The organism is Paenibacillus wenxiniae (genome assembly GCF_039822605.1).
GTDB lineage: Bacteria > Bacillota > Bacilli > Paenibacillales > Paenibacillaceae > Saccharibacillus > Saccharibacillus wenxiniae.
In genome coordinates this window covers 1-57,671 of sequence record NZ_JBCGUH010000021.1, presented here as the reverse complement: position 1 = coordinate 57,671, position 57,671 = coordinate 1, and the positions used below count along the sequence as shown (strand labels likewise).

The 57,671-nt window shown below is 45.0% G+C and carries 51 protein-coding genes and 1 pseudogene (1 of these 52 running past the window's edge); 16 read left to right on the top strand and 36 right to left on the bottom strand.

Features of this window, described 5'->3' with window-relative positions; translation table 11 throughout:
- The 10 genes from ilvB to AAHF22_RS22150 all read right to left on the bottom strand — a co-directional run.
- Positions 1–401, bottom strand: the 5' end (the start) of a protein-coding gene (ilvB, locus tag AAHF22_RS22195) for a biosynthetic-type acetolactate synthase large subunit (RefSeq protein WP_347327174.1). The gene continues 1,348 nt to the left of window position 1, outside the view; 401 of the gene's 1,749 nt are visible here — the first part of the coding sequence; the start codon lies at positions 399–401; its stop codon lies beyond the left edge, outside the window.
- Positions 402–1,167: 766 nt separating this feature from the next.
- Positions 1,168–1,374 (bottom strand): hypothetical protein, encoded by a 207-nt coding sequence (locus tag AAHF22_RS22190; protein WP_347327173.1) that lies wholly within the window; start codon positions 1,372–1,374, stop codon positions 1,168–1,170.
- Positions 1,375–1,786: 412 nt separating this feature from the next.
- On the bottom strand, positions 1,787–2,749 hold the full coding sequence (locus AAHF22_RS22185) for an ABC transporter permease (protein WP_347327172.1): 963 nt from the start codon (positions 2,747–2,749) through the stop codon (positions 1,787–1,789).
- Positions 2,749–3,828 (bottom strand): ABC transporter permease, encoded by a 1,080-nt coding sequence (locus AAHF22_RS22180; protein WP_347327171.1) that lies wholly within the window; start codon positions 3,826–3,828, stop codon positions 2,749–2,751. The genes AAHF22_RS22185 and AAHF22_RS22180 overlap by 1 nt, the downstream gene beginning before the upstream one ends.
- Positions 3,821–5,359, bottom strand: coding sequence for an ABC transporter ATP-binding protein (locus tag AAHF22_RS22175; protein WP_347327170.1), 1,539 nt, complete (start codon positions 5,357–5,359; stop codon positions 3,821–3,823). Before AAHF22_RS22175 ends, AAHF22_RS22180 begins: the two co-directional genes overlap by 8 nt.
- Positions 5,360–5,653: 294 nt before the next feature.
- Complete coding sequence (locus AAHF22_RS22170) at positions 5,654–6,694, bottom strand: BMP family lipoprotein (protein ID WP_347327169.1); 1,041 nt, start codon at positions 6,692–6,694, stop codon at positions 5,654–5,656.
- Positions 6,695–7,310: 616 nt separating this feature from the next.
- Complete coding sequence (gene rplT, locus AAHF22_RS22165) at positions 7,311–7,670, bottom strand: 50S ribosomal protein L20 (protein WP_322903225.1); 360 nt, start codon at positions 7,668–7,670, stop codon at positions 7,311–7,313.
- Between the two features lie 26 nt (positions 7,671–7,696).
- Complete coding sequence (gene rpmI, locus AAHF22_RS22160) at positions 7,697–7,897, bottom strand: 50S ribosomal protein L35 (protein ID WP_188773816.1); 201 nt, start codon at positions 7,895–7,897, stop codon at positions 7,697–7,699.
- A 13-nt stretch (positions 7,898–7,910) separates the two neighbouring features.
- Positions 7,911–8,408, bottom strand: a complete 498-nt coding sequence (gene infC, locus AAHF22_RS22155) for a translation initiation factor IF-3 (protein ID WP_347327168.1) — start codon at positions 8,406–8,408, stop codon at positions 7,911–7,913.
- 631 nt (positions 8,409–9,039) lie between these two features.
- Positions 9,040–10,287 carry a glycosyltransferase family 2 protein gene (locus AAHF22_RS22150; RefSeq protein WP_347327183.1) on the bottom strand — a complete coding sequence of 416 codons (1,248 nt, stop codon included), beginning with the start codon at positions 10,285–10,287 and terminating at the stop codon, positions 9,040–9,042.
- 902 nt (positions 10,288–11,189) lie between these two features.
- Between AAHF22_RS22150 and AAHF22_RS22145 the strand changes: the two genes are divergently transcribed.
- Together AAHF22_RS22145 and AAHF22_RS22140 are read left to right on the top strand one after the other, a co-directional pair.
- The gene (locus tag AAHF22_RS22145; protein WP_347327167.1) at positions 11,190–11,717 is read left to right on the top strand and encodes a phosphatase PAP2 family protein; all 528 of its coding nucleotides are present in this window, start codon (positions 11,190–11,192) and stop codon (positions 11,715–11,717) included.
- A gap of 114 nt (positions 11,718–11,831) precedes the next feature.
- On the top strand, positions 11,832–12,962 hold the full coding sequence (locus AAHF22_RS22140; RefSeq protein ID WP_417629379.1) for an MGDG synthase family glycosyltransferase: 1,131 nt from the start codon (positions 11,832–11,834) through the stop codon (positions 12,960–12,962).
- A 118-nt stretch (positions 12,963–13,080) separates the two neighbouring features.
- On the opposite strand, the gene trmB is transcribed toward AAHF22_RS22140, so the two are convergent.
- Positions 13,081–13,788 carry a tRNA (guanosine(46)-N7)-methyltransferase TrmB gene (gene trmB / locus AAHF22_RS22135; protein WP_347327165.1) on the bottom strand — a complete coding sequence of 236 codons (708 nt, stop codon included), beginning with the start codon at positions 13,786–13,788 and terminating at the stop codon, positions 13,081–13,083.
- A gap of 442 nt (positions 13,789–14,230) precedes the next feature.
- Here trmB and mnmL point away from each other — a divergent pair, with 442 nt between their 5' ends.
- From mnmL to AAHF22_RS22115, 4 genes are all read left to right on the top strand, one after another.
- Positions 14,231–15,187: a tRNA modification radical SAM protein MnmL/YtqA gene (mnmL, locus tag AAHF22_RS22130; RefSeq protein ID WP_347327164.1), complete on the top strand. Its 957-nt coding sequence runs from the start codon at positions 14,231–14,233 to the stop codon at positions 15,185–15,187.
- Position 15,188: 1 nt separating this feature from the next.
- A complete protein-coding gene (mnmM, locus tag AAHF22_RS22125; RefSeq protein WP_347327163.1) occupies positions 15,189–15,794 on the top strand; it encodes a tRNA 5-(aminomethyl)-2-thiouridylate-methyltransferase MnmM in 606 nt (201 codons plus the stop codon).
- A gap of 151 nt (positions 15,795–15,945) precedes the next feature.
- The gene (locus tag AAHF22_RS22120; protein ID WP_347327162.1) at positions 15,946–16,341 is read left to right on the top strand and encodes a VOC family protein; all 396 of its coding nucleotides are present in this window, start codon (positions 15,946–15,948) and stop codon (positions 16,339–16,341) included.
- Positions 16,342–16,449: 108 nt separating this feature from the next.
- Positions 16,450–17,418 carry a type I phosphomannose isomerase catalytic subunit gene (locus AAHF22_RS22115; protein WP_347327161.1) on the top strand — a complete coding sequence of 323 codons (969 nt, stop codon included), beginning with the start codon at positions 16,450–16,452 and terminating at the stop codon, positions 17,416–17,418.
- A gap of 461 nt (positions 17,419–17,879) precedes the next feature.
- Here AAHF22_RS22115 and AAHF22_RS22110 read toward each other — a convergent pair whose 3' ends face one another.
- Together AAHF22_RS22110 and AAHF22_RS22105 are read right to left on the bottom strand one after the other, a co-directional pair.
- On the bottom strand, positions 17,880–18,632 hold the full coding sequence (locus AAHF22_RS22110) for an esterase family protein (RefSeq protein WP_347327182.1): 753 nt from the start codon (positions 18,630–18,632) through the stop codon (positions 17,880–17,882).
- A gap of 116 nt (positions 18,633–18,748) precedes the next feature.
- Positions 18,749–19,918, bottom strand: a complete 1,170-nt coding sequence (locus AAHF22_RS22105) for an ATP-grasp domain-containing protein (RefSeq protein ID WP_347327160.1) — start codon at positions 19,916–19,918, stop codon at positions 18,749–18,751.
- Between the two features lie 380 nt (positions 19,919–20,298).
- Here AAHF22_RS22105 and AAHF22_RS22100 point away from each other — a divergent pair, with 380 nt between their 5' ends.
- A complete protein-coding gene (locus AAHF22_RS22100) occupies positions 20,299–21,264 on the top strand; it encodes an alpha/beta fold hydrolase (protein WP_347327159.1) in 966 nt (321 codons plus the stop codon).
- A gap of 133 nt (positions 21,265–21,397) precedes the next feature.
- Here AAHF22_RS22100 and AAHF22_RS22095 read toward each other — a convergent pair whose 3' ends face one another.
- The 8 genes from AAHF22_RS22095 to AAHF22_RS22060 form a co-directional block, all read right to left on the bottom strand.
- Entirely contained in the window at positions 21,398–22,033 is a 636-nt protein-coding gene (locus tag AAHF22_RS22095; protein WP_347327158.1) for a LysE family translocator, read from the bottom strand.
- A 22-nt stretch (positions 22,034–22,055) separates the two neighbouring features.
- Positions 22,056–22,517 carry a GNAT family N-acetyltransferase gene (locus AAHF22_RS22090; protein WP_347327157.1) on the bottom strand — a complete coding sequence of 154 codons (462 nt, stop codon included), beginning with the start codon at positions 22,515–22,517 and terminating at the stop codon, positions 22,056–22,058.
- Between the two features lie 159 nt (positions 22,518–22,676).
- Positions 22,677–22,964: an antibiotic biosynthesis monooxygenase family protein gene (locus AAHF22_RS22085; RefSeq protein WP_347327156.1), complete on the bottom strand. Its 288-nt coding sequence runs from the start codon at positions 22,962–22,964 to the stop codon at positions 22,677–22,679.
- Positions 22,965–23,143: 179 nt separating this feature from the next.
- Positions 23,144–23,881 carry a Bax inhibitor-1/YccA family protein gene (locus tag AAHF22_RS22080; RefSeq protein WP_347327155.1) on the bottom strand — a complete coding sequence of 246 codons (738 nt, stop codon included), beginning with the start codon at positions 23,879–23,881 and terminating at the stop codon, positions 23,144–23,146.
- Positions 23,882–23,958: 77 nt separating this feature from the next.
- Positions 23,959–24,432, bottom strand: coding sequence for a hypothetical protein (locus AAHF22_RS22075; RefSeq protein ID WP_347327154.1), 474 nt, complete (start codon positions 24,430–24,432; stop codon positions 23,959–23,961).
- Between the two features lie 331 nt (positions 24,433–24,763).
- Positions 24,764–25,288 carry a peptide-methionine (S)-S-oxide reductase MsrA gene (gene msrA / locus AAHF22_RS22070; protein ID WP_347327181.1) on the bottom strand — a complete coding sequence of 175 codons (525 nt, stop codon included), beginning with the start codon at positions 25,286–25,288 and terminating at the stop codon, positions 24,764–24,766.
- Positions 25,289–25,528: 240 nt separating this feature from the next.
- Positions 25,529–25,654 (bottom strand): hypothetical protein, encoded by a 126-nt coding sequence (locus AAHF22_RS22065; RefSeq protein WP_268239784.1) that lies wholly within the window; start codon positions 25,652–25,654, stop codon positions 25,529–25,531.
- Between the two features lie 186 nt (positions 25,655–25,840).
- A complete protein-coding gene (locus AAHF22_RS22060; protein WP_347327153.1) occupies positions 25,841–26,317 on the bottom strand; it encodes a GNAT family N-acetyltransferase in 477 nt (158 codons plus the stop codon).
- Positions 26,318–26,518: 201 nt separating this feature from the next.
- Here AAHF22_RS22060 and cypC point away from each other — a divergent pair, with 201 nt between their 5' ends.
- From cypC to AAHF22_RS22045, 3 genes are all read left to right on the top strand, one after another.
- Positions 26,519–27,808, top strand: a complete 1,290-nt coding sequence (gene cypC / locus AAHF22_RS22055) for a CYP152 family fatty-acid peroxygenase CypC (RefSeq protein WP_347327152.1) — start codon at positions 26,519–26,521, stop codon at positions 27,806–27,808.
- Between the two features lie 95 nt (positions 27,809–27,903).
- Positions 27,904–28,473: a hypothetical protein gene (locus AAHF22_RS22050; RefSeq protein WP_347327151.1), complete on the top strand. Its 570-nt coding sequence runs from the start codon at positions 27,904–27,906 to the stop codon at positions 28,471–28,473.
- Positions 28,474–29,104: 631 nt separating this feature from the next.
- Positions 29,105–30,859, top strand: a complete 1,755-nt coding sequence (locus AAHF22_RS22045) for a methyl-accepting chemotaxis protein (RefSeq protein ID WP_347327150.1) — start codon at positions 29,105–29,107, stop codon at positions 30,857–30,859.
- A gap of 157 nt (positions 30,860–31,016) precedes the next feature.
- On the opposite strand, the gene AAHF22_RS22040 is transcribed toward AAHF22_RS22045, so the two are convergent.
- The 5 genes from AAHF22_RS22040 to AAHF22_RS22020 form a co-directional block, all read right to left on the bottom strand.
- Positions 31,017–32,090, bottom strand: coding sequence for a hypothetical protein (locus tag AAHF22_RS22040; protein ID WP_347327149.1), 1,074 nt, complete (start codon positions 32,088–32,090; stop codon positions 31,017–31,019).
- Between the two features lie 250 nt (positions 32,091–32,340).
- Complete coding sequence (locus AAHF22_RS22035) at positions 32,341–33,414, bottom strand: hypothetical protein (RefSeq protein WP_347327148.1); 1,074 nt, start codon at positions 33,412–33,414, stop codon at positions 32,341–32,343.
- Entirely contained in the window at positions 33,411–35,240 is a 1,830-nt protein-coding gene (locus tag AAHF22_RS22030) for an HSP90 family protein (RefSeq protein WP_347327147.1), read from the bottom strand. The genes AAHF22_RS22035 and AAHF22_RS22030 overlap by 4 nt, the downstream gene beginning before the upstream one ends.
- 54 nt (positions 35,241–35,294) lie before the next feature.
- Positions 35,295–35,771: a DUF7716 domain-containing protein gene (locus tag AAHF22_RS22025; RefSeq protein ID WP_347327146.1), complete on the bottom strand. Its 477-nt coding sequence runs from the start codon at positions 35,769–35,771 to the stop codon at positions 35,295–35,297.
- Between the two features lie 30 nt (positions 35,772–35,801).
- Positions 35,802–36,404: a hypothetical protein gene (locus tag AAHF22_RS22020; RefSeq protein ID WP_347327145.1), complete on the bottom strand. Its 603-nt coding sequence runs from the start codon at positions 36,402–36,404 to the stop codon at positions 35,802–35,804.
- A 1,100-nt stretch (positions 36,405–37,504) separates the two neighbouring features.
- Here AAHF22_RS22020 and AAHF22_RS22015 point away from each other — a divergent pair.
- The 3 genes and pseudogenes from AAHF22_RS22015 to AAHF22_RS23930 all read left to right on the top strand — a co-directional run.
- Positions 37,505–38,428 carry a methyl-accepting chemotaxis protein gene (locus AAHF22_RS22015; RefSeq protein ID WP_347327144.1) on the top strand — a complete coding sequence of 308 codons (924 nt, stop codon included), beginning with the start codon at positions 37,505–37,507 and terminating at the stop codon, positions 38,426–38,428.
- A gap of 460 nt (positions 38,429–38,888) precedes the next feature.
- On the top strand, positions 38,889–40,256 hold the full coding sequence (locus AAHF22_RS22010; protein ID WP_347327143.1) for a glycoside hydrolase family 32 protein: 1,368 nt from the start codon (positions 38,889–38,891) through the stop codon (positions 40,254–40,256).
- A 24-nt stretch (positions 40,257–40,280) separates the two neighbouring features.
- Positions 40,281–40,490 (top strand): annotated as a pseudogene (locus AAHF22_RS23930) (GH32 C-terminal domain-containing protein); the annotation flags it as partial.
- Between the two features lie 288 nt (positions 40,491–40,778).
- Here the strand turns inward: AAHF22_RS23930 and AAHF22_RS22005 are convergent.
- From AAHF22_RS22005 to AAHF22_RS21985, 5 genes are all read right to left on the bottom strand, one after another.
- Positions 40,779–41,573, bottom strand: coding sequence for an HD domain-containing protein (locus AAHF22_RS22005; protein WP_347327142.1), 795 nt, complete (start codon positions 41,571–41,573; stop codon positions 40,779–40,781).
- 222 nt (positions 41,574–41,795) lie between these two features.
- Positions 41,796–42,620, bottom strand: coding sequence for a PP2C family serine/threonine-protein phosphatase (locus AAHF22_RS22000; protein ID WP_347327141.1), 825 nt, complete (start codon positions 42,618–42,620; stop codon positions 41,796–41,798).
- A 368-nt stretch (positions 42,621–42,988) separates the two neighbouring features.
- Entirely contained in the window at positions 42,989–44,752 is a 1,764-nt protein-coding gene (locus tag AAHF22_RS21995) for a B12-binding domain-containing radical SAM protein (protein ID WP_347327140.1), read from the bottom strand.
- Positions 44,753–44,777: 25 nt separating this feature from the next.
- The gene (locus AAHF22_RS21990; RefSeq protein WP_347327139.1) at positions 44,778–45,617 is read right to left on the bottom strand and encodes a hypothetical protein; all 840 of its coding nucleotides are present in this window, start codon (positions 45,615–45,617) and stop codon (positions 44,778–44,780) included.
- Positions 45,618–46,157, bottom strand: a complete 540-nt coding sequence (locus tag AAHF22_RS21985) for a helix-turn-helix domain-containing protein (RefSeq protein WP_347327138.1) — start codon at positions 46,155–46,157, stop codon at positions 45,618–45,620. It lies immediately after the preceding gene.
- Between the two features lie 331 nt (positions 46,158–46,488).
- On the opposite strand from AAHF22_RS21985, the gene AAHF22_RS21980 reads away from it, so the two are divergent.
- Positions 46,489–46,893 carry a DoxX family protein gene (locus tag AAHF22_RS21980; RefSeq protein WP_371834096.1) on the top strand — a complete coding sequence of 135 codons (405 nt, stop codon included), beginning with the start codon at positions 46,489–46,491 and terminating at the stop codon, positions 46,891–46,893.
- A 332-nt stretch (positions 46,894–47,225) separates the two neighbouring features.
- On the opposite strand, the gene recQ is transcribed toward AAHF22_RS21980, so the two are convergent.
- Positions 47,226–49,094 carry a DNA helicase RecQ gene (recQ, locus tag AAHF22_RS21975; RefSeq protein ID WP_347327136.1) on the bottom strand — a complete coding sequence of 623 codons (1,869 nt, stop codon included), beginning with the start codon at positions 49,092–49,094 and terminating at the stop codon, positions 47,226–47,228.
- A gap of 549 nt (positions 49,095–49,643) precedes the next feature.
- Positions 49,644–50,870, bottom strand: a complete 1,227-nt coding sequence (locus AAHF22_RS21970; protein ID WP_347327135.1) for an FAD-dependent monooxygenase — start codon at positions 50,868–50,870, stop codon at positions 49,644–49,646.
- A 131-nt stretch (positions 50,871–51,001) separates the two neighbouring features.
- On the opposite strand from AAHF22_RS21970, the gene AAHF22_RS21965 reads away from it, so the two are divergent.
- Together AAHF22_RS21965 and AAHF22_RS21960 are read left to right on the top strand one after the other, a co-directional pair.
- The gene (locus AAHF22_RS21965) at positions 51,002–51,637 is read left to right on the top strand and encodes a TetR/AcrR family transcriptional regulator (RefSeq protein WP_347327134.1); all 636 of its coding nucleotides are present in this window, start codon (positions 51,002–51,004) and stop codon (positions 51,635–51,637) included.
- A gap of 296 nt (positions 51,638–51,933) precedes the next feature.
- Entirely contained in the window at positions 51,934–53,280 is a 1,347-nt protein-coding gene (locus AAHF22_RS21960) for a carboxypeptidase regulatory-like domain-containing protein (protein WP_347327133.1), read from the top strand.
- A gap of 287 nt (positions 53,281–53,567) precedes the next feature.
- Here the strand turns inward: AAHF22_RS21960 and AAHF22_RS21955 are convergent, their stop codons facing one another.
- The 3 genes from AAHF22_RS21955 to AAHF22_RS21945 all read right to left on the bottom strand — a co-directional run bounded on the left by AAHF22_RS21955 (position 53,568) and on the right by AAHF22_RS21945 (position 57,183).
- Positions 53,568–54,989 (bottom strand): amino acid permease, encoded by a 1,422-nt coding sequence (locus tag AAHF22_RS21955; protein ID WP_347327132.1) that lies wholly within the window; start codon positions 54,987–54,989, stop codon positions 53,568–53,570.
- A 42-nt stretch (positions 54,990–55,031) separates the two neighbouring features.
- Positions 55,032–56,054, bottom strand: coding sequence for a homocysteine S-methyltransferase (gene mmuM, locus AAHF22_RS21950; RefSeq protein WP_347327131.1), 1,023 nt, complete (start codon positions 56,052–56,054; stop codon positions 55,032–55,034).
- Between the two features lie 502 nt (positions 56,055–56,556).
- A complete protein-coding gene (locus tag AAHF22_RS21945) occupies positions 56,557–57,183 on the bottom strand; it encodes a nitroreductase family protein (protein WP_347327130.1) in 627 nt (208 codons plus the stop codon).
- Between the last annotated feature and the right edge of the window lie 488 nt (positions 57,184–57,671).

Genomic DNA, 57,671 nt, shown 5'->3' with positions numbered 1-57,671 from the left:
TGAAAAGCATCCGTACCGATCAGCGTTGTCGCTACGTTACCAGTGATGACTACGAGTGGCACCGAATCCATATACGCAGTTGCGATCCCCGTAACAAGGTTCGTTGCTCCTGGACCGGAAGTGGCGATACAGACACCCACTTTGCCGCTGGCACGTGCATAACCGTCAGCTGCATGAATGGCACCCTGTTCGTGACGAGTCAGCAAATGCTTAAAGTCGTCAAATCCGTGCATCGCATCATAAATGTACAATACCGCTCCGCCCGGATAACCAAAGACGCATTCAACACCTTCTAGCAGCAAGCTGCGGAGAAGCATCTCGGAACCTGTAATAACTTCCGGCTTCATCCATTTCTCACGTAATTGATCAGTAGATTGCACATTTGGTATTTGCGCGCTCATATCTTTTCCTCCTCCCAAAAATTCACATCAATCTTACACAAAATTTGTATGACAGGCCGACGCATTCTACAGCAGGTTACTTGCTCATTTCTCTGATGAAGATTGCTGGCTCCGGTTAATAAAATCAAAAAAACCTTTCGCCACCCCAAACAGAAAAACTCTGTTCGAGGGACGAAAGGTTATATCTTCCGTGGTACCACCCAGATTCGCATACAGCCTCACAGCTTATATGCCTCATCAAGTAAGACAAATGTGTCTTACCTATTGTCTGTAACGTAGACAATACGATTTTCCCTAATAATCACTAATACATCAGTGCCTTTCAGGAAAACAGCTCCGAGGTGAGCTCGTATAAAAGGGGTTTTGATGAAGCTTTCAGCAGTGCGCTTCACTCTCTGGACAAAATAGCCCTTAAAACTTCGTCCTCTTCATAGCCGATCATAGATATTCACAATATCGACTGTAACCATTTACGTTGTTGCCAGCCGTTGATTTAGAAACATTATATGATTCATTTGAAACAGAGTCAACACTATTTTTTTATGCACTTTTGGACAATTCGTGTAATCGCTCGCAAGTCATTTATACAGCAAATATGTAATGTAAGCGTGATCTTTGCTAGTATAGCTTTATATTTATGAGAAAATGATGCATATTAACTTTATGAGTGTTGATTTGATTTTGTCCTTTGTGCACAAATGATTGGGTTTGGGTATTCTTATTTTTGTTGGATTGGACACATAGTTAGGTTAGTGAGAGAGCTTTATCAACAAGGTTGGATTCGATAAATGAGAGGGCTAGAAGCAGCAACCACTTCAAAAAGGAGTAAGGAAGCGAACTCGGCGGAGCCGCGAGAATTTGCCCAATTAGGAATGAATGTAGATTTCTGCCCCTTCCAAGCTGTAAAATATTTTGCTTCACAACCATTACTTTTCATTGAACCCTGTGTTAGAAAAGTACGGATACTAGCCATCTTACTTTCTCCTTATTTCCTTCTCGTAGTGGAGTGCGTTTCACTACAATCTACAATCTACAATCTACAATCTACAATCTACAATCTACAATCTACAATCTACAATCTACAATCTACAATCTACAATCTACAATCTACAATCTACAATCTACAAAAAGTCACCGCACTCATACATATTTTGAAACATTTCTTTCTGGCTTTTCTGCAATACAACTCTGCTCACCTTTTTTCTGCATATCTTCGCCCAGAATCTCAATCACCCAACAATAACAAAAAAAGCCGGTGCTCCCGCAGGAGAACCGACTTTGAGGTTTGCATTTGAAGTTTACATATGACATAGGAGCTGTTTTTGTATGCAATCGCAATCGTGCAGAGCACCCGAGCGTGGCGTAGACTATGTTTAATACACTATCTACCGCTTGCTCGGATCGTAAGGTTGGCCTAGTGCGGATGGAGCGCTGGAGCGTCCAACAGCGGCTACCAGAACGATGATGGTGAGCAGGTATGGCAGCATATAGATAATTTCGGGCGGAATGCTTTGTGTCCAGGCAAACAGCTGTACATAGTTACGTACCGCTTGTGCCAGACCGAAAAATACAGCTGCACCGAACGCACCGATTGGATTCCATTTACCGAAGATCATCGCAGCGATCGCGATGTAACCTTGACCGGAAATCGTATTGTGTGCAAATGTGCCTGTTGTCGTCAGTGTGATCGTTGCGCCACCGACAGCAGCCAGTGCACCACTGATCATCACGCCTACATAACGCATACGATTTACTTTGATCCCTACGGTATCAGCGGCACTTGGATGCTCACCGACCGAACGCAGACGCAGCCCGAATGGTGTTTTGTATAATACGAAATATGAAACGAATACGAGAATAATCGCCAGGTATGTCGTTGGATACGCGTTGAACAGCGCGTCACCCAGCAGCGGAATTTGGCTCAAGCCTGGAATTGGCATACGGCTGTAACCGGAGATCAGTTCCGTTTCACCTGCCCCGTCGAATAACAGCTTCACCATATACAGCGTACTGCCTGCGGCGAGGAAGTTAATGACGATACCACTAATAACTTGATCCGCTTTGAACGTGATCGAAGCGACAGCGTGAATGAGCGATACGATAATACCGAGCACAACCGCTGCACACAGACCGATCGAAGCGGCGGCAAAGCCGTCCAGACCTGCTGCCTGTGCATAGTGACCAAATACGCCGGCTGCAAATGCGCCGAACACCATCAAACCTTCGAGACCGAGGTTCGTTACACCGGATTTCTCTGAAAAAATACCGCCGAGAGAAGTGAAGATGAGTGCCGTCGCAAACACTAACGTCGTATTAAGAAGCTGACCAATAATTGTTAATACGTCCATTATGACACCTTCTCTTTCTTGCGCTTGGCATAAAACGGTTTAAGCAACCAGCGCACAATACCTTGTGCGGCGATAAAGAATATAATTGCACCAATAACGATACGGACGATTTCGGGTGGTACGTCCGCACTAAAGCTCATCCCTGCCGAACCATACGTCAGTGTACCGAACAGGATGGCTCCGAGCACAACACCAAATGGATTGTTCATCCCAATCAGCGCCACCGCGATTCCATCAAATCCGGTTCCTGGCGAGCTTGCCATGACGGACTGGTAACCAAACACACCCAGCACGGTAAACGCGCCGCCCAGACCAGCGAACGCACCACTGATGAACATCGCTTTCACAATATTGCGGTTTACGTTCATACCTGCATATTTGGAAGCGTCCTGGTTAAAACCAACGGAACGCAGCTCAAAACCTTGTTTTGTTTTCCACATGAAAATGTAGAAAAATACAGCAGCGATTAGCGCGATCAATGTACCCCAGTGCACACGCGCATTGCCCATCATTTCCGACAGCCAGCTAATCGCGATGGACGCGGACGGCTGAATATCCACCGAACGTGTATCGCCCGCTTGAAGCGCAAATGTATTAATAATCAAATTGGACAGGTACAGACCGATCCAGTTAAGCATAATACAGGAAATAACTTCGTTTACACCACGTGTAGCTTTGAGGAAACCGGCAAGCGCCGCCCACAGACCGCCAAACACAGCACCCGCAATAATCGCCAGTGGCGCGTGAATGAATGCAGGCAAGCCGTGCAGATGGATACCGACGATCGAAGCAGCCGTCATACCAATCAGGTATTGGCCTTCACCACCGATGTTAAACAAACCTGTACGTGCGGCGAAAGCAAACGCCAGACCCGTCATAATCAGCGGTGTCATTTCACGAATCGCTTCACCAAAATCATACGTGTTGCCGTATACGCGTTCGATCAATGCACCATAGGCATCAATCGGATTGTAACCACCGATCATCATCACGAGTGCTCCAAGCACCAGACCGAGAATAATCGCTACGACTGGCAGCGTGACCGAATCTCGTGTAAACAGCTTTAATACTTTATTCATGCGCTGCACCTCTCTTTACGGTGCTTCCCGCCATCATTAAGCCCAATTCCTGATCATTGGTTTGTTCCGGCAGCACTTCACCTACAATTTGACCTTCATAAATAACGACAATCCGGTCAGATACGTTCAAAATTTCATCCAGCTCAAACGAAATGAGCAGAACCGCTTTGCCTTGATCACGCTGTGCAATCAATTGCTTTTGTACAAACTCAATCGCACCTACGTCCAGACCCCGTGTTGGCTGCGCCGCTACGAGCAAATCCGGATTTTTGTCGATCTCGCGTGCAATGATCGCCTTTTGCTGGTTACCACCAGATAAAGAGCGTGCCATCGTATGAATGCTTGGCGTACGCACGTCAAAACCTTCTACAAGACGCTGTGCCTTTTTATCGATCTCATCGTACTGCAAGAAGCCATTTTTGTTGTAAGGCTGCTTGTAGTATGTCTCCAGTACCATGTTTTCACTAACCGAGAAATCCAGTACGAGACCATGCTTATGACGGTCTTCTGGAATATGCGCTACACCCGATTCAGTAATTTTACGCGGTGTCAGGTTCGTAATCGGCTTGCCATGTAAAGTGATCTGTCCACCATCCACATGACGCAGACCGGTTAGCGCTTCGATTAGCTCGCTCTGTCCGTTACCATCAACACCAGCAATACCGAGAATCTCGCCTGCCTTCACCTGTAGGCTGAGATGATCCAGAACAGCCATGCCATCTTTGTTCTTAGAAACGATATCTTTCATTTCCATGACCACTTCGCCTGGATTAGCAGCGATTTTGTCTACCTTAAAACTCACGTTACGACCGACCATTTTCTCAGCCAGCTCCTGTGGCGAGGTTTCGGTCTTTTTCAGCGTATCAATGACTTTACCGCGGCGAATGATCGTTACCGTGTCAGCGATCTGCATAATTTCTTTGAGCTTATGCGTAATCAAAATGATCGACTTACCCTCTTTGATCAGACGCTGCATAATTTCCATCAGCTCGGAAATCTCCTGTGGTGTTAACACCGCAGTCGGCTCATCAAAGATTAGAATATCAGCGCCACGATACAACGTTTTGAGAATCTCGACCCGTTGTTGCATTCCGACAGAGATGTCGTGAATTTTGGCATTCGGATCAACACGCAGTCCGTATTGCTCAGATAGCTTACGGATTTCTTCCGTCGCTTTTTTATAGTTGATTCGGGCACCCTTTTTCGGCTCAGAGCCCAGAATAATATTCTCGGTAACAGTAAATGGCTGTACCAGCTTAAAATGCTGGTGAACCATCCCGATGCCAAGCTCAATCGCTTTGTTCGGCCCATCAATTAGTACAGGCTTACCATTGACTTCAATTACACCTTCTTCAGGCTGATACAGTCCAAAGACTACATTCATAAGCGTCGACTTGCCGGCACCGTTCTCACCCAGCAGGGCATGAATCTCACCCTTGAACAGCTTAAAGCTGATCGAATCATTAGCTACGATTCCAGGGAAACGTTTTGTTATTTGTTTTAGCTCTACAACAGGGGTTGCTGTATTCATTAAATCACCCTTATAAGCAAATTGATTATCCCTTTGATAAGACTTCACACGGTATCGTATTTAGCTATGACATGCGGAAGTCTTGCAACCACCAGTATAGCCATACTTTTCGGTATTTCGATCAGCTTTTTTTGATAGAGCTAATCGTTATCTCTCTACATTACGCTATCCCTTTTGACGATAAAGCCGTCCAACCGTTACCGTTCATTTACCTGTAGACGTAACAACAAGGCTAGTCATGAACCAGCCTTGTGTTGGAGTCTACTATTTTGAAGCAGCTTCGATGAAGCTATCTTATTGGACGGTATCAGGTACTTTGATTTCGCCTTTGATGATTTTTTCTTTGTACTCATCAACCAGTTTCAGTACGTCAGCAGGAACGTTTTTGCTAGAAGTATCAGCAACGCCTACGCCATCATCTTTCAGACCCAGTGTTTCTACGCCACCTTTGAATGTACCATCGATTACTTCTTTGGATACTTTTTCAACGGCAGTGTCTACACGCTTGATCATGGAAGTCAGCGTAACTTTATCGCCAAATTCCAGAGATTGGTCTTTGTCGACACCGATTACCCATACTTGTTGTCCAGCGTTAACGCGAGCTGTCGCTTCGTTAAATACGCCTGTACCTGTTGCACCAGCAGCGTGGAAAATAATGTCTACGCCATCGTTGTACAGTGTAGCTGCTGCGGATTTACCAACGTCTGGCTTGTCGAATGCACCAGTGTAGTTAACCATCAGTTGAGCATTAGGATTAACAGCCTGGATACCTGCTTTAAAGCCAGCTTCGAAGCGTTGGATCAGCGGGCTTTTCTCGCCGCCTACGAAACCGATTTTGTTTGTTTTAGTCATTTTGCCGGCGATCACGCCAACAAGGAAAGAACCTTCGTTTTCAGAGAATGTTACGGATTTAACGTTTGGCTGATCAACCACACTGTCGATGATTGCCAGTTTTGCATCCGGGTTTTGCTTAGCAACTGTATCAATTGCATTTGCAAGGTTGAAGCCGATACCCCAAGTCAAAGCGTAGCCATCCTTAACGAATTGATTCAAGTTAGGAATATAATCCTGATCGGATTTACTTTGAAGATACTTTACACTAGCGCCGCCGTCAGTTTGCACTTTTTGCAGTGCTTCCCATGCGGATTGGTTAAAGGATTTGTCATTCACGCCGCCTACGTCAGTAACCATACCGATTTTTACGTCGCTGGAACCGCCACTTCCCGATGTTCCGCTACCTGCATTGTTTGTGGACTCGCTTTTGTTACCGCATGCTGCCAAAAATACGGACAGTGCCAGTACCATGATCAGCGAAAGTGAATAGACCTTCTTCATGTATGTTGTTCCCCCTTAAAAGTATCAACTATACATCTGCTTCTTTCTGTAAAAACCGAACATTTTACCCGAATCAACACTGTAAAGTTCGTCTTATGAGCAGATTCAATAGTCACTGAACCGATTATACAATCATGTGGTAGGAAAATCTACTATTTTAATAACAATTGGTCAATTAATTTATCGGATAAACGAAGAAAGCGCTTCATTTTGTTCTTTTTTCCTAATATATGTAATGTATATGTTAGATAACCTACTTAATCAGTGTGTTTTTTACCATTTAACGCGCTAAACCATCATACTGTATGTCAGCTTTGATCCTTATCTTACTATATTACTTTGTAATACAGCATAGTGACCACTTTCATAATCCGTACAATCACTTTTTGACGAATCGCTTCCTTATATAATGGCAACATACATAATAGCGATGAATAATCGTAAAATAGCTTACTACATTTATCCAAACGTTCCTGTAATGTTGACTACACTATATAGTATCGTCATCCATTTTCATTTCATTTAGCAAAAAAGCTCATATTATTCCATGAACCCTCACTTCTTCTCAAAAAAAGAGTCCCTGCATATACAGAGACTCTCTTGATCACGCTACAACTTAAGCGTTGATTTTTTCTTTTGCAACGGATGCCAGGGAGTTGAACGCAGTAACATCGTTAACTGCCAGTTCAGCCAGCATTTTACGGTTGATGTTCACACCAGCCAGTTTCAGACCGTGCATCAGTTTGTTGTAAGACAGACCGTTCAGACGAGCTGCTGCATTGATACGTACAATCCACAGTCTGCGGAAGTTACGTTTTGTTTGACGACGGTCACGGTATGCGTAGACCAGGGATTTGTTAACCTGTTCTTTTGCAGTTTTGAAAATACGGTGTTTGGAACCGAAGTAACCTTTTGCAAGTTTCAGATATTTCTTATGTTTACGACGTGTGACGAATCCGCCTTTTACTCGTGCCATATTATAAACCCTCCCGGAAAATTAAATTATTTAAGATTAGCCAGACCTTGTTTCAAGCGTCTTACGTCACCAGCAGCCATCATTGGGCTAGTACCCAGTACGCGTTTTTGACGTTTGGATTTGTGGGAAAGCAGGTGGTTTTTGAACGCTTTATGGCGTTTAACTTTACCTGTTCCTGTAATTTTGAAGCGACCTTTCAAACTGCTATGAGTTTTCATTTTAGGCATTTGAATATCCCCCTTAGTTATTTTTCGGCGCCAAGATCATAATCATGCTGCGGCCTTCCAGTTTAGGCTGGCGCTCAACAGTACAGATATCTGCAACTTCATCTCTTACGCGTTCCAAGACTCTTTGACCAATATTTGCATGTGCAATCTCGCGACCGCGGAAGCGGACCGAACATTTCACCTTGTCGCCATTGTTAAGAAACTTTACTACATTACGGAGTTTAGTTTGATAATCATGCTCTTCCGTATTGGCATGGAAGCGGATTTCTTTCAGTTCAACAATCTTCTGATTTTTACGCGCTTCTTTTTCTTTCTTCTGCTGTTCGTAACGGAATTTACCGTAGTCCATGATTCGACATACAGGCGGTTTCGCTTGCGGTGCTACGTTAACGAGATCCAAATTCAGATCGATCGCCATTTGCATTGCTTCACGAGTTGGTGTAATTCCGATTTGCTCACCTTCAGCACCTACCAGGCGTACTTCTTTTACCCGGATTTCATCGTTAATCATATGTTCCTTACTAATAACTTCCACCTCCACATTATGATAGACAGCGGTATTGCATAATAAAAAGGGATGCAGGCCTCATCACCCGCATCCCTTGATCATCTACATCTATTCATGACAATATCATTGTCATCAAAGTAAAGATCAATGAACCAGCCAATTGCTATTGGTCAGGTGAGAAGACAAGCTTCTACTTATTCATTCATTTAGTCGTTTCAAAAACACTTGATTAGTATATCACGGCTATACATATGTGTCAACAGGTTTGTCTTATTAATTTCACAAATACTTATCTAGTTTAAACATCACTTTGTTTGCTTCGGTTTGACGTATTGGTTTTAGCATGGATCAGCTGTACCAGCTAGCATCTTCCCCATTGCTATCATGCCTCGCACTTTATCACATTCTATTCTCGGTTGTACCCGTATCGATGTTTATTCGGTATAGATGTTTATTCGGCATATAGCTAACTATCGCACCATACTGTATAGGATGATACGGCGCTTCTGGTTATTTTTCATAAAAAAGGCGTAACGCTCCACATCGAGAGCGCTACGCCTTTTCTACTTGTATTTGTATGATCAGCTCGGCGATCAGCTTCCGTTGAAAAGACCATCAGACCGCTTAGCTTAAATTACAGTGTGCTTTGCTTGCTGCCATGTACATCCTCAATACGCACAACGCGTGTATGCTGCGTGTGGCTCCATTGTTTGTTGTTCTGGGTGAAGAACGCATAGAATGTAATTGGCCACCAGGACAGACCGTAGATTGGGAACAGTAACAGGTAAGCGTACACTTTCCACGATTTGACCTTTTCCAGCGCCATCGCCAGAATAAATGTTACTACGTTAGCAGCGATTGCTACATAAGCGACCCACAGCGGCAAGTAATTATAGATGGATGAAATATGAGGACCACCCAGAATAGCTGTGTCGATCCATACGCCAGCTGTCATCAGGAATGTAACGAGAACGATGTATACGTTAACGCTATACAGCGCAAGGTCAAACTTGATGATGTTGAATTGCTTGATACTTTGCCACAGCAGCGGGAAGAAATAACGACGAGCTACTGTAAAGTGACCTTGCATCCAGCGCAGACGTTGACGGGAAGAAGCTTTAAATGTCAGTGGCTTCTCGTCGAATACTTTAGCATCGTAGCTAAATTTTGGATAAATGCCTTTTTCAGCACAACGCATCGTGAACTCCAAGTCTTCTACCAGACTTGTTGCTCCCCAGCCGATTTCTTTCAGCAGTTCATTTTCAAAACACATCCCTGTACCACCGAGGAAGTTGGCCATGTTCAGGTTATGACGGGACAACTGCCACAGACGGTTGATGTACCAGTACGATACACCGTAAGCCGCAGTGATCCAGGAATCTTCTGGATTCTTTGTATCGATGTAACCTTGAATAACACGTGCACCTTCACACATATCATTGTTCATTTCTTGCAGGAAGTTCGGTGCAGCCAGATTGTCTGCGTCGAACATAACGATACCGTCGTATTGACGTTCCATGCTCCACAGTTCACGCAGCATCCATTCGATCGCGTAACCTTTACCGCGTTGGTTCGGATTTGTACGTACACATGCATTCATACCATGACTTCGAACGATATCAGCCGTACTGTCTGTGCAGTTATCGCAAATGACGAACACATCATACAGCTCGCGCGGATAATCCATCCGCTTTAAGTTTTCCATCAATGCGCCGATAACCTGCTCTTCATTGTGAGCCGCTACCAGAATCGCAAATGACTTTTGCGGTGCGTGATCCGGTCTGCGCTTGCGTTTGAAAATACCGAATAATGAAAAACCGAACTGATATACCGCAACAAATGCGAGCATAACCTGCAATACGATAAAGATTGTGTCCAATATATTGCCCATGAGTTTGTGTGACCCCCTTCAGTGGTAAACCCTCTTCAAAACAAATTAATGATGACGAAGTATTCTTTTTCCTTGAGTCCATGTGTCAGATCGCAGTATGCTTAATTAGACTGCCATTTCATTTTCATATTTCAGTTGTGTTACAACGTGTGCGTGTTTCATTATGAAGGATGAATGTTCCTTCCGCAAATTTTGCAAATTCCTGAAATGCAACGCTTATTGATGCGGACATTAAGATTTTGCACACTTTTCAATCTTTTGTCAAAGCGCTAATTTTCATTCTTTCGTGAAAACTCTGTAATATAGACGTAATATATTACAGGAATGTTGCAGAACATGATTTAATATCTGTTTCTCGCCATTTATCGCTGATTTGCTCGATTTCTAAATCTTTAGCCTCATATTTGCATCATTTTTTTGGTTCGTTTGTTGTGTATTTTGGAATAGTCTGTATTTTATATGTGTTAGGAAGGAAAATGGAGAGCGATAGCTGACGGTTAATTTTAACGCTTCGCTTGTCTGAAATCCTATAAACCTTTTAATTTCAGTTGAATCAAGCGAAATGGTGAACAGCGATTATGTTTTTACTATTTTGCCGCTTCGATTGCTCCGGTTCGTATTGTTGCGGTAATCTATTCAGACTGGCGCTTATCGTCTGGCAATTGTATGAGGTCGTTAGCGCACCTGGCATATAAAGTTGAATGACTTTATCGGTTAAGGGGTAAGTTTACATATAAGCAGCAGCGTTTTCATCTTAATCGTTCAATTGAGATTGCTTAACATTACGATACAGGTAATTTAACCGCTACTTAACGTTATAATGCTTGAAATGGTTAAAGAATAAAAATATGATTAATTTAAGCCAAAAACGGCAATATATACGGGGGTCTCTCATGCGTCAGTTTCTTATTCGCTTACAAACTATGGAGCAATATATTTTCAGATGGTTTAACACCAGACTTCATAATCCATTTCTGAACTTCTTCTTCTACTACTTAACGAATCTGGGCGGAGCCACCTTCACGATTATTGCGACACTGGCGATCTGGCTACTAGCACCACAGCCGTGGAGTCTGGCAGGTCTGCAAGCTGCAATTGCGCTCGCAATCAGTCACATCCCTGTCGCTATCGCGAAAAAGCTCTATCCGCGTATACGGCCGTATCTGGCGATTCCAGAAACGATTACTTTCCGCAATCCGCTGACTGACCACTCTTTTCCATCCGGGCATACGACAGCGATCTTCTCGGTTACTGTTCCATTTATGTTAGCTAACACAGCTACGATTCCGTGGCTGCTGCCGATTGCTTTACTGGTGGCTATATCGAGAATGTATCTTGGACTTCATTATCCGTCCGATGTGCTCGTTGGAATGCTGATTGGTTCAGGCGTGGCGTTCGGTACATTTGCATTATGGCCTTAAAGGGGTTATTGTAACATTACAGTAATATGTTACAGGTATATTACAGACACTAGACGAGATGACTTACTCCTATTAACGATGTAGAGAATACCTTTCAGAAAAGGTGAAATGAACGTGACAAAATACAGAGTGCTGCTTCTGTCGGAAGGTTTTGGTTCAGGTCATACACAGGCTGCGTATGCGCTATCGAGCAGCTTACGTAAAATCTCGCCGAACATCCAGACTCGCGTACTGGAGCTTGGCAGTTTCCTTAATCCCAAAGTAGCGCCGCTCATTATCACCGCGTACAAAAAAACGGTTATATCGCAGCCCAAATTGATACGGATGATGTACAAAAGTCAGTACAAGAAATCGATCAATCGTCTGGCTACACTTGCCCTTCATCGTATCTTTTATACCCATACACATAACGTTATTCGTCAACTGCGACCGGATGTGATTGTATGTACACATCCGATTCCAGGTGCTGTTATCGCCCGATTAAAGCGCCTCGGATTGAGTGTTCCATTATGCATGGTCATTACTGATTATGATGCGCATGGAACATGGGTCATTCCGGAAGTAAATCGCTATCTCGTGTCGACGGATGGCGTTCGTTCCAAATTACAGCTTCGAGGGATTGAAAGCTCACGCATTTATGTAACCGGCATTCCGGTACATCCGAACTTCTGGGAACACCCGAGTAAAGCGGAGATTCGCCATCGGTTTGGATTGAAAGATATGCCTACTGTGCTTGTGATGGGCGGCGGCTGGGGAATGGCAGATGAATCAATCAGCAGCCAGTTAACCGGCTATGCGGATAATGTACAGTTTTTGTTCTGCTTTGGCAGCAATGAAAAATCATATGAGCGCGCACGCCAGGATCGGCGTTTCAATCATGAGCATATCCATTTGATTCGTTACACAAAAGAAATCGATAAGCTGATGGAAGTTGCTGATTTGCTCGTCACCAAGCCTGGCGGTATGACCTGCACGGAAGGGCTTGCTAAAGCGATACCGATGCTATTTTATAATGCACTGCCTGGTCAGGAAGAACATAATTCACAATATTTTACCGAGCAAGGCTGGGGTGAACCGATCACCTCACCGGGCATTGTACATCAATGGATGAATCTGCTCATTCATGATTATGAAGCTGTTGTAACGCAGCGTCAGCTCAAGCTGGAGCAGATTGACCGTTATAATCCGACCGAATGTGCTCGTAGCATTATGGATATGGTAGAACAAAGCAAGGTCTTAACCTGAATCGGTTAAGACCTTGCTTTATTTGTTTATTTGAGTTGTTTATTTGTTTTGTTTATTTGGCAAGGTTTACTTTATAAACGATTCTTGACTTGGAACACTTGCTAATGAGCCGTATCGCTTAATACTGATCCAGTCGAGTCTTGTTATACTCAGCAAGCGCTTCTTTGCCGACAATGACTTCGCAGCGGTGGATACGCATGCCTTTGCCCATAAACTTCGCTTCATATTCGGTCATCACATGATCTTCATTGATCCCATCGCGATGCAGGTTCAGGCTCAGATTCGTCATTTGCAAACCGTAATCAGCAAACGAATTGAGCGAGAACTCGAATAGGGTCTCCGAATCGGTCTTAAAGTGAATCCCACCGCGCTCATTCAGCAGACGGCAATATTTTTCCAGAAAGCGTGGATGTGTCAAACGACGACGACCATGCTTCTTTTTCGGCCACGGATCACTAAAGTTCAAATATACGCGTTCGATCTCGCCCGGCTCAAAAATATCTTCGATATTCTCGATATTCGCCAGTGCCATCTGAATAGTGGTCGGTGTACCCTTCCCTGCTTCTTCCCATGCTATCCGCGTCTTCTCTGCCGAACGGCGCACAAGCTCGTCATACATATCAAAGCCGATATAGTTGACTTCTGGATTGCGTACGCTCATCTGGCTAACGAAGCGTCCTTTTCCCATTCCGAATTCCACATGGATCGGATAATCATTGTTAAAACGCTCACGCCATTTGCCTTTATACATTTCAGGATTTAACACGACCAGATCCTGTTGCTGCTCCAGATCCTCGCGAATCCCTTTTCTTCCTCTTAAACGCATGTTCTTCCTCCGATTTTCAAATAAGTTCGTGCTTCCGGTATATCTCGCTTCCGGTTGCAGGCTCACCCGGTAATATGCTCTATCGCTTGTACGGAATTATTTTGACGAAGAAATGATGAAATGTAAAGACTAAAAAGGAAAAAAGGACCCTCCGCACCCGAAAATGAATGCGGAAAATCCTTTTTTCTATATTTGGAATTGGGGTCCAACGTCATTTAGGCAATCATAGTCTATCGATTTTTGCGTATACATGCAAATGATCATTCAAATGAATAAACCATGAAGCCGCCGCTTTGACACAGCATAATATATGTACCCATTTAACAGACAATTGAATCAGCTCTTGATATCATTTTCAATGGTTGACCATTTTTGTTACAATCCTCTATATGCGAAGTTGGCGATAACTTTACTTAAATTTACAACTTAAAGGAGTTTCTTAATGGAAACGATACATGTTGATGGGCAACCTCTACTATGGAGTGATAAACGGTTTCACACCTGGAATACCGAGATGAAACAGCAATTTGGCGGTAAAGTGTTCAAAGTGATGCTGGACGCTGGCTTTACCTGCCCGAATCGTGATGGCACAATTGCGACGGGCGGCTGTACGTTTTGCAGTGCACGTGGATCAGGCGATTTTGCAGGCTGGCGACGGGATGATCTGGTAACCCAGTTTGAGACGATCCGTGACAGGCAGCACCGCAAGTGGCCACAAGCGCAGTATATCGGTTATTTCCAAGCATACACGAATACGTATGCACCGGTTGAAGAACTACGTGAATGTTATGAATTGATTTTGCAGCAGCCAGGCGTTGTCGGTCTGTCGATCGCGACCCGGCCGGATTGTCTGCCTGATGATGTCGTTGATTATCTAGCTGAACTGAATGAGCGCACGTATTTTTGGGTGGAGATGGGATTGCAAACGATTCACGAGTCGACGTCTACACTGATTAATCGCGCCCATGATACACAGTGTTATGAAGAAGCGGTGGCGAAACTGCGTGCGCGTGGCATTCGTGTATGTACGCATATTATTTACGGTTTACCACAGGAAACACATGAGATGATGCTGGAAACCGGACGGGCTGTCGCTCATATGGACGTACAGGGCATTAAAATCCATCTGCTGCATCTGATGCGTAAAACGCCGATGGTCAAACAATACGAAGCCGGTCTGCTGCGCTTTCTGGAGCAGGACGAATATATCGGCTTGATCGCTGATACACTGGAAATGTTACCGCCTGAGATGATCGTTCATCGATTAACCGGCGATGCACCACGTCATCTGCTAATCGGACCGATGTGGAGTTTGAATAAATGGGAAGTATTGACCGGTATTGATGCTGAACTGACTCGCCGTGATAGCTGGCAGGGCAAATATTGGAGGGGCAAGTAAGATGGGATTTATGTCCGTATTAAGCTTTGCCCACAAGCTGGCTGCGGAACGTCTGGAATCTGTATCCGGTGCGATCGCTATCGATGCAACCGCCGGCACTGGTGCCGATACGCTGATGCTCGCACGTGCCGCAGGGGGAAAAGGACAAATTTATAGCTTTGACATTCAACAGGCTGCACTTGACAGTACGATGGAGCGATTGAGCCGACATGGACACGAATCACTCGCTACCGTCATACCGATTCTAGCTAGCCATGACCGGATGCAAGATCATATTCCAGTGAAGCTACATGGCAAGCTGCAAGCGATTATGTTTAATCTTGGCTATTTGCCTACAGGGGATCATTCGATTATTACGACACCGCATTCTACGCTGCCTGCACTGAATGCGGCGCTTGACCTGCTATCTCCACGTGGTATTTTGACGATCGTGCTGTATCCAGGGCATGCTGGTGGGGCAGAAGAAGCAGAGCAGGTACAGGAATGGGCTGCTGCCCTACCTGTATGGCAGGCACAATGTATTGTTTATCGGCAGCTTCAGCGCGGCGATGCTCCTTATTTAATCGCTATTGAACGTAAAAAAGGGACGATTCCCACGCATGCTTGAACTGCTCCATACCGAGTTAACTAGACCGAGTTAGCCAGCTAGTTAATTCGGCATGGATGCAATTTGCCTTTACTGCGCTTATAATTTAGTTGCTGCATCGGTATCCGCGGCAGCTCTAACATTGACTATCCTAAAAGGAGTGCAACCCATTATGGCAGTACGCAAGATCGAACATGTTGGTATTATGGTTTCTTCAATTGAACAATCGATCGCATTTTATGAGCAGGTTGTCGGCTTGCAGCATCTGGAGACAATCGGCCATGTGGATGATCAGATTCGCCTCGCCTTTCTTGCTTTTCCCGGACATTCGGAGACAGAGCTTGAGCTAGTGCAAGGTTATGGCGACCATCTTCCACAGGAAGGTCGCGTGCATCATGTCGCTTTTTCAGTCGATGATGTGGCAGACGAATTTGCACGTATTCGTAAATTAGAGCCGACTGGTCTGGATGCTGATATTACGACGCTGCCGAATGGAAGTCGGTATTTCTTTTTCGATGGACCCGATGGCGAGCGTCTGGAGTTTTTCCAATCTACACGCACACGCTAAGATCAATGCAGACATTTTGCATAAATCAGAGCTTAAGCATCTGATGGATAAGGCCGCTATACATAGTGCGGTACACAAATACGTATAGGTATGTGAGGAGAGAATACCATGACAAAGCCATACCCTCTACAATTTCAACCCGAATTCAAAGAGCGTGTCTGGGGTGGACGTGCACTGGAACAATTCGGCTGGAGCATTCCAGAAGGCGTGATCGGCGAAGGCTGGATGATCGCTGACCACCCGAATGGCACCACATCGGTAATCGGTGGCGAGCTGGACGGCATGGGACTGGATCAACTGCGTGAGACATTGGGTCGTGATTGGTTCGGGACGAAAGGCGTATCCGAAACGAACGGACGCTTCCCGTTGCTGATCAAGCTACTGGATTGCAATGACGATCTGTCTGTACAGGTGCATCCAACCGATTCATATGAAGGTCTTCCGCAAGGGGAACTGGGTAAAACCGAAATGTGGTACGTACTGGATGCAAAACCAGGCGCAAAGATTATCTACGGCCTGAAGGAAGGCGTAACACGCGAAACACTGGCCGCCGCAATTCATGACAATCGTATTATGGATGAGCTACAGGAAGTGCCGGTACAAGCTGGCGATACCTTTTACATTCCGGCTGGCACAGTGCACGCATTATGTGCAGGTGTACTCGTTGCCGAAATTCAGCAAAATTCGGATACAACGTATCGTTTGTACGATTATGATCGTCCGGGTCTGGATGGTCAGCCGCGTGAATTGCATATTGAAGATTCGCTCAATGTGATCGCTTATGAAGGCGCTGGCGCTACGACGATGAAGACAGATGGACTCGCAGCAGGTGAATGGCTGGAGCTTGCTCGCTCTCCTTATTTTATAGTAGAAAAAGGCGTTGTTGAGCAGACATGGGAATTGTCCACTACACCGGACAGCTTTACAATTCTGGTCGTTGCAGATGGGGAAGGCACGCTCTCCTGGGATGGAGAAAGCACACCACTCAAAGGTGGGCAATGCTTCTTGATTCCTGCTAATCTGGGTGGATATACGCTGGACGGCAATTGTACGGTGATTCGCTCGTATTTACCCTAATTCATTTGGGTAGGTGGGGGAATGATCTGGATATGTACACTAAATGATGTTTTATGCATCAAGCACTCCGGGAAGGAATAAGGGGACGGACTCCGGTCTCGCACAGGAATCTACGAATTAGAAGTGAGTGGTAGATTCCCGTGCTCAAAAGCAGTAAGATATTTTGCTGTGCAAAAATCACTTTTTCATTGAACCTCGTGTTAGAAGAGCGCTAACACTGTAAGTCGTCCTTTCCCCTTATTTCCTTCCCTCCGTTCTGTGCTGCTTGCAACATGTGATTAGTGTATATTCCAGATGCTACACCCTCTAGGGGGTGTAGCAGATGAATGACTCTTGCAAAACGGCATATAAAAACAGCCTGCATTCGCGCTTAGCGCTTGATGCAGGCTGTTTATTTTGAGTATTATTTTTACCCGTTATTTCGCCTATTCTATGAATCGCAAGTTTTAACCCTATTATATTTACAGCAAACTGCTCATATAATAGCGGATCTGCTGTCGCCACCAGTGCCATTCGTGATCGACATCGTGGCCCCAGAATTCGATGCGGGCAGGAATATGTTTGTCTTGTAGTACCTGCTGTAAGCGTCCGGTTTCGTAGCGCATTTCGTCTTCCCAGGCACCCTGTCCACAGCAAATGACGATGCGGCTGCGTCGGTATTGATCGAGTATTAATTCATCGTGCAAGTTAGGCAAATAATCGAGCGGTGAATTGTAATAGACGGCTCCTTCGCGATAATCGCCGAAAAAGTGTTGTACAGAATAGACGCCGCTTAGTGCTAGCAATGTATCAAAATGGTGCGGGTGGCGGAAGAAAAAGTTGCTGCTGTAATAGGCGCCCATCGAGCAGCCGCTAATTAGAATTTTCTGCTCATGACCGCCGTTATTGTGCTGACTCTCGTGCAAAATGCGCGGAATTAGCTCATGTACAATATAAGCGTTATATTGCTCATGTCGACCGATGCGATCTTCGATATTCCAGTGTGAGGAGAAAAATGTTTCTTCATCGATGCTGTCACATGTCCATACTTGCAATTTACCGGCGTTGATCCAATCGGCTAATTCGTCGATCATGCCTGAATCTTCGTACTGGTAAAAGCGTCCTAGCGATGTGGGAAAGACGAGCATCGGTTTGCCGCGATCACCATAAATTTTGTATTCCATGTCGCGGCCGAGTGCCGGACTGTATTCGTTGCGGTATTGTACACTTACCATATTCACGCCTGCCGCCCTTCTGCTTGTCTATATGTGGATCATCATTCGCTGCATACTCTTATTTCCATGAAATTGGAAGTTATTACAGTCGGAATCCATTTAATATGCCGATTCGTTTAGTAATACTCCGCCTGAATATAATCAGCAATTTCGCGCACGCCATCCAGCGAATCTGCACGGAACTGATACGCACGGTTACCACTAGCCCGACTGAAAATCGCCTCAATTTCCCCATAACGCACAATACCATCACCAAACCGCTGTATGATATCCTCATGCGTATGAGCATATGTTTTGCGATCTTTACGGCTGGCATAGCCGGTATAGTAATGCCCGGCTGGTGGCTCGCCTTGACCGCCATGCACAACCATTTGCGCCCAACGTGAGTAAATATCTACATCATATGCATAGTTGATCGCATCGGTCATCCATGCGCCTGGTGGACGCATATTCACTTCCAGTGCAATAAGTCTGCCGTCTTTATTCGACTTGAACAGCTCGATATGGAAAAAGCGTTCTTTAATATCAAATGCCTGCAAAATACTGCGCCCTGCTCGCTCTACTTCAGGATCGACATCTTTCAGGCAAAAATAACGCAGATGATCGTCATCGCTAACGACTTTCATAATACTTTGTTCAAAACGATGGCTCGCCTGAAAACGAATTATACCGTCCCGATCAATCAATCCGTCATAGGTCAAAATAATACCGTCTACGAATTCTTCCATAATAAATTCGGTATCCTGTGGACGTGTATGTAAAAAGTAGTCCAGCTCCTCCTGATCGCTCAGCTTGTAAGTCATACTTGCACCTGACCCAAGATCAGGTTTGACGACAACAGGAAAACCATTTTGCTCGATAAACACAGCTGCACTATCCTGATCTGGATTTTTAAGAAAGCGTACAGTATCGACGCCGCTTTTCTGGAAAAAGTCTTTCATTTTTGATTTTTGCTTCAGGTTATCTACAAAATCGGCTTTGGTGCCTTCAATATTAAAATCCGTGCGCATCTGCGCATCGCTTTCAAGCCAGTATTCATTCATCGATTCAAATCGATCGATCTTGCCATACTTATGGGTAAAAAATCCAACTGCCCGTAAGATGTCATCCTGCTGTTCCATGCTGTCGATCCGGTAATATTCGGTAAGTGCTGCCTGCAAACGAGGCTCCAGACTTGTATACTCTGCATCACCGATGCCAAGCACAGTAGCGCCCTCCTGATGCAACCGAATGGCGAACTCACTGCTACTACTAGGAAAATGTGGAGAGAAAAACACAAATTTCATGAACCTACCGCCTCCATCACAAGATTACACCTAATTTAGCAGTCTATGGAACGTTCGTCAATTTGAATTATACATAACGATAGGTTTTATAATGCCGCACAGCATATGACCAAAACGAACCGTTGGAACAAACTATGAGCCGCAAACTATGAATACGTATAAAAACAATGGAAAACTGTAAATAAAAAGAAGATTTTAGGTTAATATAAGTATGATTTTATCATTTCAGGTTCCTCTCAAAATGGTATTTTATAGTAAAATAATCATGCATGATCCTATACGATCGTTCGATACATCGTTCAGTACACTTTTCCATACACATTTGATATTCCTACCCATACAACGGTATACGACAACTATAGAGAAAGGGCGATACACCCATGCAGGAACGTACATTTCGAATGATAGACCCACAGGGCATTGCTGTGCATGTATATGAATGGCTGCCTCATGACATCCAGATGAAACATGGACTACGTGGCATTGTACAGTTGTCGCACGGCATGTCAGAAACTGCCGCCCGTTATGCCAGGCTTGCTGCTGCGCTAACCGAACAAGGTTATGCCGTATATGCAAATGATCATCGTGGGCATGGACAGACAGCGGCTTCTGTACATGACATTGGTGATCCCGGTGAAGATGGCTTTTACTGGATGGGTCAAAATTTATCCCAGCTATCCAAATTAATCCGACAGCAGCATCCGGGGTTACCTTTATTTTTACTCGGACATAGTATGGGTTCGTTTGTCGTACAGCAGCTGATGTACAGTCAGCCTGATGATTATGATGGATTTATTTTATCCGGTTCCAATGGTCCGCGTGGATTATTGTCCGCCGGCGCGCGAATTGCAGAGCTAGAACATAAACTACGCGGGCCACTGTATCGCAGTCCGCTATTGCATGCGCTTGTATTTGGTCCCTACAATCGTGGTTTACCACGTCCGCGTTCCACTCGATTTGATTGGTTATCGCGTGATCCTGATGAGGTTGCGCAATATGTGAATAATCCGTATTGTGCGAAACCGGTGAGCGTGCGCTTCTATGTGCATTTCTTCCGCTTGCTGATGGAGATTCATCGCCCTGAATATATGCACCGTATTCCGAAGCAAAAGCCGATCTATCTGTTTAGCGGTGATCGTGATCCGGTCGGTTTATATGGCAAAGGCGTACAGCGTCTATACCAGCAATATCGTAAGCTGAACATTTCCGATGTTGAGCTGAAGCTGTATCAAGGCGCTCGGCACGAAACGTTGAACGATATTAACCGTGACGAGGTCACTGCTGACCTGCTGCAATGGTTAGAGCGTCATCGTACCTTGTCCTCTACATCCGCTTATGCTCGCTAATTCCATCGTAGCACTAGCCAAGCCAAATAGCCCTGTGTGCACCATAGTTGGTGGATACAGGGCTATTGACGTTACGTGCTAGCTGAAATGAATGAGCACTAATGAGCATCATAATACAGTTTGAAAACAAGTCTTACGGTAATGTGCGCGTTGTACGCAACAGATTGAGTCCGAGCAGGACAAACACACTGCCGGTAATACGATTCATGTAACGGGAGACCCGGCTGGATTGGAGCCTACGCGCCATTTTACTGGAAAAGAATACAAGCAGCAGACACCAGCCTAAACCGGTCGCACTAAATGTAAAGCCAAGCAGCAAAAACGGCAACGCCCCCATCCTTTGCGTCGAATCCACGAACTGCGGAATAAAGGCAAGATAAAACAGCGCAACCTTCGGATTCAACACATTCGTTAACATGCCTTGAAAAAACACCTTGCGCAGCGATTGTCCGGGCGTAGGATGAAGCCCTGTTCCAGCTTCCTGCCTGTTCATCAAAGAACGAATACCGAGCCAGATCAAATAACCGGCACCTATCCATTTGACCAGATTAAAAGCAAACGCAGACTGCATCAAAATAAGTGACAAGCCCAGTCCGGCGAGCAATGTATGCACACACGAACCAGCAATAATGCCATACACGGACATCAAGCCCACCTGTTTTCCTTGAAATACACTGCGACTTAAAATATAGATCGTATCGCTACCCGGTGTAATATTCAGCAGCACACTTGACAGCACAAATAACCAGTAATGTTCAATTCCCCACATAGGGTATGCCATCCCCTATCATTTAAATTGGCATTTTCTCATAACAGCGGCTTTGTTCTTCTCCGATGTATTCGCCAAAAAGCGCAATCGGTACATAACCGTTACGTTCATAAAATGCCATCGCTTCATGCTGTTGGATTCCTGTCTCCAGTCGAATGCCTGTAAAGCCCTGTTCCACTGCCGCAGCTTCTAATGCTTGCAGCAGACGACCCGCAATCCCCTGACGACGCTGATCAGCACGCACGAAAAATCGCTTCAACTCGGTATACTGCTCGTCCAGCTTGCGAATCGCTCCACAGCCTGCCGGCTGATCATCCACATAAGCGACCATAAACGTAATATCATTCACATCAGGATGATCCAAATCCAGACCATGAATTAATTCTGGTGGATAACGCAGCAGCAAATCCTCATCCAATTGTGCAATCAACTGGCGCAAATCGGCATGTTGGGCGGTACGATGTTGAATGGTAATGGTACTCATCGGTTTCTCTCCTTTAGCGGTTCGATTTGATATAGATTTAATTTGATATAAGTTTAATTTGGTGCGTATTGTATGTAATAAATGGTTGCAATTAGCACAGGGTTTATCACCAGCATAATCCAACGTCCGATTCAATAGGCATACATGGAAGGTAGCCCTTTATACAAGTTCATAATGATGCACAACCGGAAACGGATCATAATAATGGTGAAGCAGCTTTTTCCACTGCTGATACTCGGCTGAACCTCGGAAGCCTTCTGTATGATCTTCTAATGTTTCCCAGCGCACAAGTAAAATGTACTGATTGTCCACCTCCATGCAGCGCTGCAACTCGTGTGAAACATACCCCTTCATGCTTGAAATAATCTGCTGCGCTTGTTGGAAACTCGCCTCAAATGCTGCACTCTGCCCGGGAATAACATTTAATATCGCAACTTCAAGTATCATTGTGTATCCTCCTCCACTAAATATAAAAAATACTATAACTCAACTTGAATCACACAGCCAGCATTTTATCCTTTTCTGTCTCATTGCCTTATCGTGCACATCGTGTAAGGGCACTATACAAAATACCGCCCTCCACAAATGGCGGTCAGGCAGCCTTTGCGGAGAGCGGCACTATTGTATTAGTTGCGGCTAGAAGCAAGCCTGGTCAGCAAGCGCAAAATTTCAAGATACATCCATATCATCGTTACCATCAGGCCAAATGCGCCATACCATTCCATATACTTCGGTCGACCTTCGTTCGCATATTGCTCGATATTGCTAAAATCGATCAGCAGATTTGAAGTAGCAACGATGATCACAAACACGCTAATACCAATACCGACCCAACCGGTATCATGGATATAGGGCACACTCATACCGAACAAGCTCAACACAAAATTAACGAGATACGTCAATGCAATCGCCAGTGTCGCAATGCTAATCGCAGCTACCAGTCCCGGTGTCACACGAATAATTCGTGTCGCATACAGGAACAATGTGATCAGAAACAGGGATAAGGTAATCAAGATTGCATTCATAACGATGCCAGGATAAAAATACTCGCCCATCGCGGAGACAGCTCCGAGCAACAAACCGTTTACGATCACATACAGCGGTGCGGTAAAAGGCGATATCCGTGGAAAGAACACCGTTGGTAGCGAAATGAACAGCGAACCAATCAAGCCTACTTTCAAAAATCCGCTCACGTCTTTGCCCTGAACGAATAAGTACCAGGTGTACGAAGCCGATGCTACAAGTAAAAGGGTCAAAATGAGTGCTTTGCCCGCAGCTCCTGCAAGTGTCATGGATTGACCGTAATTCCGATCAGTCGGACGATTGAATCTACTTCCGTATAATACTGGATTGCGTAAAGCCATATGCCTCATCCTTTTCTGTATAGGATTGATCCTTCTTCCTTCGTTAGATTATTTTTTCTTTATCCTATTGTCTTGCTTCAACGAATACTAATTTCGGTTAGCTGCCCTGTACCTAACTTCATAAATAATACATCCAGCGCTTCGGATGGAAAAGGATGCTCGTAAATGCAGATGCTAATTTGGAGTTGTTCATTTCCGATTGCTTCGAGATCCCATAAAAACCAGGCTCTATGTTCAAGCTCAAACCAGTACAGCCATCCTTCCAATGACCATTCGTCATCATCTTCTGGATCAGAAGAAAACGAATCCGTAAAATAGGTCGGCAATATCGACAGCCACCCGTCTGTATCAGGCCACCCGCTTTGGCTCGTTTCATTAATGATCCTCATGATGTTTTTGGCATTGTTTATTATGCTATCTGGAGACTGTCCGCTACAATCCGCCACGTAATCGACGATAATTCCTTTATACGTTTGTGGCGTAGTAAAAGAGGATAAAATCCGATCTCTCTCGGTTTCCAGTTCGACTTTGATGAAATCCAGCGAGTTCATGATGAATATTCCGAATCGTAGGTACTATTTTTCAATCGGAACACCCCTCCTTCTAGTATGCATATTCGGCTTTATTTCCCCTATAACTCCAATGTATCGAGGAAAATCTGCGGTTGGGTTACTGTATTGATTGTGCCAGGATACATAGGAGTTGCTACCTACTTTAACGGTGATATACCCGTGAAATCAAGCCCGGTTTTTCGCCGAACAATGTCAGCATGCACTACTCTACTGACAGAGATGACGAGAAATAGGCTGCTAAACAGAAAACAATCCGGACAGAATCGTTTCCGTCCGGATTGCAACTAATATGCTTAGATTATAAAGAAGCTCAGGATTGCTGCCAATGCTCGTCGATGAACTCATCGCGGCCGGACTTTTCGCGGTCTTCTTTATAATGCTTTTTATTTTTTTTGTGGTAATCCTGATGATATTCTTCAGCCGGATAAAAGACGTCGGCAGGCAGGATTTCGGTTACGATCGGTTTGTCACCAAAGCGTCCGCTTGCGGCTACGTCTGCTTTCGTTTGCAGCGCTTGTTCCTGCTGCTGTTCATTATGGTAAAAGATCGCTGTCCGGTATTGCGATCCACGATCATGGAATTGTCCATCTGCATCGGTTGGATCGATTTGAGGCCAGTACAGCTCCAGCAGGCGCTCATACGGGAACAACTCCGGGTCAAATGTAATTTCGACCACTTCATAGTGACCGGTATTGCCAGTCTTAACCTGTTCATAGGTTGGGTTTTTCACATGGCCGCCGGTGTAACCGGAGACGATGCCGTGAATGCCGGGCAGCTCTTCAAATGGTGTTACCATGCACCAGAAGCAACCGCCTGCAAATGTTGCTTTTTGCAATTGTGCCATAGTCATGCATCCTTTCAGCTATAGATTCAAATGAAGTACGTTGCGAATTGACGCTGGTATATGCCATCTAGCGATAAGCTTGTCTTTTCTATTATACCGTGCTTTCCCGATCCAAGCTATGTATGTCATTACGTCTATACGAACAAACCGCATTACAAACAAAAGCCGCAGACACGGAATCATCCGTGTACTGCGGCCTATGGATAAGGTCATATAGTCTATACGCCGAAGTTATTCTTCTTCTCTAGGGATGTAGACGATGAAGCCGCTGTCTTCACAATACACATCACCGAAATGGTATACGCCGTTACGATGAACAAATAGCCATTCGAACACTTTTTGAATGGTTTGCAGCATGAGGGTCCCTCCCCTGAATAATGAATAAACCTTGTGGTTTAACCAAATTTTAAGGGCAGTCATGACAGGTGTCAATCGCTAAGTTTGTAAAATATTATCGAAAAATTCTATCGATTGTTAACGCATATTTAAATGGTAGCTAGGTATATGATTGCTTTGTCATAATGAGCTGTGGACGATATGAAATTATAACTGTTTTTCATAAATAATAGCATCCAGTCCCTCATGCGTAACTGTCGGCTTTACGTAGCGGAATTGCTGCTTTTTCCAAAATTGATGAGCAGGCTCGTTGTCCACTAATACGACAAGACGCAATTCTCGAATATGAAGTTGAAGTAGCAGATGCTCCTCCAATGCTTTCAGCGCCAGCGCTCCGTATCCACTTCGATGCTTGCGACCATCAATCATAAACAGTCCAAGCCACGGATAACCATCAAGCGGATAAAGCGGCAACCATTCTACAATGCCGATCGGTACACCATCCAGACAGATCAATCTTCGCTCTGCACCGAGCTGTGCTGCTTCTGTATGTTCTGCCTGCAATTCACTCTCGGTTATTCTCTCTTTGCCTTTACTCAGAAGATTGTAGCGAGGATTGGAATTTATAATAGCTAGTTCATAGGCAAGCTGCTCTGAAGTAGACGGAATAAATGTGAATGACATAGGAATCTCCTTTGGTTAGTATGGATTGATGAGCTTTATTCATGGAATCTAACAACTAACTGTGTCTATCACACTAGCATTTTATACAGATTATGTTATTTTCAGGTCGATTAGAGGTAATGAATTTCAGTATGGGTATACGATCCAGTATGGTCTAATGCAGTATAACACACCAACTACAGCACGCGAAAAGGAGCGATTATGATGAAAAATCTCGACATTCCACGCGACCACACGATCGATGGCAGCATCAATTTGCTAGCAGAAGGATACACGTATGCATTGGATCGCAGACAAAAGCTACAATCGGATATTTTTCAGACACGTTTGCTCGGACAGCCAGCGATTTGTATGGGCGGTAAAGAAGCAGCAGAGCTATTTTATGATCGGGAGCGATTCCAGCGTGGCGGTGCGATTCCAAAACGGATTCAAAAATCACTATTTGGCGAAAAGGGCGTGCAGACACTGGATGGTCAAGCTCATGCGCACCGCAAGCAAATGTTCATGTCGCTTATGACTCCGGATCGACTACAAATGATTCAGGATATCGTACGGCAGCAATGGCAATCTGCCGCCATCCGCTGGCAAAGTACGGTACAACTTGAACTCGTTGATGAAGCGCAGGAAGTGATGTGCCGTGCAGCCTGTCAGTGGGCAGGTGTACCGCTGCGTGAGCAGGATGTAAAAACGATCGCGAATGATCTGGCCAGTATGGTCGATGCCTTCGGCGCGATAGGGGAACGATATAAAGAAGGCCGTGATGCCAGACAGCGTACCGAACAATGGGTAACCGAGCTGGTGGAATTGATTCGCGCTAACCGCGTTCAGGTTGCTGAACAGACAGCGGCGCATGTGATCTCCTGGCATCGCGATCTGGATGGCGAGCTGCTGGATGCTAAAGTAGCCGCTGTCGAGCTGATCAACATTATCCGTCCTATCGTAGCGATTTCGTACTATGTGGTGTTTAGTGCGCATGCGCTGCATGTTTATCCAGAAACACGCCAGAAACTGGTGGAATCGTTTGAAAATGGAGAGGCTACGTATAGCCAGTGGTTTGTGCAGGAAGTACGCCGTCTGTATCCATTTACTCCGATTCTTGGCGCAAATGTACGCAAGGAGTTTACATGGAAAGGGTATCATTTTCCAGAAGGCACGACCGTGCTGCTCGATGTGTACGGTACAACGCATGATCCGCAGCTATGGGAGGAACCGCAACAGTTCCGTCCAGAGCGTTTCGCTGACTGGGATGGCAGTCCGTTCGATCTGATTCCACAGGGTGGTGGCGACCATCGTCATGATCATCGCTGTGCTGGCGAATGGCTAACGATTGATGTGATGCGTGTTAGTCTGGAATTTTTGGCAGGTCATATTGAATATGAAGTACCGGAACAAGATTTGACGATCGATCTATCGCGCATGCCTGCACTTCCAGCGAGTCGCTTTATAATGAGTCATGCTCGTCCCAAAACGTCACCATCGACATCATCATAAAACCGTACTAGTCAGCGCTATATTAGGGCGAGTACAATACAAGTAATGTACGTGAATGATGAAGCGATATTGTCATCGCGAAAGGAGCATGCAGCATGCCACAACCGACCCAGCGTGTAGACTATGGCTATACACCGCCGCCAGCGCATACGCGTGGCACTCTAATCTATTATGATGCCTTTCAGCATACTTCGGATGCGGAGCTAGAGCAGGCGCTCCAAACGATGCAGCAAATGAACTTCTCGCGGCTAGTACTCTATCCGCTGCATGAACAAACAGTAAAACGTATGTCCAAACAACCGGTCGCTCCCTTTTACAAGCGTGAACAACGTTTACACGATTGGAAGCAAGATGGTGCTCACCGTGCTGTCATCATCGAAGGCTGGGATGGCAAACGTAAAAAGTACACTCCGATGGAAGCGGCCTTGCGCACGTTAATCGATCATTATGAGTCACCGTACTTTTTATTGCTCACGCCAGAGATGGCAAATCAGTTTGCTTCGTTCTCGATCTTTGAAGAATGGATTAGCAAAATAAGTCTGGTGCTTACAGAAGAGCCGAAGCAGCTTCACCCACGTTTGAGCAAATTCTCCAACCGCTGGCGTGTCGCTGGTGAAACAGCATCCAGTTCGGATCAGCGTTCACCGTCAGATCGTGATCGGTAATACGTGATCAGTAATACGCGGTTGGTAATACGTGATCGGATATACGTAATTAATTATAGGTACTATAACTATATGATGTGTGATGTTTATTTCGGAGAAGCGTACAGGATATATACTTTAGAGTAGTGGATATAAGTGATCGCGTTTCACCTTAACGTATACTTTTCAATAAGCGCTATCATGATGAATATGATCAAAGTCTGAAAAGCCTATTTGCTTAAAATAGGCTTTTTTGCTTTTTTGCTTTTTTGCTTTTTTGCTTTTTTGCTTTTTTGCTTTTTTGCTTTTTAGAACTATTGGCGACTCTTAAAGACTACTTGATACTCTATGACACTACTTGATACTACTTGACACTACTTAACACTCTTTATGACTCTCCTCTTTCGCCGCCTATCCGTTACATTGCACGAACATAAAACCAGTATGTATATCCTGTTTATTCCCCAAATATTCCCTTAATATATCGAAACAGCAAATAATATAATAAAAGCTAATTAATTCAATACTATTCTATTGCAAAAAACGACAAATTCAGCTACGATTTTCACAATTACATAGTGCTAACTGCCTGATTCAATGGTCGATAGCAAACTATAGTATAACTGTTGATGAGTGAGAGGAAGAGGATGGAATGGTTCGTTTTTTCAAAAATCATCTGGTCATTCGCATTGTTGCTATTGTAACCGTTGTGATGATGCTCATTGCGGCGGGTAGTTTACTATTGCAACTGGCGAATATGAAGCTGACTGCACAGGAGGCCATTTCCAGTTACAATGTCCAGATTGCCGAAAATTATGTAAAACAACTGGATGCAGCGAGCTATATCCGTTTTTCCCAGAACCCTCTGGAAAATGCGAGCTTTTTCGCAATTCGTGATGAGCTGGATCAATTTCGTCAGCGTATTGGCGCCATGTACGTGTATTTTGTCAAAATCGATGCCAAAGGCACACCGTTAATGATGGTGGACGGAATGAAAGATCCTGCTAAAGCATCTGCTATCAACGAAGTCACTGATATTCCTCCGGGCGCGATACAACGATTACAGGAAGGACATAGCGCTAGCTCGTCCATTATTAACAATGAAGAATATGGACGTTACATCTCTTCTTATGCTCCGATTCTCGATCGTAACGGTAAGCTGCTTGGTGTGATTGGAATCGATACCTCAGTCGCTGTTATTGATCAGATTGAAACCAATGTCATGAAATCCAGCGGAATTTTATATATGTTACTATTCGTCCTGACTTTACTTGGTATTGCTGTAGTGATGTGGTTTATTATCCGTGGACTGCGTCCGCTTGGCATCTTAAAATCAAGCGCGCTTAAGATGGCAGATGGGGAGCTGGCAGAAGCACATCGCCTATTATCTACGCGCAATGTGCGTAATGATGACGAGATTGGCAGCACGTACAAAGCGATGCTGCATATGTCGGGCAATCTGAATGAGCTGGTACGCGGGATGGTATCTGGTGTGTCCACTACCAGTTCCGTTTTGACCGAATCGGCAGTGCAATTCCGACAGGATGCCAACGAAATGCAGCAAATGAACACTTCTGTTCACGAGGCAATGGACAAGATTCGTCAAGGTGCCCATACGCAAAAGCAAGGCGTTATGGATAGTTCCAATGCAATGGAAGAAATCGCCCGCGGCATTACAAATATTTCAGAGTCATCTTCAACGGTGTCGGATGCTGCCTCAGATGCACTGCATACAGCGCAAGCAGGACAACAACGTATGAATCATGTCCGCAATCAGATGAATCATATTTCGCAAGCTGCCGGACAGGTATCCAGCATGGTCGGCACACTCAATAACTATTCACAGGAAATCAGCAGTGCGTTACATGCGGTCAAAGACTTTGCCGCTCAGACGAAGTTACTTGCGCTCAACGCATCGATTGAAGCTGCTCATGCTGGCGAACATGGAAAAGGCTTCGCCGTCGTAGCCGATGAAGTGCGTAAGCTAGCCGAAGCGTCTAACGAATCGGTGCAAATGATCTCTACTCTATTGCTTGGTATTCAGCAAGAAGCGATTGGGATCGGTACACAGATGAATCAAACCGCAGGTGAGATTCAGCAAGGCGTGACAATGACGGCTGATGCAGAACGTGCATTTACACATGTCGTTGAAGCGTTCATGACCGTGACGGATCGGATTCAGGAAATCTCGGCGGCAGCCGAACAGATTACAGCCGGCACAGAAGAAGCAACAGCATCGGTGCAAACGATCTCGCGTATCTCCTCTGACGTATCCGATTATTCAGATGAAATCTATTATCTGGTACAGCAGCAAGCGTCGATGTTCCATAAGATTACAGACATGTCCGCCGAGCTAAATAAACAGACAAGCTCAATGAATGAAGCGGTACAGCGTGTGCATGTGTAACTGGCGCATAGCAGTAGACGATTAACTGCAATCATTGAATGATCTATTTTATAAAATATATAGATAGTAAATAGCAAAAACCATCGGGCACTGTCCTTCTTCTTCTTGCTGAAGAGGAAGCGTTCCGATGGTTTTTATTTAGGGTGTATAACGCTAATCAGACCGTATCTATCAAGCAATTCACATATTCGCTATAATAGCCATTACCGTTACGGCGATCCAACTGACGTGCCACATCCGTTGCCAGCTTGCCGTAATGTTCAGCCAATTGATTCACATCACTTGCATGCTGTGGATAAGGATATGATGACGGCAATTTCACATTAAATTGTACCGTTTCCTGTGTTAGACGTTTGAACATACCGCTTGCATACGCATGGAATAGCATTTTATCAATCGGTGCCTCATTCATATCGGTCCAATGCACATGCTTCTCAAACAGCTCTAGCGCTTTGTAAGGGTCGGTCACCGTTAGATAGCCGATGTGCTCACCAATCGCATGCACAAAATCAGTATTATCATTAATTAATTTATAGCTTTTCTTCTGGTATTGATCGGCTTCCTTCTGTTTCCCTTGACGATACAAAGGCAGCAATACTTTAGGCAACGTAACATGGGGAACTTCTGCACACGACATTTTCCCTTTCATGATCGGCTGTGCTGCCTTTAGAACCTCTTCATCATTTTGACGATGCACCCAGAAATCTACAAATTCATTTTGCTCACAGGCTTCGCAATCGCTCATCTCATCGCGTTCCATCGTTTTCAATTGATTGAGTGCTTGCTCTGCCTGCTCCAGCTCACCATAATCAATCGCCAGTACAAAACGGTAGTAATGGTACGCATAATCGCTATGACCAAACTCCAAATAACGGCGACGCATATCTTCTAGCAACGCATCAATTTGCGAACGTTCGATTTCTGGGAAAGTGGCGATATTACCGAGAATCCATTTATATGACCATAACAATGTCCAATCATCGTACAAATCTGGATTTTTATCAAATTGACCTAATTGCCATGAAAAAGCAACTAGTGCAGTACGCGGAAATCCACTAAATGACGCCGTTTCTACGATTTCCTCACGAATGCTATAGCCTGCTTCCACTTCACCAAGTGAATCCGCAATACGAGCTGCTTCTTCCAGCAATTGCAGCTTGGCGTGTCCATTCGGCAAGCCGTAGGCTTCCAGCATCAGTTCTTGATAATTGTGATCCGTCTCCATACTCATCGTTTCATCCTCCAGTAATATAATGATGTTTCTACTTTGATCGCTTCTATGTGTGTACCCGTTATTCCTTATTCAATCATCTATTCTAGCCCGGTCATGTCCTCGCCTAGCTTCAGCTCATCACAAACTGTAGCTAGACAAAGGATAATCATAGTTTTTATTGGTGTGCATGCTATGCAAAGTCGATTATGGCATTTATTAGTTTCCACACTAAAAAAGGGCAACTACAGCGTATCTGAATTATATTACTCTATTGCGGTTCTGCTAATTTGGTCATTAACTCCTGATAATGTGTTGTACCATTACGACGGTCAAATTGCGCGGCCAGCTCGAATGCCATTTCTTTAAGGTGACGAGCTAGCGAAGCGACATCCCCACGATCTTCCTGATGCGGATATCCTTCTGGCAAACGAACCTGAAAATTCACCTGCTCCTTTGCAAGCAAGGTGAACAAGCCCGCTGCGGAAGCATGAAAATACATCCGATCCAATGGACTATCACAATCGAGCGACCAGGCAGCATGCTGCTCATACAGTTCCAACCCTTTAAACGGATCGGCATACGCAAGATAGGCAATATGCTCGCTAATACTGTACAGGAAATCTCGATTGCTACGGATCATCGGATAGTTCTTTTGCTGATAGCTTGCTGCTTCCTCATGCTCTCCAAGCCTGTACAGCGGCATTAATAGCTCGGCATAGGTAAGATGCGGAACTTCCTGACAGCGCATTTTATCGTTAATGATTGGTCTCGCTGCCTTGATGGCTTCCTTGTACCGTTCGGTTCCAGCAAAATAGCGCACGATCTCATGCTGATCACAGGCGCGACAATCACTAATCGATTCGCGTCTCATTTTTTTGTATTTTGCATAGTATTCGTCAGCTAGCTCGAACTCACCGGTATGCACATAAAAGGAAAACAGATTGTTGTAGTACGTACGCTCACTATACCCTGCTCGCACATAACGATCACGCAAATCCGCCATCAGCTCCATCAATTGCTGACGGCTAATTTGCGGAAAATGCAGCGAATTGCTAACGATCCATTTATACGACCACAATAGTTGCCGTTCATCATAGATCGGATTCAGATCAAACTGACCGAGCTGCCACGAAAAGTGAGTGATCGCTTTGAGCGGATAGCCACTAAATACAGCAGCATCAACCAGATCGCCACGGATCATATAAGCTCCGCCCACATCGCCCAGCGTGTCGGCAATGCGTAAGGCTTGCTCCAGCAGTTCGATTTTGGCAGCTCCATTTGGAAGTGCGCGTGCCTGCCAGAATAACTGCTTACATTCTGGATCAGCGAATAGTTCACTCATTGCGTACCCCCGTTTCCTCCTGCGGACAGACCAAGTTCAATAAAGCGTAAAATCCCCTGGTTAAGCGTAGCCAGTTCCTGACGATTCATCGGATAATGTCCCATCATCAGCGCGTTTACGTACAGCATCTCCACCGCAACGACCATCATCGCTTCATTGCCGGGCATGAAAATTTTGCTAACGACCGGGTTATCCAGATTCAGATATAGCGTTGAATACGCCGATTGCTCCATTGCCGAACCGAGACTGCCTAGAATAGATGACAGTGTATCGGTACTCACTTCTTTCGCCGCTTCCAGTGAGCGCAGCTCAGACGATTCTTTGGACAGAGTGAACAGAGCAGGCAGTTCGGATGGCTTGAAACGCTTCAATTGAATCTGACAACGGAAACGCTGCAACGCCGTATCTGCTGTTCGTGTCAGCTCATAATACGCACGACGCTCATCCGGCGTCAGGTCAATAAAGGAGAGCGATACATCCTCTGGTTGCAAACGATTCGTGCTCACCTGCTCATTGACTAGCGGCAGAGCAGCCATCAGCTCTGCATCATAAATATAGCCGCCGTTCACTACTAGCATCGCTTGTGCTGCTGCCACATGCGTAATCTGACGATATTCATCCAGTGTAAGTGTGAAATGAATCGTATGATGCTCCTTCAACATCTCACCCAGTGTGCGACGACCAAATGTCGTTTCAAATGGCAACCAGCGATGAATAATCCGGTAAAATTGCTCATCTTCTGTTGCCAGTGCTTTCATTGACAGCACATGAAGCTGAATAATATGCTGCAAGCGATCCGAGTCATAATCGGCCATACGCATCAGCTCACTACGGATCGAATCACCCAGTTCTTCACGTACATGCTGTAATTTCTCATCTTCATAAAAATGTTCACGCGAAGCGGTCGGTTGCAGCTCATCTGTCCAGATCAGACATTTAACAAAAAACGCCCAGTCCGGCAAAATATTTTCCGCTTTATCCGATACGAGCATCGATTTTAAATACACCTGATGCGAGCGCTTCGCATTCAAATTAACCGAATGCGGCAATACAAAGGCGATTCCGCCTGTGCGTCCAGAAGACGTGCGCAGTGGAATAAAGTCTTTAAATCGTTCCCCCATCAAGCGCTCCCCAAAATCCAATACCTCATCACGATGACTGCGTGCCAGCTCTGGCTCATGCAGCCATACCGGGCGCTGATCGTTAATGACGTGCGATTGCTCACCATGTTGGAGCGTGATCGGATACGGCAGCAGCGCACCGTAGTAGTACAAGCCCTCAGCCAGATATTCCGGATCAAAATACATTTCACTGCCCGGCTTACAACGCAAATATACTTTTGTCCCTGGCAACAGCTCGGTATCCAGCTTGCGAATGCTATACGTACCATCCGGTTGACCGCGCCATTCCAGCGTTGGGCCGCCCTTCGCCGAACGCGTCACCATCACGATCTCGTCACTGACCATAAAACAGGATAATAGCCCGATCCCAAAGCGTCCAATAAAGGACGTCTCGCCTGTAAATGCAGCTTCGCCACGTTTGGACGATTGACCGATCTGCGCCAAAAATTCATGAATATCTTCTTCAGTCAGACCGATCCCGTTATCCTCAATAATCAATGTACGATTCGTAATATCTCCGGTCAGTTCAATATGAATATGCCCGGTATGCTCTGGCTCGATCTGTGTACGTGCGGTAACTGCATCCACCCCGTTTTGCATAACCTCGCGCAGGAATACGCGTGGATTGCTGTACAGGTGATTCGATAAAATATTAATCATGCCACTCAGATTGACCTGAAAGCGGTATGTATCTTTGTTTGTCATTACTGTTCATCCTTTCATATAGGGTTGTTATCGTTTCCTATCTGTTCATGATTGTTATTCGGACGTTTGCTCATCGGCTACCTGCGTTAACACATCATGTAACTGTAATCTTGCTTCCACATCTTCATAATCCAGAAACGCATCGTATTCATGATAATACTTCAAAGCAATTACGATCATCGGTAATATGACTGGCTCCCCTGCATCATGCAATACTTCAACCACATCTTCAAAAGTCGCCATTTCAAACCAGCTTCGCAAACCGGCATCCGCCAGATCATTCGGAATAATATCGCCTCTATCATTTTCAACCGCTTGCTCATCTGCTAGCTGATCTTCCTGCCAGTCTTCGTTAAAATAATAAACGGGCGTGTGCAACGGATCTTGATTCCATTGATCCACATTCGTATACAACCAGTTATTGTGCAGCTTCCCACACATCGCAACCAGCTCCTCCAACGTATGGAAGGTCAGACGGTCTGCCTGCTGACGACGCTTATCATCATTCAACCGATCTTCATAGCGACTCATGCGATTCACTCCTTATGATCAAAATGCTCGTCAGGCTTGATTTTGCATACGTGTTAACAGCTTGATAATCCCCTCGCGATTTTTCGCTTCTTTCATGTAACGTGGTATACGGTAAGATGCGGTACGCGTATAAGCATACGTCGGACGCTGCCGCTGATCGGCGGAAATGTACGTTAATAAATAACTCAAATGCTCACGATTGAGCGCCCATACGGGCTTACCGCGATAGGAGGACAGAAAATACAGTTCCAATCCAAAATAAGGATCGCGCCCCTCACGAATAGCAGAGTTATAGTACACACAGTCGAAACGTTTCTTCACATGCATAGCTTGAACCGTGCCGCAATGCGGACAGGGGTAATTGACAATTTTTTGTGTATACTGCCGCTTATCATGCAGCTGCTCATTAAACCAGCGATCGCAATAGTTGCAGTTACCAGATACACGGTAGATCGCTTGCTGCTCGTATACTTTCTTTTGCATACACTTGCTACAAATGAACACCAGTTCATCATGGTCACAACGAATCGATCCAGCTGCCCCACATTCACATCTTACGGTAATAGACGCACCGCTGCGCAAAATCGCCCATAATGCATACGGTTCTCCGCTATAATCTACAAAACGCTTCATGATGACTCCTCCTTCCATTGGTATATATGGCAGTCCGATGCTTATTAATGAGCATGATCTACCAGCGATACCGTTATAAGATAAGACGAGTGACGGTTAGTTTCATTGCAGAATACAATCACGAATAGTGAAGGTAAACTAATGAATGAATGATTACAATATTACATGCTAAACACCTGCTATATGTAAAAGTAACAAGCTCCATCTCCATTTGCTCAGTCAGCTACCTATCATGTGATCTATAGGCTAAACCCATTGCGTACTTATTTATAAGGAGACGTTACTTTTAAGTATAGCGTTCCCCTCCAATGAGAACAACCAGACCTCCGTATCAATTACAATTCCGATCATCCACGGTTTTATACCAAATACGGATCGCTTGCGCATTCAAGAAAATATTTCTTGATCTGAATCATCCGCGTTATTTATGTGTAATACACACTTAAGAAACTGTACGATACGAACTATAACCGTATCATGCTATAGACTTTTATTCGACTTTTTTTGACATTATAGAATAGAGACTATTGGCTCATAAAATCAATGAGTTTAAGATCATTGTTGGAATGATGGTATAGGATATATCGATATCGGATTGCTTCCTATGCCCTTATTGAAAACATTTAAGGAGATGACCGACGCTGATCTATTACATATAGTCGCTGTAATCCGCTTGCTTGCTGTCTATGTTACATATATACACCATATTTTTATCGGTCAAGCATCGTTATCGTATTGTATATAGGCTATCTACTTCGCCTTACATTATCATTTCATTACGATCTGGTCATTCTCGTATGCGAATAGGTACGTTTTTTTGATTTTTTAACACGATTTAATACTGTCCAATTTATTATTTTTATGTATCTTTTTATATATAAAGGAATTATTTTGCTATAAATTAAATTTTATTAAATATAATTTTTTAATTTTTAATGAAATTTCAATGAAATTAGGCTAAATGACCTAATCATTATTTGTCTCGCATACGATAAATAAGTATACAGTATATTAACTGAGTAACTTAGATAAAATGAAATGAACCTATATAATTGTGTCGGATTAATGTTTTATTCAAAGCTTGAATATGGAGGAATTATATGTCTACTTACATTCCAACGAATAACCATGTGGAAGTCAACGATCAACTTATGATGAAGGCGCTTAACCAGAATCTTGCGATTATTCGTTTTAATAACAATCGCGAGGTCGCTTATGTAAATGATAATTTCGCTAATGCGATGGGATATCGAGCTGAAGAAATGCTCGGTATGAAACACCAGCGGTTTTGCTTTCCTGAATTAACACAATCATCAGAATACGAAACGATGTGGAGAGGTTTATTTTCCGGTCGCAGCTATCAAGATAAAATCAAGCGTAAAGATGCTTCTGGCAATCCGATCTGGCTTGAAGCGACATATATGCCTGTCTACAATGAAGAAGGTACACGCGTCATCAGTATATGCAAAATCGCCACTAATATTACAACTCGCCAAATGAATATTACGACCGTCGTGAATGACATGCAGGGTATGGCAGATGATCTGACCCGTCGCGCGGAAGATGGTATTCGACGTAATGGTGAGCTGCTGTCCAGCATTCAGCGCATTGCTTCCATCGCTTCGGATAATACGTCGATGCTAAACAGTTTGCAGCAACAAGCACAGGCTATCCAAAATGTAGTGAAAACGATCCGCGAAATTTCTTCACAGACCCAATTGCTCGCTCTCAATGCTGCGATTGAAGCTGCACATGCTGGCGAATTTGGGCGTGGGTTCGATATCGTTGCTAAGGAAGTTCGTAAGCTGTCCGGCATGGTCGAGTCTTCGATCAGCGAAGTGAAAAGCAGCGCAGATGCCATCGCCAAAGAAATTAATAAAATTTCCAATGGCACAACCGATGTGCACCAAAATGTCGAGCAAAGCCGTGAACAGATTGAAACCGCGCTGGAGGAATTTAACCTACTCGCTTCTTCCGCACAACAGCTGGACGTGCAAGCACGTAAAGTATCCAGCATCATCTAATCGCTTTTAAAAGTGTCCATTCCATATGACGGTCGGATGACCGATATCCTGTACAGCCTATACAAATGAATATATACAGCTGCCAATGATATGCCGATAGTTCGGATGGTCGTTGGCTTTTCTTTTGTCTATCATAAGAGATCGTATTCGTCTATACTTCTATACTTTTATACTTTTATGCTCGTTATGTCGGCATCTGATATGCTCGACATTTTCATATCTGAATATCCATTTTTTTGAAAATTAAGTGTAGCTATGATGACATCGTTTAGATAAAATGAAGACAGATCGTCCCTACTATCCTCTATCATTAACTGCTTTCGTATACATTCAGATCGATACGCATCATAAGTGCTACGCATACAGGGATGATGGTCGATACCATTAGAATTAGCTATTGGTTTTATGTAAACGCTATCAAAATAGTCCGCAGTGATTTCTCGCGAAAGGTGGGTACACGATGGAAACGTTCGATGTGCAGCTTTACAAACCAAAGCTTCATTTTTCACCGCAGCGCAACTGGCTCTGTAACCCGAATGGCCTGATTTATTTTGAAGGAGAATATCATTTATTTTATCAATATGATCCGCATGCTACTGTTGGTCATTCTATGCAATGGGGGCATGCGGTGAGTACCGATTGGATTCAGTGGGAAGAACTGGAGATAGTGCTGAATATGGACGATCGCGACAGCATATGTTCCAGCAGTATCGTCGTAGACTGGAACAATACGTCAGGGCTATTTCCAGATGGTCCAGGAATGGTTGCCATGTATATGTGTCATTCAGAACGGTCGGGTGTGCGTAGTGAAGCTATCGATTATGATCATGCAGCAGCTACCTCTACTCATGCTTCTGGTTCTGGTTCTGATTCTACCTCTATCTCTAATTCGACCTCTATTTCTACTTCCACTCATGCTTCTACTACCTCTTCTGTACCACACAACAATACAGCTAACCAGGATATGCACAGACTATGTATCGCCTATAGTCATGATCGTGGACGGACATGGACAACGTGCGAGAACGATCCGGTGCTCACGAGCAAGACCGACCATCCTATTCGTGATCCCAAAGTATTCTGGTATCGTCCAAAAGGATACTGGGTAATGGTTGTAGCTACAGGTGAGGATGTGTCCTTTTATACGTCGCGTAATTTGCTGGAATGGAAATGGGAAAGTCGTTTTGGCAAAGGCTTCGGTTCGCATGAAGGGGAATGGCAATGCCCGGATCTGTTCCGCTTACCGATTGAAGGTACAGGCTCATGTAAATGGGTGTTACTGATAAGTACAGCAGATCAGCCTGAGCTTGGCAACGGATCGCGGACGCAGTATTTTATCGGGTCATTTGATGGCAGACAGTTTATGCCAGAATATAACCGTATCCAGTGGCTTGATTATGGACGGGATAATTATGCTGGTGTCAGCTTGTCTGATATACCAGAGCAAGACGGTCGGCGCATCTATATGGGCTGGATGAACAACTGGCGCTATGCTCGTGGGCTACCGGCAGACGATTGGCATGGAGCGATGACCATTCCACGCACATTAGGTTTGCGCCCACTGAAAAATCAATTACTGATTTGTCAGCGACCTGTAACGGAGTTAGATCGTTATTTTACCGAAAAGCATAAGCTTTCTAATTTAACTGTGTCTAATGAACAACCTTATGAGCTGGCGACTTCTGCTGAGATTGCGGATATTCGGCTGCATGTGCAGCATGATGGGCTGGATGAGCTAACGGTTACGATTCATCATACCGCAGAGCAATACACAACGATCGGTTATCATGCGACAAGTGAGCTGCTGAGCGTACGACGAGAGCATTGAGGATCAACTGACTTTGATCCGTTATTTGCCCGCAGTCAGCAGGTTCATATTCCATATAGCAGTCATCTCAATCTGCGAATCGTGCTGGATCGCTGTTCGGTGGAGGTATTTGCCGCTGAGGGGATGTATGCGATGACTAGCCTGATCTTTCCGGATCATACGTGTGAGCGGATTGTGGTGAGTGCGCGGGGCGGAGATGCGCGATTATATGATAGTTTTATTTATACAGGGTGAATGGGTTAGAAGATGGAACGTTATCGCTATAGCTACATTTATTCTGGTGAAGAATAAGGGGATGGACTAAGGTGGCGCTATGGGAATCTTTTAGATGAAGTAGATACGAAGATTTTGGCCGCTCTGACATTGCAAGATATTTTGATTCGCAAAAATCGCTTTCTCATTGTAACTCGTGTTAGGAAATAACTAACACTCATATACAAATATGCCGCCCTCGCGTTGGAGTATGCTCCTGCGTGGGCGGCATTTGTCGTTGGTTGTTATGAAAGACTGTAAAGATATAACTTAACGGCCTTCCCATTCCTCGTAGAAGCGTTGGACATATTGTTGCATATACTGATGGCGTTCTTCAGCGATGTGGCGTGCGGAAGGGGTGTTGATTCGATTTTTAAGTTTGAGCAGCTTTTCATGGAAATGGTTGATCGCTGTGCTGCGGCCGTTGCGGTATTGTTCGGCGGTCATATGCTCGCGTACAGGTAAATCAGGATCGTACATCATGTCGCCTACGTGACCTGCGTACACAAATGTACGGGCAATGGCAATCGCACCAATGGCATCCAGACGATCAGCATCCTGTACCACTTTGCCTTCGATGGATGGTAGGGGTGGGTTATTGCCCCCATTATAGGACATATTAGCGATAATAAACGTAATCTGCTGGCGGTCGGCTGTATCTACTTGCTGGCGATCCAGCCAATCGGTCACACGCTGCATACCGATTTCTTTGGAAGGATTCAGTTTTTCGTCAGCAATATCATGCAGCAATGCTGCCATACTGCAAATGTAGTCGTCGGCTCCTTCTGCCAATGCCAGTCGGCGTGCCATCTGGACGACACGGTGAATATGCCACCAATCGTGTCCACTCGTCTCGCCGCTCAGCTCTTGTTTAACAAATGCATAGGTAGCTGCCAGAATGCGCTGTTTCTGCTCGGATAACTGGCTATGTACCTCTGCGGTTGGCGCTGCTGGAATGGAGGGCGGCACGATGGCGGCTGTAGATGATGAAGTGGAGGCATCGGTAGAGGCTGTCGTTTCAAATTGTTGTCCTACTCTAGCGTCAGTATGGTGTGGTTGAGTCAATATAATCGTTCCTTTCTGTCGTAGCATATCGCTTACTATACACATCCAAACATTTAAATAACGACTGTTAGCGTTTAGATGAATAGTTGTATTGGTGAATAGTTGTATTCAAACCATACAGAATTTTCAAATTAGAAAATATAAATAGGAGATATGCAGCGTAAACGTTTAGTTATTGCGTTCATATCTATCATACTTGCGCATTTCCAACCTACTTGTCTACTAACGATCTCCATCCTCTGGACAAGTATCGCTTTTCTGATCTGATGGCATATCTGCCTCACCGATATGATCGTATTCCCAGCATATAATCGTTGCACTATCATACGCTCCATTCGTGTGTAAATGGTTAAGCATACGGTGCAAATTTAAACTCATACTATGCTCATTATACAGCGCATCATACAATGCTGGGGCATGTTCATACTTCCGCTCTGCTCCTTCCACAATACCATCCGTCAATAGCACGATCACATTACGCCCATGACGCAACTGGCGACGACCGCTGCTATAACAAGGAACAGCTCCAGCAAATGCATTGGTCTGACCGATCCATTCGTAAAACTGCCGCTGATTCAGCTCATATTGACCGAGCTGAGCAAGCTGAGGATGAAGCACATAAGCGAGACAATCACCGACTGAGAACCACCATACATAATGGTCACGCTGATATACGATAAGCAGCGCCGTTTCCCCTTTAACCTGACGACAGGCAGCGCGGAACGCTCCATCAGATAACATATCCAGTATGTACGGCTCTAGCTGCTGAAAAGCATCCTCGCGTTCCATTAATGCGATAAGCTCCTCTTTATGATCCAGCAATTGATCCACAACGAGTTCGGCACTTTCAGCACTATGATGCGCATCCAGTACGATCGCCAGTCGGCCATTGCCTGCTTCGCTCTGCAATATGATCAATCCATCTTCATTTTTGGTCGCACCGCTAAGCGTATTGCCACCATAGCGCCCGATATGGATGCCCTTTTGCTCGCTGACCGAGATTTCATCTAAAAACATATAACGACTACCTACCCAGCTATAGCTCATATGGTCATCCTCCTTCATATATTTGTTTGTATTATTATGTTTAATTACACAAAATCGAGGTTGGATTCATAAAATTTTGTTGCTCTTATTTAAAAGTAAAGCAGCGTACTGAATCCGATCATTCGTGCTAGCTTACACTCGCCCAATCAAGCTGCAACGGTCAAAAAAAGGAACCGTGCAGATAAACTGACGGTTCTATTATACCCGATAGCTTGGATCAATATTTAGTTTGGATAACCGCTGTAAAATAGCGATTGTTAAAGAGAGTAAAATGATGCGATTACACTTACGATCGCTTCATATAAGCTAGCTTTCAGTATAAACAACTTCCTTCGTGTTCAAACAGGACAAATGTATAGCTGACGAGCTTACACTTCATCATACTGCTGCTGCAAAATAATGTATTCCGGCTTAGCTTGCTCCTGTTGACGATAATTCACCAGCAGCACACTTCCGCCATCTGAAACTGTATCCAGCTCACCTGCAAGTACGGCATCCAGACGGAAAGGTAATTCCTCCACCACGATATGTTTGTGCAACTCACGTTCATTCATCCCAGCACCACTCCATGCCACTGGCCATCCTTCCGAGTGCCTTACACGCTCCTGCAAATAGCGGCTGACCGTGTCGCGATCCGGTGCATCGTCCCACCAGATTTTGCGCGGCTTCTGGCGATGATTCAGCAAATAATCCAGCTTCATCAGCCCCTGTACAATCCCCGGTTGCTGTAACCCATGCTGCTGTAGAAATGCCTGCAAACGGGTAAATAAATCTTCCAGCTGATGCCCGATCTTTTGCCAGCCCTGCGCCTCCCAGTAATCACCGAACGCCTGAAAAAAGTCGAATGGCGAATCGAACTCATAGGTCATCAAATATGCTAGTGTATGATCCATCCGATGCGCATTCCAGTATTTCTCCAGCACATCTTCCAGCCGCTTCAAACGCACTATATCTTCAAACGGCAACACATGACTGCCCAAAATTTCATATGGTGCATGATCCATATACGTATACTGATACTTTTCTGCATCCAGACGCAGTCCGGTACCACGTAGCATTTTGAGGAAGCCGAGTTGAAGCTCCTCCGGCTCCAGCGCAAACACGTCATTAAACGTTTTGCGGAAAGTCGCATAATCTTCCAGCGGTAGTCCGGCGATCAAATCCAGATGCTGGGCGATTTTACCGGAGCGCTTGATCGTATTGACCGTTCGGCTTAGCTTGGTGAAATTTTGCCGACGCTTGACCAGCTCATTGGTCGGATCATTCGTTGATTGTACACCGATCTCAAAGCGAAATACACCAGGCGGCGCATGCTCGGCAAGATAATCGAGCACCTCAGGACGCATAATATCGGCTGTAATCTCAAACTGGAACGTACAGCCATTATGATTTTCAATGAGAAAGCGGAACATTTCCAGCGCATAATCACGCTTAATATTAAAGGTACGATCGACGAATTTGATCAGCTTGGCGCCATTGTCGATCAGGTATAAAATATCGCTTTTTGTGCGCTCAATATCAAAGTACCGCACACCTACTTCAATGCTGGACAAGCAAAACTGACAACTAAACGGACAACCACGACTCGTCTCAAAATAAACGACCCGTTTACCCAGATGCGGAATATCCTCCAGAAAACGGTGCGGACTTGGCAGTTCATTCAAGTTCTGCTTCGGTCTGCCCGGCATCATAATCAGCTCATCCCCTTTACGATACGCCACACCGTAAACAAAATGGTATTTGCCTGCCCCCTCGATCTCCTGTAGTAGCTGATGGAATGTTTCTTCCCCTTCACCGATCACGATAAAATCGACCTGTGGCAGACGCTGCATCCACTGCTCGGTATCATACGATACTTCTGGACCGCCCAGTACGATACGGGTGTTAGGCATGACTTTTTTAAGCACTTCGATTACCCGAATCGTTTCTTCAATGTTCCAGATGTAACAGGAGAAGCCGATCACATCCGGTTGTCTGCGATACAGATCGGACACGATATTCATCACTGGGTCTTTGATCGTATACTCCGCCAGCTCGATATCAAACTCCTTCTCGCTATACGCTTTCAAGCAGCGAATAGCAAGCGAGGTATGAATATATTTCGCATTCAATGTAGACAGAACCACCTTCATGGATGATCCGCTCCTTTGCTCTATTTTACAGGCAACCGATTACCCAGCCTTCCAGCAGGGCAAGCTGTTGTTCCTGCTGACTCAATGTAGCCAGTTCCAAATAAGGCAACAGTGTACAGGTACGATCGCGCGCCTGTAGCCAGTCAGCAATATAGGCTGCATCACGCTGATGCTCGCTCAGCTGCTCATACGACGGTGTAATCTGGATGCGTCGGCGATATAATGATGGATACGCTTCTGTAATCACATGACAATCATCCGGTACTATCAGACCATCATAGGGCCAAAAGTGTACTTTCAAACCGCGTCGTTGCCATCTGCGCAACCGATAGATCCAGGGCAAGCCTGTGTGCGTGGAATACGAAACTGCTCCTTGCATACCGGACACACGATCAAGATCGGTCACACTTTTCGTAGACGGAATAAACTCACGTTCAACCAGCCGTTTATCCGTTGAATTTACATAGCTAACTTGCTCTTTGCTTTGTTTCATCGTTAGACGCGATGTTTGCCATGTATGGTGACTCCACCTTAGAAACGCATCCCAATCGCTCAGACCGAGTCGTTCTAACTGACTGAGCGGATAGGATAAACCGTAATCCAGCCCGACGATCATTCGCTCACGGCTAGTATAAAGCTGACGTAATAGCCATTGATGCACAAGACGCCTTGACCATAACGCTTGCTTCGCTGCTGCAACAGGCTCGGATAAACGAGTGTCCGACACGGGTGGCGATTGCAGTTGAAACGGTTGCTGTTCTCGGGCAACGGCAACTGCCAGACCTTTAATACGCGAATCCGGCTTGTCTGCACCAGAATAATCGATGCCAATATAAGTATGAAATAACGGCATTTTGCCGCTCATTCACATCCACTCCCGCTCACGATAGACCGAGATCAGAATCGTGGCTGGCTCTTCACCGATATTCGTTACCCGGTGCGGTACAACCGCATTCCAGCTAAAGCTGTCTCCTGCTTCCAATTCACTTACCTCTGCACCGTATTCCACCCGCACACGTCCATGCACGACCGTATGAATTTCTTCGCCTTCATGGGCGATCATCTTCTCTGAGCTTGAACATCCTGCCGGCAATTCCACCAGCGTCACTCGCATATTCCGTGTGATGCCCAGCTCATATACTTTCATCGGCTGTTGTCCGATCGAGGTAAGGGGACGTTCATCCTTTTTTACGACATGGATACGCTCTTCACGACTGAGCAATAAATGGGCGAGTGATACGTTTAGCACTTCAGCGATGCTCTCCAGTGTAGCCAGTGAAGGCGATGTTTTATTATTTTCCAATTGACTCATAAAGCCTTGCGACAATCCAGTTTGTTCACAAATTTGAGCAATGGTAATGTTTTTACGCTTACGAATGGCACGAATCATCGAACCGATTTCCATCGTGAGTATTCTCCTTGCTATCAATAAATCAGCATAGTGCTGGTAGTTTCCATCATACAGGCGTGCAGCAGCATCACGCAAATGAAATCGCATCGAATGAACGATCTCATCTGCAATGATGTACATCACAAACGATCTAGTTTCAAAAAAATAAAATGACCCGGTATAGCTATAGTTATAGGAGTATTCGCTATCGTAGAGCGGAGTTTACTTAGTCCAACAAATATTACTTTTGGTTATATATTATTCTCATTAGTAATATTTTTGTTGACATACTGATAAAGAGGTTGTAAATTACTTTTAGTAATCAATTTATCAAAGGAGTGTTTTTATGATGAAATTAACAGTAGTATCGACAATTATGCGGGTTGTGCTCGGTATTTTATTTTTGGCACATGGTATTAGTAAATTCCAGATGGGGATGGACGGTGTAGCAGGCTGGTTCCAAAGTGTAGGCATTCCCGGTTTCCTGGCTTATATCGTATCTCCGATTGAACTCGTTGGCGGCATTTTGCTGATTATCGGTTTGTTTACACGTTATGTATCGATTCTGCTCATTATCGTGCTGCTCGGAGCGATCTTCACGGTTAAACTGTCCGCTGGTCTGATGGGCAATGGACAAATGGCTGGTTATGAATTGGATCTGTCGTTTATGCTGGTCGCTCTGTATCTGGCAGTGAGCAACAATACAGGCTTCTCGCTTGATCAACTGCTGTTCCGCCGCAAAACAGCTTAATCGCTTTGATAGCGATCAGCTATTATGGCGTCATAAGTCTACTTCATTATATGAATCGTGATTAGCCATCACTACATCGCAGATCGCTTCATCACGATCCACTATCACTACAGCGCACACTATTTGATCACGTCAATGATGATCGACTGTTGAGATATCTAATAAGCTATCGCAACATTGCCGAATCGCTTTAATGGCGATTAGCGATAATTATATCGCCCGATGGTGATATCACTTCAACGGCAATTTATGATGCTCACATCGCTATAAGCACAAAAAGGGAACCCCATCTGTGGAGGTTCCCTTTTGTATATTTATCATCTTGTATCACATTAATATTCATCACCAAATGTACTGTTTTCCTCCATCGTCTTCTTCTGGAAAAATGCCAGAAATGGCTCGCCGTACTTGCGATATTTCACTTCACCGACCCCTTTGATCGTGAGCATCTCGCCTTCACTTTGTGGCTCGACAACACTCATTTCACGCAACGTCGCGTCATTGAAAATAATATATGATGGCACGCCTTCACGGGAAGCTAGCTCGCGGCGAATAAGACGCAATTGCTCAAAGATCGTCTCATTAACTGCGGACAGCTCATCACTGCCTGTACGTGAGCGGCTACTGGATGTACGTCCTGCTGGTGTGGCTACCGGCATTGGGGCACGTTGCATCACTTTATGCTGTCCTTTTAGCACTTCAGCAGCCAGCGGCTGTAATTTGACGACCGGATACTGTCCTTCGGTGAGCAGCAGATAGCCCTCGGCTGCCAGTACGTTAATGCGCTCAGAGATTTCTTTTTCCGTCAAATGAGACAGCAGACCATGTGTAGGCAGCTCATCGAATTTGTACTGCAACACCTTTTTGTTACGCGAGCCTTTGAGCACCTGAGCAACGACCGATACGCCAAAACGCTCACGCAGTCGGTAAATGCAAGAAAAGATCTTTTGCGCTTCAATCGTCGTATCGACCAGCTCACGACTATCGCGGCAGGAGCTGCACTGACCGCATGGTTCTCCTGTATGTTGCTCACCAAAATAATCAAGCATCGCATTACGCAGACATTTGGTCGTATAACAGTAATCGATCATTTGCTGCATTTTGCGATAGTCGTTATGTTTGCGATCGCCTTCATTCATATTTTGCTCCAGCAGGAACTTTTGCGTCATAATATCCTGTGGACTGAATAACAGAATACATTCACTCGGATCGCCATCACGACCGGCGCGACCAGCTTCCTGAATGTACGCTTCCATATTTTTCGGCATATTATAATGAATTACGTACCGTACGTTGGACTTGTCGATCCCCATTCCGAACGCATTGGTGGCGACGATCACACGCACATCGTCATATAGAAAGGCTTCCTGACTCTGATCGCGCTCGTCATCGCTCATGCCCGCATGATACCGCCCTGCCTGCACACCGCTGCTGAGGAGACGACTGTACAGATCATCCACATCTTTGCGTGTCGCCGCGTAAATAATACCGGAATCGTTCTCATGCGTACGTGCATAATCGATCACAAATTCTTTGCGCTGTGTGCCACGCAGTACCGACATCGACAGATTGTCCCGGCCCAGTCCGGTAATAAATACCTCAGGCTGACGCAGCTGTAACAAACGCAAAATGTCGCTGCGCACTTCCGGTGTCGCCGTTGCGGTAAATGCCGCCACAATCGGGCGCTGCGGCATTTGCTCGACGAAAGGAGCAATCTCCAAATAACTTGTACGGAAATCATGTCCCCATTGGGATACACAGTGTGCTTCATCGACAGCCAGACATGTAATATTCACACCGTTCATTTCCTCGCGGAACCAGTCTAGCTCCAGTCGCTCTGGTGCCACATACAGTAGCTTCAGCTCGCCGCGGCGTGCCGCTTGAATACGCTGATTAACCTCACGACCGCTCAGTGTGCTGTTAATATAAGCTGCCGCTACACCTGCCGCTTCCAGTGCATCCACCTGATCTTTCATCAGCGAGATCAGCGGCGAAATGACCAACGTCACGCCATCATTCACGAGCGCCGGAATCTGGTAACAGATCGATTTACCGCCACCAGTCGGCATAATGCCTAGCGTATCACGACGATCCAGCAAACTGCCAACAATCTTGCGCTGACCTTCGCGAAAATCTTCATACCCAAAATATTTTTGCAGCAATTGCTGAGCCTGCTGCATTACAGGCGCCTGTACACTCATTATTCAAAACTCCTGTCTATCTAAACTTGACGATCTTACACAACTACATATTGAAGTCAACATGTCTGTACGACATAGGTTATAAACGATCAAAGTGACGATCCATACCGCTGCGTTACAACGTTGCCAATCTGCATTATCGATGTAAGGCAGCACAGACGGCAAAAAGCAGCCCAGTAAGTAGGAGTACCTGCCTGGTCTGCTTTCTTTACTTCCATTATAACCGATGAACAGCAATTTTCCCAGCTTTTACAGTGATTCAGGTGTGATTTTCAACCGGGCTGAATCGAGCGGATCGGAAAATAAAAATCATTATAATTGATATTGTTTCATGTTAATGGTTTCTGAACGCCGAGTACCTTTAGAAAAATAGAATGTAGTAAAAGATCGCACTGCTGCTGTACTGTTGTACTACTGCTATACTGCTATACTACTATACTGCTATACTGCTATACTGCTATACTGCTATACTGCTATACTGCTATACTGCTATACTGCTATACTGCTATACTGCTATACTGCTATACTGCTATACTGCTATACTGCTTTTTAATTTTGCAATGCACTTGAATAGTCAGGCAATCGCAACGAACTGTAAATATCGCCTGAATCCTCTCCAGGCATGGAAGCATCACCGTTGACACTCAGCGCATCCAGCAATTGATTACGCGCGTTTATTTCGTCTGCTGTACGCGGCATCATAAATGAAGCTTGATTCGCCAGCGCCTGATTCGCTTCGGCAAATGGTCGCATAATCCGTTCATAAGCGATAAAGCCATCCTCATAATTAGCATGTATAGCCAATTCTCCTGCTAAAATATACGCGCCGACCATCGCAAGACTGCTACCCTGTCCAGTTAAAAATGAAGGTGCATGTGCCGCATCGCCGACCAATGCTACCCGTCCTTCATGCCAGTGGGGCAGGTGAATCTGGCTAACCGTGTCAAAATAAAAATCGTCTGCATGCAGCATATGCTGTACCAGTTCAGGAATCATCCACCCTTCGCCAGCAAAACAATCCGCTATACGCTTGCGCTGCTGTCCCGTATCCCGATGATCGATATCCGGCGTATCCTCAGTCGCAAAATTTAAAAAAGCATGCACGGTATCGCTGTCTTTCACCACCGACAGGATAGCATAACGACCAGGCAACGCATATACGACCGATTCATAAGCAAGCCCCATCGTATTCGGTACAGTGAAGCCGCCAAAACAATAACCGAGATAGCGTGTAAATGGAGCTTCATCTCCAAATAGTAAGCGGCGTGTATTGGAATGCATACCGTCAGCACCAATAACCAGATCGAATGTATCTTGCTTGCCGCTTCTGAAACTCACATGCACTCCATCATCATCTTCATGCATAGCTGTGATGGAATCATCAAAACGATACTCGATCGGCTGTTTCAGCGTCAAATTGTACAATGCTGCGGTTAACTCGCCACGCGGTAAATCGATATCCCTCGTCGCTGAACCACCTGTAAGCATAATCGGCCGCATCACTCCTGCTGTACTGCCGTCTGGATGCAAAAAGCTAATCTTTTCCGAATGAATATTTTTCTCTTGCAAATGGGCGTAAATCCCCATCTGTTCGGCAACATCCACCGCAGTTCCACGCACATCCACCGGATAACCGCCATTTCGAACCGTCTTGGACAACTCCACTACCGTCACATCGAATCCGTATCTCGATAACCAGTACGCCAGTGTCGGCCCGGCAATGCTTGCACCGGAGATTAAGATTTTTGAGATTTTAGAAATGAATGTATGCGTCATAGGATAACCTTCTTTTTGATTTATTTAAGGTACAATTAGTACCTTATTTGAATATGATATTATAGGTGTAGCCAAAACGCAACTGCTTATAGGCCAATAATTTACATTTATATTTGGGAAGGTGCCGATCGATGAATTCAAACAACGAACCAATCCAGCCGGACGACAACTCCACCAAAACTACCCGTCGACGCGGCGAAGTGTTGGAAAATGCACTACTACAAGCTGCTTGGGATGAATTAAACGAGTTAGGATATAACGAGATGTCGATGGATGGCGTAGCTGCACGCGCCCAAACGAATAAAAATGCACTCTACCGCCGCTGGTCAAGCAAAAGTGAGCTTGTTATTGCAGCTATCATCAAATATGTGCCGCGTCCTGTCATGCAGGCTCCTGATACAGGCAATCTGCGCGATGATGTGCTTACTTTTTTGCTACAAATTACCGATACAATCCAGCTGGTCGGTGCTGAAACGGTATTCGGCATTCTGGCAGATCACGGAGATCGTGCTATTGTGAGTTCTTTAGCCGATTTTAAAGAAAAGGTACAGGATGACAGTCTGAATGTGATTATGCGAGACATTTTACAGCATGCTGTGGAACGGGGCGAAGTCAAACCGGACGCGATTCGGGAGCGCATCGTGTCGCTTCCGTTTGATCTGATCCGATATGAATTTTTGATCAAGCAGCAGATGCTAACTACCGAGACTGTAACTGAAATTATTGATTACATTTTTCTGCCGTTGGTATTATCTGTTCGGCATTAAATCAGCAACGAACCGAACCATAATGAATCCGAAGTGATAAACGATGATCATTTAACGAATCAAACGGTCATTATCCAACATTATGTGAATGAAAAAGCACCTATCATTGCTAGGATTGCAAGGGTAGGTGCTTTTTTGCGTACAATAATTCATGCCTTTTTAACTACTACCAAAGAATTAAATTTGAATGGTATAAATCGGATAATTAGGGACTAAAAGTATAAAAACAGGTTGACATCTAGTTATTTAGCTTTATACTAAAATCGTTAATAAATCCATATAAAGGAGATAGTTACATGAAATTGAAATTTGTAGGAATGGCTGCACTTGCTCTATCGATCGGTATCGCAGGAATCAGTCCAAGTGCACTGGCACAAAGCAGTTCAGGAACAGCCGCATTTCCAAAAAATCAACCATTGAACCCACTATCTACTCACGTTCAATCTGCCACTGTACATAACAGCAAATCCACTCCAGCGCAAAACATCCCTTTGTCCAATCGATCTGCTGCCCGTAGTTTGGCTGCTGTTACTGCAACCGATAGTACATACGGCAGCAATACATCACCGGATACGGCAGAATTGATCAGTGCCAATACGACCATTCCCGGTTATATCGATCAACAGGGCGGCGCACGCTGGTATTATATCAATGTGACGAGTTCGCTAAAATTGACCGCATTTCTGTCGACAGGAACGAGCAACGTCGATTATGATCTAACACTGTATCGTTTAAATCCGACTACGTCTACGCTGGAGCAAGTATCGTATTCTGCTAAAGGCGCAGGCCAATACGAGCTGCTGAGCCATCTGGCGACATCCGGATATTATTTTATTAGTGTCACTTCGTATCAAGGTGCAGACACGACAAATCCGTTCACACTGTTCACCACCCTATCGGACAGCTATGATCAAAATGAACCGGACGATAACCCGTTCTTTGCTAAAGATCGCGGTACCGCTCCATTCATTAGCCAGCAAAATATCGATAATCTGCTGGACGAGGACTGGACCAAAATCACACTGAACGCTCAGAGCAAAGTCAATCTGCGACTGAACAATACGTCTGCAAACGGTTCGTATGTGATTCAGTTGTGGAATGCTAATTTGCAAAATCTCGGTTCCCTCACTCAAAACACCGATGGACAGATTACATTACCAGCAGGCAGCTATTACATTCAAGTCTATGCTCCATCCACATTTGATATCTCTACTCCTTACACGCTAAGTGTGAATTATCAAAGTGCAGCGATCACACGTGTAGCGATTAGTGAAATTACATCCGATCGTGGCGTACAAGGTTTCATAGACTATGGTTATGGCAAAAAATGGCGTATCGGTTATAATATTGTCGTTAAAGGACGCGCTTTCGATGCAACCGGTAATCCGATTGGCAATGGTATCGTAACGGTTGGCGTACAGACACGCGTCGGAAATAAGACTGTTGTCGTCAACGGTAATACCGACAGCCTCGGCTACTTCTCGATCCCGATGGATATCGGCCCTGCTGCTGGACAGTATACGTATCGTGGACCGGTGTCGACGCACTATTTTGACATTATTCCGATCGTATTCTTGAGCAACAATAAGCAGTTGAATGCGGATATTAACAGTCTGTATCATTACGCTTATAGCATTAATTAATGGGATAGTGTGAACGAATGAACTGATGCTTCGGAAGATGGAAGTTCGTTTGTAACGCGATGATCTGCATGCAGGATAAGGCTATGCTGCTATGCCAGATGCTATTGCTGGCAGTAGCGTTTGGATGTCAGGTTTGAATGATAGGATCAGGCAAAATAAAAAGCACACGCATCCCCAAGTTAACTGGATGCGTGTGCTTTTTATCCTATGCGTTCGTTGCTCGTTGCTCGTTGCTCGTTGCTCGTTGCTCGTTGCTCGTTGCTCGTTGCTCGTTGCTCGTTGCTCGTTTAATGGTGACTGCTGGCCTTGCCTTTTTGCAACCTATTTTGCACAAAATATACAATATAACACAGCACCATAAACGCTAATCCACAATAAAATGCCAGACTCTGATTCGGGTCAAATGCAATCCCGATACAGGAAGCAAGACAGAGCACAAATGCAGCAATCGGCACCCACGGATACAGTGGTGCACGATACTTCAAATCTTCAATACGTTTGCCCTCTCGTACATACTGGCGTCGGAACATATAATGCGATGCCGAAATGCCCATCCATACGACCACAACCGCAAACCCGGATACCGAGACGAGGAAAATATATACGGTGTCCGGCGCAATCACGCTCGTCAGCAACGCCAGACCACCACCGATCATACTGAAAATCATCGCATTCAGCGGAATGCCTGCTCGTGTCAGTCGACCGAATACAGGTGGCAGTAATCGTTCTGACGATAATGACCATAGCATACGTGAGCAAGCGTACAGACCGGAGTTGGCTGCCGACAGCAGCGCCGTAATAATTACAAAGTTCATCAGATCCGCTGCATACGGAATCCCGATTCGATCAAACACCATCACAAACGGACTTTCGATCACACCTGCCTGTCGCCACGGAATTAGCGCGGATAGGACAAAGATTGTACCGACAAAGAAAATAATGAGTCGTCCGACCGTCGCTTTAATCGCACGCGGAATATTTTTCTCCGGCTCCACACTTTCACCTGCTGCTATTCCGATCAATTCCGTACCGGAAAAAGCAAAGTTCACCGACAGCATCGCCATAAAGATCGGAAAAACACCATTCGGAAACCAGCCGCCATCACTCGTAAAATTGGACAGCAGTGGCGCACCACCCGACTCTTTCATCGGCAACAGCCCGAATACCGCAGCACCACCTAGCACGATAAAGACGAGAATAACCGCGACCTTAATACCTGAAAACCAAAACTCTGCCTCCGCAAACGAACGGACAGAGAACGCATTTAACAAAAAGACAAGCAAGGCAAAAATACCGCTCCACAGCCAGACGGAACTATCGGGAAACCAGCGCTGCATCAACAGACCGGCAGCCGTAAATTCGGAACCAAGCGCCACTGCCCACGTTAGCCAGTACATCCAGGCAATCATATAACCTGTTCCCGGGCCGATAAACCGTGCTGCATACGTATGGAATGCGCCTGTTACCGGCATATATACCGCCAACTCACCGAGACTGAGCATCACCAGATAGACGACCAGCGCACCGACTAGATACGCAATAATCGTACCGAGCGGGCCTGCCTGATTAATCGTGTAGCCTGAGCTGAGAAACAGCCCGGTGCCAATCACACCACCCAGTGATAACATCACCAGATGACGGCTTTTCATTTTGCGTTGAAATTCGCCTCCCACAGATTCCGGGTGCGCCTGATCTTGCTGTACCGACATCGAACTCCTACCTTTCACTTTCTATAATCAATATATGGGCGATTATGAACGTATTGCCGCTTGAACTTCCGCAATATCCTGAGGCGTTGTCCGACAACACCCACCGATCAAACGCGCGCCCAGCTCATACCATGTACGCGCATGCTCTCCATAGCTTCCAGCACAGGCCGTACCATGCCATGTTTTCGTAACCGGATCATACTGCTCACCTGAATTAGGATAGACAAGGATCGGCTTGGAGGTCTGTTTACTTATTTCCTGAATTAAGGATGGAATGTATTCCAGCGCAGTACAGTTAATACCAAGCGCTGCTACCTGTTCGTGTCCGTCCAGCCAGGCTGCACAATCAGCAACAGCTTCACCGCTGCTAATATGCTGATCATCACGCGCGCTAAAGCTAATCCATGCATACACATTCGGAAATTGTTCCAATGCACGCACAATCGCCTGCGCTTCCACCAGACAGGGAATCGTCTCACATGCTAGCACATCTGCTCCGGCTTCGATCAATATACGCAGCCGATCATAATGGAAATCATACAATTGCTGCTCACTCAACCCATAGTCACCACGATATTCGGAGCCATCTGCCAGATAGGCACCATACGGTCCAACCGAGGCTGCTACAAACGGACGTGGACGCGCTGGCGATGCGTGGCTTCCAGCACCTCGTCGCTGTTCTGCATCATGTGCACTAGTTGCATCAGTTGCACCAATCGCATCAATTGCACCAATCGCATCCATATAGCTCTTCCAAAATACATCTCGCTCCTGTACAGCTAGCTGCACCGAACGAGCGATTAGTTCAGTCGCGTCTTCTACCGATAATCCACGCTCCATAAATCCACGCACCGTAGCCTGATAGCTGGCTGTGATTGCACAATCGGCACCCGCTTCAAAATAACGACGATGCACGTCAGCAATTGCTTTCGGGTTATCGAGCAATAAACGTGCCGACCATAGATCATCATTCAGATTAGCGCCGTCCTTCTCTAGCTCCGTCGCCATCGCACCGTCCAAAATAATGATCGGATGTTGTTGTAATATGTTCTGTATATAATTCATGCGTTACTCCTTTCAAGCCATAAAGTTATGACTGCTACAGACACCTTACTCTAGCTCCCGATGTCACTTTATTGTGAACGTAGTTTAGATGATTATTGTTTATTTGTAAACTGCTGTTTGCTGAATCTGTTATAGGGATTAAATATAGCGGCATGATTGGAGGTCAAAAATTGAAATTAAAGCGGTGTATTTGAACAGGTAAATCGAGGCTGGTCTAAATAAAATACAAACACGCTAGCAACTAATTAGTCACTAGCGTCTTTATTTGCTGTCATATATTTTATAATTCACTCATGTTCAAGCTACACTACGTACAATCATAAATATACAACTAGGATCAGGTCATTCGATCAGTATATCCATAAATTGAAGTATAGGAAGTATAGGTAGTAAAAGCGTATGCGTAGTCATAAAACAATTCAAAACAGCATGTACGCATTATGCATATGACTTCATAATTAATCCAATCCACGATATCGATCGGTGCCAGATCATTGGCGCATTAAAACTGATTATAACTTACAAATTCACCGATCGGTTTGCGGTAACCACGCACGCGCTGGCTAGTCGTGTCTTCTTTGCCGATCGTAATCATCAACACAGGCACGTAACGATCAGGGATGGACAGCACTTCTTTTACCGCTTCTGGATCAAAACCGATCATCGGGCACGTATCCCAGCCTTTGTCTTTGGCAGCAAGCATAAATGACATCGCAGATAGACTCGCATTGCGGATCGCTTCATCGTGTTGGAAACGCTCACCCTGTTGCATGTATGGCGCCTGTGCCATGTGCACTGTCTGATCGTATTCCTGCTGATTCAATACGCCTAAATGAAGCAAACCTTCATAAATTTGCGGCGCATTCAAATACGCATCCTTATGCCCCAGCACAACAAGAACTGCGGAAGACGTGAGCACTTTATATTGCTTGTATGCCGCTTCATGTAGCTTCTGCTTCATATCTGCATCTTGTACAACCACATAATGTGTATGCTGCAAGTTCGAAGCGGAAGGACTGTATTTAACCAGTTCAAAAATTTCGTCCAGCTCATGCCGACTAATCTCTACATTTTGAATAAATTTGTTTGCCGATCTTCTCTGTTTCATTACATCCATCAATTCGCCCATCATCATCGTCTCCTCGTGCGATCAGTTGTCCTGTTGTTTCGATATTAAGATAAAAATAATATAACTTACTTTTAATAAATAAACAACAAAAAGTTACTAATAAAGCATTACTAGATTGCTACCCACTCATTTATGTACTACACGTATCTTATTTATTATCGGTTAATGGACTCAAGTTATTAAGCAACCATTAACAATTCGCGTCTACGCACTGCTCCTTTAACTGCTCATTCCTACCCAATTGTAATTAAGCCCATCTTTCATCTCCACTACCTACTTTGTTCATAAAAGAACAAAGCATCTGCAATTCCCTAAGGTCAGTTGCAAATGCTTTTCTTTTACGATTATTCAATTTCGATACCATTTGCTCACTACACTTTATTTGCAGAAATTCAAGCATACGCTTAAGACGCTTTTAGTGCTTTTAGTGCTTTTAGTGCTTTTAGTGCTTTTAGTGCTTTTAGTGCTTTTAGTGCTTTTAGTGCTTT

Coding starts and splice junctions, on each gene's coding strand:
- AAHF22_RS22190 (WP_347327173.1), bottom strand. CDS start 1,374: ATGGCTAGTATCCGTACTTTTCTAACACAGGGTTCAATGAAAAGTAAT.
- AAHF22_RS22185 (WP_347327172.1), bottom strand. CDS start 2,749: ATGGACGTATTAACAATTATTGGTCAGCTTCTTAATACGACGTTAGTG.
- AAHF22_RS22180 (WP_347327171.1), bottom strand. CDS start 3,828: ATGAATAAAGTATTAAAGCTGTTTACACGAGATTCGGTCACGCTGCCA.
- AAHF22_RS22175 (WP_347327170.1), bottom strand. CDS start 5,359: ATGAATACAGCAACCCCTGTTGTAGAGCTAAAACAAATAACAAAACGT.
- AAHF22_RS22170 (WP_347327169.1), bottom strand. CDS start 6,694: ATGAAGAAGGTCTATTCACTTTCGCTGATCATGGTACTGGCACTGTCC.
- rplT (WP_322903225.1), bottom strand. CDS start 7,670: ATGGCACGAGTAAAAGGCGGATTCGTCACACGTCGTAAACATAAGAAA.
- rpmI (WP_188773816.1), bottom strand. CDS start 7,897: ATGCCTAAAATGAAAACTCATAGCAGTTTGAAAGGTCGCTTCAAAATT.
- infC (WP_347327168.1), bottom strand. CDS start 8,408: ATGATTAACGATGAAATCCGGGTAAAAGAAGTACGCCTGGTAGGTGCT.
- AAHF22_RS22145 (WP_347327167.1), top strand. CDS start 11,190: ATGCGTCAGTTTCTTATTCGCTTACAAACTATGGAGCAATATATTTTC.
- trmB (WP_347327165.1), bottom strand. CDS start 13,788: ATGCGTTTAAGAGGAAGAAAAGGGATTCGCGAGGATCTGGAGCAGCAA.
- mnmL (WP_347327164.1), top strand. CDS start 14,231: ATGGAAACGATACATGTTGATGGGCAACCTCTACTATGGAGTGATAAA.
- mnmM (WP_347327163.1), top strand. CDS start 15,189: ATGGGATTTATGTCCGTATTAAGCTTTGCCCACAAGCTGGCTGCGGAA.
- AAHF22_RS22120 (WP_347327162.1), top strand. CDS start 15,946: ATGGCAGTACGCAAGATCGAACATGTTGGTATTATGGTTTCTTCAATT.
- AAHF22_RS22115 (WP_347327161.1), top strand. CDS start 16,450: ATGACAAAGCCATACCCTCTACAATTTCAACCCGAATTCAAAGAGCGT.
- AAHF22_RS22110 (WP_347327182.1), bottom strand. CDS start 18,632: ATGGTAAGTGTACAATACCGCAACGAATACAGTCCGGCACTCGGCCGC.
- AAHF22_RS22105 (WP_347327160.1), bottom strand. CDS start 19,918: ATGAAATTTGTGTTTTTCTCTCCACATTTTCCTAGTAGTAGCAGTGAG.
- AAHF22_RS22100 (WP_347327159.1), top strand. CDS start 20,299: ATGCAGGAACGTACATTTCGAATGATAGACCCACAGGGCATTGCTGTG.
- AAHF22_RS22095 (WP_347327158.1), bottom strand. CDS start 22,033: ATGTGGGGAATTGAACATTACTGGTTATTTGTGCTGTCAAGTGTGCTG.
- AAHF22_RS22090 (WP_347327157.1), bottom strand. CDS start 22,517: ATGAGTACCATTACCATTCAACATCGTACCGCCCAACATGCCGATTTG.
- AAHF22_RS22085 (WP_347327156.1), bottom strand. CDS start 22,964: ATGATACTTGAAGTTGCGATATTAAATGTTATTCCCGGGCAGAGTGCA.
- AAHF22_RS22080 (WP_347327155.1), bottom strand. CDS start 23,881: ATGGCTTTACGCAATCCAGTATTATACGGAAGTAGATTCAATCGTCCG.
- AAHF22_RS22075 (WP_347327154.1), bottom strand. CDS start 24,432: ATGAACTCGCTGGATTTCATCAAAGTCGAACTGGAAACCGAGAGAGAT.
- AAHF22_RS22065 (WP_268239784.1), bottom strand. CDS start 25,654: ATGCTGCAAACCATTCAAAAAGTGTTCGAATGGCTATTTGTTCATCGT.
- AAHF22_RS22060 (WP_347327153.1), bottom strand. CDS start 26,317: ATGTCATTCACATTTATTCCGTCTACTTCAGAGCAGCTTGCCTATGAA.
- cypC (WP_347327152.1), top strand. CDS start 26,519: ATGATGAAAAATCTCGACATTCCACGCGACCACACGATCGATGGCAGC.
- AAHF22_RS22050 (WP_347327151.1), top strand. CDS start 27,904: ATGCCACAACCGACCCAGCGTGTAGACTATGGCTATACACCGCCGCCA.
- AAHF22_RS22045 (WP_347327150.1), top strand. CDS start 29,105: ATGGTTCGTTTTTTCAAAAATCATCTGGTCATTCGCATTGTTGCTATT.
- AAHF22_RS22040 (WP_347327149.1), bottom strand. CDS start 32,090: ATGAGTATGGAGACGGATCACAATTATCAAGAACTGATGCTGGAAGCC.
- AAHF22_RS22035 (WP_347327148.1), bottom strand. CDS start 33,414: ATGAGTGAACTATTCGCTGATCCAGAATGTAAGCAGTTATTCTGGCAG.
- AAHF22_RS22030 (WP_347327147.1), bottom strand. CDS start 35,240: ATGACAAACAAAGATACATACCGCTTTCAGGTCAATCTGAGTGGCATG.
- AAHF22_RS22025 (WP_347327146.1), bottom strand. CDS start 35,771: ATGAGTCGCTATGAAGATCGGTTGAATGATGATAAGCGTCGTCAGCAG.
- AAHF22_RS22020 (WP_347327145.1), bottom strand. CDS start 36,404: ATGAAGCGTTTTGTAGATTATAGCGGAGAACCGTATGCATTATGGGCG.
- AAHF22_RS22015 (WP_347327144.1), top strand. CDS start 37,505: ATGTCTACTTACATTCCAACGAATAACCATGTGGAAGTCAACGATCAA.
- AAHF22_RS22010 (WP_347327143.1), top strand. CDS start 38,889: ATGGAAACGTTCGATGTGCAGCTTTACAAACCAAAGCTTCATTTTTCA.
- AAHF22_RS22000 (WP_347327141.1), bottom strand. CDS start 42,620: ATGAGCTATAGCTGGGTAGGTAGTCGTTATATGTTTTTAGATGAAATC.
- AAHF22_RS21995 (WP_347327140.1), bottom strand. CDS start 44,752: ATGAAGGTGGTTCTGTCTACATTGAATGCGAAATATATTCATACCTCG.
- AAHF22_RS21990 (WP_347327139.1), bottom strand. CDS start 45,617: ATGAGCGGCAAAATGCCGTTATTTCATACTTATATTGGCATCGATTAT.
- AAHF22_RS21985 (WP_347327138.1), bottom strand. CDS start 46,157: ATGGAAATCGGTTCGATGATTCGTGCCATTCGTAAGCGTAAAAACATT.
- AAHF22_RS21980 (WP_371834096.1), top strand. CDS start 46,489: ATGATGAAATTAACAGTAGTATCGACAATTATGCGGGTTGTGCTCGGT.
- recQ (WP_347327136.1), bottom strand. CDS start 49,094: ATGAGTGTACAGGCGCCTGTAATGCAGCAGGCTCAGCAATTGCTGCAA.
- AAHF22_RS21970 (WP_347327135.1), bottom strand. CDS start 50,870: ATGACGCATACATTCATTTCTAAAATCTCAAAAATCTTAATCTCCGGT.
- AAHF22_RS21965 (WP_347327134.1), top strand. CDS start 51,002: ATGAATTCAAACAACGAACCAATCCAGCCGGACGACAACTCCACCAAA.
- AAHF22_RS21960 (WP_347327133.1), top strand. CDS start 51,934: ATGAAATTGAAATTTGTAGGAATGGCTGCACTTGCTCTATCGATCGGT.
- AAHF22_RS21955 (WP_347327132.1), bottom strand. CDS start 54,989: ATGTCGGTACAGCAAGATCAGGCGCACCCGGAATCTGTGGGAGGCGAA.
- mmuM (WP_347327131.1), bottom strand. CDS start 56,054: ATGAATTATATACAGAACATATTACAACAACATCCGATCATTATTTTG.
- AAHF22_RS21945 (WP_347327130.1), bottom strand. CDS start 57,183: ATGGGCGAATTGATGGATGTAATGAAACAGAGAAGATCGGCAAACAAA.